We start from the raw sequence: 55160 nt of genomic DNA, 5'->3' as shown, positions 1-55160 counted from the left end.
CCCTGGGGCTCGGAAACTACCAAGCCGACGCACTCTTGCTGGAGCAGAGCTACTGCGACGAGACGACGCTGAAATGGTTAGCCTTGGATGAAGGCTGCGCACTGACAAAGATCCATGTTGTCTGGTCGCTTGGTGAAAATCTGATACTCCGCACCGACGATGGACGCACGATGCAAATTCCATCGAGATTCATTCGGGCCATTGTGACATCAGACAACTAAAGCAAGAGCTAAAGGGGCGCAGTAGTTTATTTTTGATCAACTCCGCACCCAGTATATATTTTGAACACAGCGGTCCTAGTGTCGCGTCTACACGATATGTCGGTTCAACGACACGCTTGCCTGGGAGGCTAGGGGGGCACCAATCTCTTCTACTGCCCCCAACGCATACGAAGCGCCCCCCTACATCAAACCAAACACCACACTCATCGGCCCACTGCCGCTATGGCTGCGATACCTCACCTTTCCGTGATAAGTAAACGGCGCACCCTTGCCGTTTTCGACTTTGTTCTCCCGCACGAACAGATGGATGCCGATGCCCAGCTTCTCGTGCTCGATGATTTCCTTGCCCCGTTTGCTGCTGGGGGTGGTCGCGTTCTGGCTTTGCCAGTGGAAGCTTTGTTCGTCGAGCCAATGGTCGAGGTAGCGGTGCTCCTCGACCTTGCCTTGTTTGTTCAGGGTCACCAGCAGCACATGGGCGCGCTGTTCGGCCAGCAGCACATGGCCGACGTTCCAGTTGCCGGGGTTGAACTCGGCGCCAAACAGCGCCGGGATGTCTTCGCGCTGGAAGCGTTCGCCGATCACCAGCTCCAGCGGGTCCAGCACTGCCTTGAGGCGGGCAAAGGTGTGTAGCTGCTCGCGCAGTTCGTCGGTGACGGCGATATCGGCGTAGTCGGGGTTGTTGGCGCGCAGGAGGTAGCTGCCGTCCGCCGCCTTGAGGATCACCCGCAGCAGGTACTGGTTGTCGCCGGCGGCGTCCTGGCGCTCGATGGCCATGGTGGTGCCGGTGATCGAGCCGGCGCTTTTCGGGTTGATCTGCTCGAGCAGCAGGTAGTCGCCATCGCGGATCGGCTGCTTGCCGCCATTCATCGAGTTGCCGGAGGCGCGGGCGATGAAGTGCCGTGAGCTATCCAGGCGGCCATGGCCCTCGCCGATCAGGCGGTATTCCTCGCTGTCGGCCGTGCCGGTCTTGAAGTGGCCGCAGGCGATTTTCAGGTTGGGGAAGAAGGGCAGCTCGGTGCCGCTGCGCGCGGCGACCGGCAAGGTGGCCACCGGCGCGGCCGTGACCGCCCTGCGCACCTCGTAGGAGGCCAAGCGGAAGTCCAGCAACTCCTGCACAAACTCGGCGAAGCCTTCCCGCTCGGCTTCGCCGACCTTAAAGCGCGGGACGAAACTCCCCTGCTCCACGGCGAAGAAGCGCTTGCCGCTGCTCTTCTGGTTGCCGCCGATCCAGGCCTTGATCGGGTTGCTCTGCCAGTAGCGCAGCCAGGCCGGCGCGCTGCCGTCCGCCAGCCGAGCCTGTTCCTCCGGCAAGTCGACCAGCAGCGGCCGACGCCGGTGCAGGAGCTGCCAGGATCGCTCGGCCAAGGCCGCTTCGCTGGGCGCCGTGCGCCAGCCGTCCAGTTCCTGGAAGGCTTCCAGCAGGATCATCTTGAAGCTCTTGGTCATGGCGGTGGTTTCCAGCTCGCGCAGGAAGGGCCGATGCGCCGTGGCCAAGTCCCGTTGCGCCTCGGACAGGTCGCCCATCTGCTCCAGCAGGGAGAACCAGTCGCCAAATTGCTTGCGCACCTGCTGCAGACTAGCGCCGGAGCGGTAGAACTCGCTCAAGCTGGGGCGCCGGTTCAGCCCCTCGCGCAGCGCCTGGTAGTGGCTCTGCACGCCGTCGCCGTCGAGCGACGTGAGGAAGTCGAGCAACTGCAGGTCGTAGTTGACGAAGCAACCCTCGGGCAGTTCCAAGCGCTGCTCCGCGGCGGCGCGGGCAAACGCGGCCAGTTGCCTGTGGTTCATGCTGTTGCCCATCAACGCCTGCGGCTTGTGCAGGAAGCTCTGGTGGTTGCCGATGAAGTCGAGCACCACCAGTTTGTCCTTGCCCTCGGCCTTGCGCAGGCCACGGCCCAATTGCTGCAGGAAGAGAATCTTCGACTCGGTCGGCCGCAGCATCATCACCGTGTCGATGGCGGGCAGGTCGACGCCTTCACTGAACAGGTCGACCGAGAAGATCAGCGGCAGGCGGCCATCGTCCAGTCGCTCCAGCGCCTCGCCCCGCGACAGGCTCGAGCCGGCATACACGGCGGCGGCCTCGACGCCTTGCTTGCGGAAGTACTCGGCCATGAATTCGGCATGGCGGATCGACACGCAGAACGCCAGCGTCCGGCTCTGGGCGTGTTCTCGCCAGGTCTTCAGCACGTGGCGCGCACGCCCCAGGGTGGCGAGTTTATTGGCCAGCTGCTCGGGGTCGAAACGGCCATTGCGCCAGGGAATCGCCTGGTAATCCACGCTGTCGTCGAAGATGCCGTAGTAATGGAACGGCGCCAGCAGCTGGCTTTCGATGCCGCGGAACAGGTTGGTCTCGAACACCAGGTTGTCATCGCACAACGACAGGATGTTGGAGCAGTCGGTACGATCCGGCGTCGCCGTCAGGCCGAGCAGGAACGACGGCAGAAAATGGTTGAGCAAGCGGTGGTAGGTGGGCGCGGCGGCATGGTGGAATTCGTCGATGACGATGTAATCGAAATGCCGCGGCGAAAAGCGCTCCAGGTGCTCGACGCGCCCGAGCGTCTGTACTGAGGCGCAGAGCACGTCGACCTGGCTGTCGCGCTGCTGGCCCATGTAGAAACCGACCCGTTGCCCCGGCCGAATGCGCACGAAGGTCTCGGCCGCCTGATGCAGGATTTCCTCGCGGTGAGCCACGAACAACACTCGCCGGGCGCCGGCCTGTTTGGCATCGAACGCGGCTAGCCAGGTTTTGCCCAGGCCGGTCGCCAACACCACCAGGCCGCGCCGGTAACCGTGCTCGCGGGTCAGCGCCAGGGCGTGCAGCGCTTCGGACTGGATGCTCGTCGGCGTCGGTGGCGGTTCCACTTCCAGGCTGCCCGGGGCGATGGCGACCGGTGGCGGTTGGCGCCGGGCCTCGTAGTCGTCGATCCAGGCATGGCTCAGCGGCTTGCTGCGTGGATTGGCGAACAGTTCCTCGAAGCGGCTGCGCGCCTCGAGGAAGCCGTCGTCGCCGGGATAGTCGATGCGGTAATTCCACTCCAGGCCATCGCGGAGCGCCTGGCGGCTGATGTTGCTCGAGCCAATGAACGCCTGCCCGCGCAGCTGTCCGTCCGCGGCCTGCGCGGCGAACAGGTAGGCCTTCATATGGAAGCTGCTGCCGGCGCTTTCGTAGACGCGCACCTGGGCACCTTCATCCTGCAGCAACATCAGGCTGCGCAACGCTTCGGGGTCGGTGACGTCGAGGTAATCGCTGGTGACGACGCGCACCCGCGCGGTCGGCGCGCCCTCCTCGCCCGGCTTCAGCCGCGCCAGCAAATCGGGCAGCAACAAGCGCAGCCCGGTGCTCTTGATAAAGGCCACCGCCATGTCGACTTCGCTGGCGCTGTTGATCGCGGCACACAGGTGCGGCAGGAAGTGATCCAGCTTGCCGCCGGTGACCAGGCGCGCCGCCGGTACCGGCTGGCGCCGGGCCAAGACATTCAGCCAGGCATCGCTGCGCCCGGGACGCTGGTCGGCGCTGTGCCAGTAACTGACATCGGCCACGTCGACCAATGGCGCCAGCCAGGTATCCATCTGCGCTTCGAGCGCATCGGTGAAGCGGCGGCCCTGATGCTCGCGCTCGCCTTCGCCGACCTTGAAGCTGCAATAGAAGATCCCGCCCGGCTTCAACGCCTGCCACAAGCGGGCGAGCGCGTCGGGCATCTGCGCATGCGGCACATGCAGCAAGCTGGCGCAGGCCCAAACGCCGTCATAGCGGTTGAGTTCGCCGACCTCGGCGAAGCTCCGCACCAGCACAGGCTGGCCGAGGTGCTGGCTGGCCAGCGCCGCCAACGCCGGCGATGCATCGAAAGCCGCGACGCGATAGCCGCACGCCGCAAACGCCTTGGCATCGCGCCCGGAACCGCAGCCCGCATCCAGGATGTAGCCGCCGACGGGTATCGCTTCGAGAAAGCGCGCATACAGCGCGCTCATATCCACGTCGATGGTATCGGCAAAAAACTGCTCGGCGTTCTGCTCGTAGTAGCTGTGCGTGTCGCTCAAACTTCGCTTCCTTGTGCAACGACCAATGCCAGGGGATCGAGGGGTTGGATCAAGCGGCCAGGGTACTTGATTGCCGCCTGGTGCAGCCACCGGCTACACAGCGGAGTTGGCCAGCAACGCCTGCAGCAGCTCAACCTTCCTCTGCAACTGCACCACCCGCGCCCGCTCGGCGCGGATGGCCGAGCGCAGCTCTCGCTCATCGCGTTCGAGCCGCTGCAGGCAGTCACGCTGCCTGGCGTTGTGCCGACACTGTGCGACCAGCAGCGCTTGCAGGTGCTGGCCGTGCACCAGCAGCAGTGCGGCGAGCAGGCCCAGTATCAGCAAGCCGCAGGCGGCGATCCCCATAAGTGCCCAATGTGCTGTCATGCCGTCCATGTCCGCCTCTCCCGCCGCCGGGTTGCCGCTTGAACCCTGGACTCATGCTATGTAGTCTTTCTTTACGCATCTAGAGTGTTTACTCGTACAGGTAAAGTTTTCGCACAGGAGCAGCAGGCATGAAGCGCAAGCAATCGGTGGCAGGTGTTCGCTGGGATCTGGCCCTGCGCTATCGCCTGATCGAAACCGTGGCCTGGTGGGAGGGCCGCCTGACCACCGGGCATCTGATGCAGAGTTTCGGCATCAGCCGCCAGCAGGCCTCGAAGGACATCAACAGTTACCTGGGCGAGTACGCCCCCGGCAACCTCGACTACGACAAGCACCTCAAGGGCTACGTGCCGAGCAAGCAGTTCGAGCCGCTGTTCATCGATGACAGCGCCAGCGCCTACCTGCACCTGCTCAACCAGAACCACGAGCGGGCAACCCATGTCGAGGGCCTGGCCGTGGCCTATGCGCACACCGAGATCCTCAGGGTGCCGGACCGCTCGATCCGCCCGCAGATTCTCCGCCCGCTGCTGCGCGCCTGCCGCGAAGGGCTGCGTCTGGAGTGCGAGTACGTGTCGCTGGCCAACCCGCTCGCCGAAACCCGCCTGATCGCCCCGCACACGCTGATCTACACCGGCATGCGCTGGCATGTGCGCGCCTACTGCGAGAAGAACCGCGACTACCGCGACTTCGTCCTCAGCCGCTTTCGCGGCGAGCCGGAGGTGCTGGACGAGACCGGGCACGGCCGCGAAGGCGATGAAGGCTGGTCGACCGAGGTGGCCGTGGTGATCGAACCCGACCCGCGCCTGAAGCCGGCGCAGGCGGCGATCATCGAGATCGACTACGGCATGCAGGACGGCCAACTGCTCGTGCCCAGCCGCGGCGCGCTGGTGCAGTACGTGTTGCAGCGGTACCAGATCGACCCGCACAAGGTGCAATCCAAAGCCAGCGCCCAGCAGATCGTGGTGGCCAACCTGGAGGAGCTGGGGCGTTGGCTGTATAGCTGAGGCGCTTTGGCGTATCCGTATAGCGTCGGCATCCCGGGACTTATGATTTCGCGGCTCAATGGCTGGCCTGTCGTTTCCCCTGTCAACGCTTCGCTGCCGGCCTCACGACGACCAACGCATGACTCGAGCCCAAGATGATTCGCCACTTCGTTCTCGTATCGGACTTGCACCGACCACCTCTTGCCAGTTTGTACTGGCGCACACAGATTTATTTTCCCCGTCGATTTATTTTCCCTGTCGCCTGCCACGACTGGTTTTGCCCTTACGGTGAGTCACTGTCATAGAAAATCATCGTGCTAGCGAACCCTGCCGGCATAACCGTATAGTCATCGCCATGACGTCAAACCCCCACCTGCCCCACGACAAGCTACTGGATCTGCTGCTGGACGTTGTCTGCGTGGTGGATAAAGAGGGGCGCTTTCTATCGGTAAGCGCCGCCAGCGAGCGCGTTTTCGGTTACCGGCCCGAAGAAATGGTGGGCCGGACCGCCTTTGAAATGATGCACCCGGACGATCGCGCCGCCAGCCGAGCGCTCGTAGAGCGCATCAATTTGGGCCAACCCTCCCATGATCATGAGAACCGTTATTTTCATAAAGACGGTCATATCGTTCATATCATGTGGTCTGCCCAATGGCTTGAGACCGAGCAGGTACGGGTGGGTGTGGCGCGGGATATTACTCGGCGCAAACATGCCGAGGCGATGCAAGCCGCGTTGTATGCAATATCGGAAGCGGCCCAATCGGTTGGCGATCTGCAGACGCTATACAGGCGAGTGCACGAGGTGATCAGTCAGGTGCTGCCCGCCGAGAATTTTTCTGTGGCGTTATACGACGCCGCGAATGACCAGCTCAGTTTTCCCTATTACGTCGATCAATTCGACGCGCCGCCGCCACCCATGCCGCTGGGCTCCGGCACCTTGAGTGCCGAGGTTATTCGCTCCGGTGAAGCCCTGTTGTTAACGGCCGAGCAGATGCCTGCAAAGATTGGCTCGGTGGCAGGTAAGCATTCCCTTGACTGGCTTGGTGTGCCGCTGATATCGGGCCCGGATACCATCGGTGCCCTGGTGCTCCAGAACTATTCCGGGACCCTGCGTTACAACGAACAGGACAAGGAGCTGCTGCAATTTGTCTCGAGCCAGCTAGCGGCTGCGATAGAGCGTAAACGCACGCACTCCCGCCTGGAGTTTCTTGCGCAATACGACCAACTGACCGAACTGCCAAACCGTGCGCTGTTCCTGGACCGCTTGCGCAGTTCTCTGCAAAGGGCGCAGAGAGATTCATTACGTCTGGCGGTACTTTATCTCGACATGGACAACTTCAAGCACATCAACGATAACTTTGGCCACACCGCAGGTGACCATCTGCTGCGGGAAGTCGCTCACCGCCTCAGGCAGTGCGTGCGGGAGTCCGATACGGTTGGCCGTTTGGGCGGTGACGAATTTGCCGTTCTTCTGGATAACATCGGCAGGCAGGAAGATGCCACCGTGGTGGCCGAGAAAATCCTTGTCAGCCTAAGCGCGCCCTACCTCCTGGAAGGAAACATGTTGATTAGTGCTCCCAGCCTGGGTATCGCGCTATACCCTGAGCACGGCCAGAGCGATCTGCATCTGATTCGGCACGCGGATGAAGCCATGTACGTGGCCAAACGCAGTGGGGGCAAGCGCTATATTGTTGTCGAGCCTGTGAAGTAATAGTGGACAGGCCACGACTTCCGTTGACTTACGGCGAAGTAACAGCCGCAGGCTGGCCCGAAGGGCGAGCGAAGCGAGTAACGGAATCGTTGTGGAAGGGAGTGGGCCGCCTGGATGGGGCGGTCAACCACCACTCCTGAACACAACAACCGCATGGGTATCGCTACGCTCAACCCATCCACAAAGCTGTCGCGGTTAAAGCCCCTCCCACAAACAGCAAGGTTGCCTGGATATCCGCATCGCATGGGCAGCACGAAGCCTGCTCAAGCCCCGCAGAGGGGTAGCTATATCGCCCGGCCTACAGCGTACACAGCCCTCCAGGCACCGCCATGACCCAATCCCGCACCGCCTGAATGGTCGGGTCGTTTTTGCGGTTTTCCGGGTACACCAGAAAGAAGGGCTTGCCTTCCAGTTCCGGGCCGAAGGGCTGTACCAGCCGCCCTTCCCTCAGCTCATCCTCGATCAGCTGGCGGCTCATCAGCGCCACGCCCTGCGCACCGAGGGCGGCCGAGACGGCATGGGTCTCGTCGGAAAACACCAGCCCGGCGCTGACGTCCAGCCCCGGCACCTGGGCCTGCTTCTGCCACAGGGCCCAATCGAGCGGTGAGGAAACAGCAGCCTGATTGCGGAAGTGGATCAGCGAATGCTTTGCCAGTTCGGCCGCATCATGCAAGCCGAGGAGCGGGCTGCAGGCCGGGATAAAGGTGTTGTCGAACAGCTTCTCGGCCACCAGCCCCGGCCAGCGGCCGTCGCCATAGCGAATGGCGATATCCGCGGTGACGCCATCCAGCGCGACCGGCTCATGCGAGGCGTGGATGCGCAGGTCGATGTCCGGATGGGCATCGCGCAGCAGGCATACCCAGGACAGCAGCCAGCGCACCGCCACGGCAGGCGTGGTGCTGAGCGTAATGGCCTGACGACAGGGCACCGCGCTGAGACGCACAGCCGTTGCGCTGATGCTGTCGAATGCGCTTTCCAGCACCTGCTGCAGCTCGCGCCCCTGGGCGGTCAATTCGAGCTGGCGCGGTTTGCGCAGAAACAACGCGACACCGAGCGACTCTTCCAGGGCACGAATCTGGTGACTGATCGCCGTAGCGGTAACGGAGAGTTCTTCTGCGGCCTGCTTGGCGCTCTCGTGGCGAGCGGCCGCCTCAAAGGCCCGCAGGGCAGAAAGCGAAGGTAACCAGCGCTGCGCCATACATGAGTTTCTCTCATTCGTATCGGAAAATAATCGTCGTTTGTCGCCCTTGAGGGCTGAACTTAGCCTGAGTCTGCTGCGAATAACAGATGAATTCAACTTCGAAAAGGAGACTCGACATGCCGCACATTCTGCACCTGGATGCCAGTGCCCGCCCCGGCCTCGCCGGCAAGGATCAACACGGTTCACACAGTCGCAACCTCAGCCACCGCTTTGTCAGCCAGTGGCTGGCCCGCCGTGGGCAGGACAGCCTCACCTACCGCGACATCGGCCAGAACCCACCGTCCATCATCAACCATGACTGGATCGCCTCCTCCTTTACCCCCGAGGAGCAGCGCGAGCCGTGGATGCGGGAAGCGCTGGCGGAGAGCGAGCAACTGGTCGATGAGCTGATTGCGGCAGACGTGCTGGTGATCGGCACGCCGCTCTACAACTTCGGCATGCCTGCCGCGCTCAAGGCTTGGATCGACCAGATTGTGCGCCCCGGCCGCACCGTGGACATCGATGACAGCAACCCACTCGACCCTTACGTGCCGAAGCTGGCCGACCGGCCACGGCATGCCGTCATCCTCACGGCCCGAGGCGGGGTCGGCTTTGACGTTGGTGGCGCGATGGCCCACATGAACCATCTGGAACCGAACCTGATCACCGCCCTCGGCTTTATCGGCATCACCCGGGTACACCAGATTGCGATCGAGGGTCAGGAAGTGGGGGGTGAGCTGCTGGCCGAGTCGGTGGCTCAGGGCCTGAACAAGGTCGATGCCTTGGTGGCGCAGCTGCAGCGGGCGCTGCAGGCAAACCGGACGCCAGAGCCGGCCTGACAACCGGCGGCCTGCGCCGTGCGGTTTCCATCCTCAAGGCGCAGCAGGCGAGTAGTCCGGCCACCCCGGTGGAAAACGCCTCGCGGTTTCCCCGGGGTGGCCGTCCACCCCACGCGCTAAATCTTTACGCAGGCAAACAGCGCATTCCCGGAAGCACCGTCCCAGGGGATGATCTTCTGGTAATCATGCTCAAGCACATGCACCGCAAAGTACGGCTGCAACAGCGCCTGCAACTCGGCGAAATCCACCGCGACCATGGGATGTTCGTCGTGCCACAGCTGGGTTTCAGCGGCGGTCGACTTTTCAATGCTGAGTTTCAGCGATTGCTGCTCGCCCTCGCCAGCGTAATGCCAGCCGGAACTGAAGGTGAACAAGCCTTCGGCATGCTTGGCGGTATGGGTTGCAAGTAGGCGGTTGTCGATTTTGCCCTTGTCGACAACGTTAAAGCAGAACAGGCCATCGGCTTCGAGTGCCGCATGCACGCTGGCGATGCAGGCTTTCAGCCGCTCGATTGCGCCGCTGTAATGAATGGAATAGAGGAAGCAGGTAATCAGGTCCAGCGGCTCACTCACCGTGAAACCACACATATCCTGCAGGGAAAAGCGCGCTTGCGGACAGCGAATAGCGGCCTTGTCCAACATGGGCTGATTAATATCGAGGCCACTGCTGGTGTAGCCGGAATCGATGAAGTGGCGCACATGTGGCCCCGTGCCACAGGCCAGATCGAGGTGGCGGGTGCCCGCGTTACCCAAAAGCTGCTGCAGTCTGTGGATGCAGTGGCTTTGCGTCTGGTAGTCGATATCGGCACACATCAGATCGTAATAATCAGACAGGTCGGTATAGAGGGCATTAACGGACATAGTGACCTGATGATTGACGATCGGCTTTTTGCGGTGGCGCATCATAGCCGAACCCAGGCCAGCCTCGTTCGGATCCGTTCCACTTAAGCGGGGCGTTACAATGCCGCCAACGCCGATTCCCCCAATCGGGCACGTCCTTCGGAGCCAGACTCACGATGTTCACCCTTGTACACCTGGACAACCCACCACCCGAGTCGCTGAAAGGCCAGGTCCTGCAAATGGTGGTGGACTACCTCAGCGACATCAGCCCGGTGTCGCTGACGCCCAGCAATCCCCTCTACCAGCTGTACCAGTACGTGATTGGCTACGAGATGCACCTGTACCTGCAGGCCATGGACAGCGCCCTGGATACCAGCGCGCGGTTGATCCTGGTCCTGGACGATCCGGATCCCGCTCAGGTGCTGGGCTTTGCCCTTTACCTGCCGGCCAAGGATGACCCCGAGGCCTGCACCCTGGCCTATATGGCCGTACACCTCAGCCACCGCCGGCGCGGTATTGCCCGGGCCATGCTGCAACGAATAATCACTCGCCACCCCCATGCCGAACTGGCCTGTGTGGCCAGCAAGGTGCCGTATTTCGAGGCCATGGGTTTTCAGGTACTGGCGGCGCGGGGGCCGCAAGTGCTGATGAGCACTAGGGACTACAGCTCGGACGGCATGCTGGCGGTGCAGGACCTGGCCCCCATCTTCCAATCCCAGGAAGTCCGGCAGATCCACGCCTACCTGGTGAAGCAGCACGGCCAAAAGGCCATGAGCGAGGCGGAAAAACAGCGCGACCGCCAGTTCGAGCAAATGGCTCATCAAGCTCAAGCGCTGGTCCGCGAGCGTCTTATCCTGCATTGATTTCTATAAATTTCAGTTGGTTGGCTAGTAGAACGGCCAACAGCGTTTACACGAGCAAAACCGAAGCGAACAGAACCAAGGCACCTATGACCCCAATCACCCTGACCATTTCCGCCGCCTGCCTGATCGACGATGCCGGCCGCTTACTGCTGGTGCGCAAACGCAATACCCAGGCCTTTATGCTGCCAGGCGGCAAAGCCGAGCCCGGCGAAGACTCGCTTTCCGCCCTGATCCGCGAGTTGGCTGAAGAACTCAACCTCAGCCTGCCAGCCTCGGCACTGCGCCCGCTAGGGCAGTTTCGCGCCGCAGCGGCCAACGAGGCGGATACCTGGATCGAGGCAAGTGTCTTCCAGGCCCGCCTGGCCCATAGCGTCAGCGCCGCCGCCGAGCTGGAAGAACTGCGCTGGCTCGCGCCCGGCGACCTGTTGCCGGACACACTGGCACCGCTGCTGCGCGAGCATGTGCTGCCGCTGCTGTGGCCAGCGGATCAATGGGCATAGGACGAGTTGAACGAAACGGTTGGATCAGTCGCTACTGAGCGAGTAGATTCTATGTTTATTTGCAAGACCAGCGACCTTGTAGGGTGGATCGGGGCGCGTAGCTGACGCTTCACCCATCCACCAACTGCGATGGTGGATGAAAAAGGCGCCATCCACCCTACACAACCCTCGTAGCCCGGATATCCATGGGGTGGCCATCCACCTTACGCGATGGCGGGTTTTTGTAGCGAGTAGCCCGGAGATCCCTGGTGGAAAACGCTTCGCGGTTTTCCACCCTACGCGGTGGCGGGCTTTCGTAGGGTGGACAACGCGCAGCTTGTCCACCATGGTTCCCACCACCGAATGCTCCAGCGAGTAGCCCGGAGATCCACGGTGGAAAACGCTTCGCGGTTTTCCACCCTACGCGGTGATGGGCTTTCGTAGGGTGGACAACGCGAAGCTTGTCCACCATGGTTCCCACCACCGAGTGCTCCAGCGAGTAGCCCGAAGATCCACGGTGGAAAACGCTGCGCGGTTTTCCACTCTACGCGATGGCGGGCTTTCGTAGGGTGGACAACGCGCAGCTTGTCCACCATGGTTCCACCACCGAATGCTCAAGGACGAGCCGCCATGCCCGACTACCGCCGCGCCAGTGTCCCCGGCGCCACTTACTTCTTCACTGTGAACCTGCGCGACCGCAGCAGCGACCTGCTGATCCGCGAAATCCAACTGCTGCGCGACACGGTCCGCGCCACCAAGGCCCGCCATCCCTTTCATATCGATGCCTGGGTGGTGCTGCCCGAACATATGCATTGCCTATGGACGCTACCGCCGGGCGATGCCGACTTCCCGTTGCGCTGGAAGGTGATCAAGTTCGCCTTCGCCCGGCGCCTGCCGGCCATCGAATCCCGCACTACAACGCAACAGCGGCGCGGTGAACGGGGCATCTGGCAGCGGCGCTATTGGGAACACCTGATCCGCGACGAGCAGGACTACCAACGCCATTTCGACTACATCCACTACAACCCGCTGAAGCACGGGTATGTGCAGCGACTCGTGGACTGGCCCTATTCGAGCTTTCAGCGGGCCGTGACGTGGGGTATTTATCCCGAAGACTGGTGCGTCTGCCCCCAGTCGGAGGGAGACGGTTACGGGGAATGAGGTTGGTGAAAAACGCTTCGCGGTTTTCCACGGGGTGGCCTTCCACGGGGTGGCCATCCACCCTGCACGGTGCCGCGCTTTCGTAGGGTGGACAACACGAAACTTGTCCACCCTGGTTCCCAGCATCGAATGCTCAAGCGAATAGCCCGCATATCCACGGCGGAAAACGCTTCGCGGTTTTCCACGGGGTGGCCATCCACCCTACGCAGGGTCGGCAGTTCGTAGGGTGGACAACGCGCAGCTTGTCCACCATGGTTCCCAGCACAGGATGTGCGGGCTAGCGCTTTTGGCTTGCGTTTGGGGCAATGGCTAATGGAAGACGCCATATAGACGAGCCAGACAGCCGACTCGCCACGGGTTTAGCCGTTACCTGCCTGTTCAATCCGCTTATCAAGCTCGGGTGGCGGCAAGTTCTGAGTCGAGTGGAGCCTCAGCCAGACAGCCCGCAGAATGTTGATCGCTGCCATGCTCAAGTGCTGTTCGGCGGCGTGCAGGGCCAGTTCGGCCGCCAGGCGTTTGTCGGCAGCACTCAGGTGCGCCGCTTTGCGGGTCATCTCCGCATCAACGCTGTCCAACAGTCCCTGGAGCTCCTGCACCGCCTGATCCGAGGCCTCACGCATGTCCGCCAGCAGACGGCTGGCTTCAGCAGGCGTCATGGCCAAGGCGCGGACGCTGCGAAACGTCAGCCTAGCGGGCAACGTGGCCAAACTGAAACCCGTCGAAAGTAGCTTGCCAATCATCCCAATAACTCCTGTTAAAGAGTGCATCTCAAACTACTTCAGCAACGAACCAGAGTAAACCGCCAAAAAGTGCCTGCTAGATCCCCCTTGCCAGCACGATATCGAACACCCCGCTGCGTCCCCCACCGTCCGCCTGCAGCGCAATCGCGCTGTCCGGGTGCGCGCTGGCCCAGGGGTCCTCGGCGATGTAGGGGTCGCCCTGGAAATACAGCTGCAGGGTCACCGGCACATGCAGCGACTCCATCACCCGGAAGTGGATATGCGCCGGGCGCGTGATCCCGCCGTAGCGTTCCAGCCCCGGCAGATTCGGCGGTACCGGGTAGCGGCCGGGCATCACCGTCTCGATGCGGTAGCGGCCCTGGGCGTCGGTGTAGAGCATCCCGCGCAGGTGGAAATTGCCCTTGTCGGTGAAGTTGCCCGGCGTCTGGGTGTCGTACAGGCCGCTGCTGTTGGCCTGCCAGACCTCGACCAGGGCGTTGGCAATCGGCGTACGGCAGTCCGCGCTCAGCACCGTGCCGCTCACCACCAGCAGCTCGCCGGGCTCCTCCGGGCCGGCCAGTTTCGCCAGGAAAGGCGCGCCGAAACGGTAGTAGGGGCCGAGGATGTCGCCCTCGGTAAGCCGACAGATCTGCCGTGCCAGGGCCGGCGAGGCCAGCAGGCCACCGCCGAGGATGGCACCGCCGTAGAGGAAGTGACGCCGTGAAAGGCCGGCGCCTGCCCTTTGCCGCTTGTCCACCTCCACCTCCTGGCCGGGGACCTGCCCCGGTCGTAGCCATGACTGCACGTCGGGCGCAGCAGCGCATGTGAAGGGCCTGGCGTGTATGAAATCAGTCTAGCGGGTCGCCCGGATATCCGCGGAGAACAACGCGCAGCCTACGCGCCCCCACGGTATCTACGGCCATCGCCTCGCAACACGCAATGGGGGCTGTTTGTACGGCCGCTGGCGATAGATACACATCGTAGGAGCGCGGGGACGCCCAGTTCCATGGCCGCGAAAGTGTCCGGCCGTGCAACGGATCACGGGCATGGCCCGCTCCTACAAGGAATTGCCGCATGCAACAGGTAACTGGGACATAGCCATAAAAAACCCGGCCACTGCTGACAATGGCCGGGCTTGGTCGGTCGTGGCTCGATCAGGCCTTGTCGACGCCGCGCTTGATCGCGTCCTTGACGTCGCCCTTGAGTTGCTGGCCCTTGCCCTTTATTTGCTGGGCAAGGCCTTCGCCTTCAAGGCGAGGATTGTCGGTGGCCTTGCCGATACCTTCTTTCACTTTACCGATGGCTTCGTTGGCGTTGCCGGTGATCTTGTCTTTCGTGCTGCTCATGCCACACCTCAGTTCGCTGGGTTACAAAGAGTGGAACCCTGCGCGGCGCAATCGTTCGATCTATTCGTCGGGTGAATGGCCCGGATGTATCCATTTCCTGCGACTTATTTGGCCGGGCTGAGCATCTCGATCCGGCGAATCTCGAAGTCGTGGCGCAGGTAGTCCATGCGCTGCTCATGAAAGCGCCGCATGTGCGGCAAGCCACTGTGGATGGCCAGGTGCTCCGGCGATTGCCAGACCTCGTAGAAGATGAACAGGGTCGGATCCTGCTGATCGCGCAGCATGTGGTATTCGATGCAGCCCTCCTCGGCCCGGCTGGGTTCGACATAGGCGCGGAACAGCGCCTCGAACTCGGCGGCCTTTTCCGCGCGGGTGTGGGCGTGCAGGATGAATCCGTAGCGGTCAGGCATGGTGGTGCTCCAAGGTTAGGGATTCATTTACCTTACAACGGGCAAAACCCTCTGATTCATGCCTTTCAAGCAAATATCATTTGCGGCGCAGCCGGTGTTTCTCGCCGCCCGCAGCCCCTAGCATGCCGCCATCCAAGTTACCGAGGCGCATGCCATGAAAAAGATTCTGCTGCTCGACGGCGGTAAACAGTTCGCCCATTCCGCAGGCCGTTACAACGCCACCCTGCATGACACCGCGCTGGCCTTGCTCGACCGCGCCGGCTGTGACCTGCAGCAGACCCGGATCGATGCCGGCTACGACCTCGTCGAGGAAGTGGCGAAATTCCTCTGGGCCGATGTGATCATCTATCAGATGCCGGGCTGGTGGATGGGCGCCCCCTGGACGGTGAAGAAGTATCTCGACGAAGTCTTCACCGCCGGCCACGGCAGCCTGTACGCCAACGACGGTCGCACCCGCGCGGACGCCTCGCAGAAGTACGGCAGCGGCGGCCTGCTCCAGGGCAAGCAGTACCTGCTCTCGCTGACCTGGAATGCACCGCAGCAGGCCTTCGACGATCCGACCGACTTCTTCGAGGCCAAGGGCGTGGATGCGGTGTACCTGCCCTTCCACAAGGCCAATCAGTTCCTCGGCATGAGTCCGCTGCCAACCTTCCTCTGTGTCGACGTGATGAAGCGTCCGGCCATCGAGGCGGATGTCGCCCGTTACCAGCAACACCTGGCGCAGGTACTCGCGTTGGCGGTTTGATCCGCCGGGGACATCAGGAGACAGGCCGCGGTTTTTGCTGAGCCGGCGGCCGGGCCTTTCAGCTATCGATAACCGGCGCAGCGTCGCTGACTCGGGCTGAGCGGTTGTGAACAAACGCCCACCTACTGCGGCCGCCCAGACGGCCGCTGCTGGCGTTGCGGCGATCAACCTGGCGGCAACGGAACCTTCGCGGCATTCCCGACACTAATCCCGCAGTCCTTCCTCTAGTAAGCCGGGATACCCTGCCATGCGCACCATCGTCCACCTGCTCCTGCTGAGCACCGCTGCCCTGTCTTTGTCCGCCTGCTTCAATGATGCCCCGCCCATCGATCTGACCGGCTTGTGCACCTACAACACCGATCCCCAGGCAGAGCGCTGCAAGCCCGGCCAGATGGCCTGGTTCCGGCCGGATCAGGGAGCGTTGATCAGCGAGGAAATGGCCCTGAGCGTGGCGGCGGCCTATTGCGACTTCAACCACCCGGTGATGCACAACCGCGCCGGCGTGCTCTGCGTATTCACCGACCAGCGTCTGGATGTGGCCAAGTAACCGCCTTGTAGGATGTGGCGGGCCGCGTAGGTTTGAGCGCAGCGATACCCATCAACCGGTTGCCCAGCCGTCCGGGGTTTATTGGTTTGTCGCAGATCGTCGTGATGGGTATCGCTTCGCTCAACGCCATCCTACGGGTTGGCGGCTGCAGCTTTTTGTAGGATGTGGCGGGCCGCGTAGGTTTGAGCGAAGCGATACCCATCACAGGCCACCCGGGCGGCGATCCGTTCGGAGCGCAGCGACAGCCCGCCAGCTTTGTGCCGCACCGATTGACCAACCGGTGCGCTGCCTGCGGTGGGCAAGCATCAAGCCCGGCCCTGCCAGCGCCGGGCCATCAGGCATTCCCCCCGCTAACGGCCAAGTACTTACCCCCATACTTACCGGGCATACTGACCGCCATTAGCCGTTTTCAGCGGCGCCTCCCTCACTCTTGTGCACAAAAGCCAATGCTTGCCACCAGCCTCGCCATCATCGCTGCGCTACTGCTCGTTACGCCGACGCTGGTGCTGCTGCTGCGCCGGGCGAATCAACAGCTGGCACAGCATCGTGCCTTGCTCGACGCCCTCCCCGAGGGGCTGTTGCTGGTGAACCGCGACGGCCACATCGGCGTGCATAACGCGGCGGCGGCAAGGCTGCTGGGCCATCCCGCCGCAGCGCTGCAAGGCACGCCGTTACAGCGTTGGTTGCCGCCGTCCGACGAGCACGGCACAACGCCTGCTCGCCAGCACCTTCTGCTGCCGGCGGATGGCAAGCCGCAGAGGGTGGAAGTAAGCCGAATAGCCGCGGCCACTCACGGCCATGCCGTCGTGCTGACCCAGGCGACGGCGGTGCAGGACGACCCCGTCGAAGCGGTCGAACGCTTCAAGCGCAGTCAGTACTTCGCCTGCATCGGTACCTGGGACTGGTCGATCGATAGCGACATGCTGTATTGGTCGGAGGCCATCTACGGCATGTTCGGCTTCAAGGTCGGCGAAGTAACCCCGAGCTATGAGCTGTTCTGTAGCTGCGTCCACCCGGATGACCGCGAGCAGGTGCGGGCCGGGGAGCGGCGCTGCATTGAAACCGGCCATAACCATGACGAAGAGTATCGGGTGATCTGGCCGGACGGCAGCATCCACTGGCTGCGCGAGACCGGCAACGTGGTCAAGGACGCCAACGGCCAACCGATAAGGATGATGGGCGTGGTGCGTGACATCAGCGAAGAAAAGGCGTCGGTCAGCCAGCTGAAAAAAATCGCCCGCCACGACCCGCTGACCGGACTGCCCAATCGCTTGCTGCTCGAAGAGTTTCTAACCCAGGCCCTGGCTCGCGCGCGCAGCAACGCAACCCGGGTGGCCTTGGTCTTTATCGACCTCAACGGTTTCAAGCAAATCAACGACAAGCACGGCCATGCCGCTGGCGACCAGGTATTGGTCGGCACGGCGCAGCGCTTACAGCAGACGTTGCGCGAATCCGACATGGTGGCGCGGCTGGGCGGCGATGAGTTCGTGGTGGTTATCGAGGACCTGACACGGAACAAGAGCCCGCACGACGAGGCGCAGATGATCGGCGAGAAGATTCTGCAGCGGCTGTCCCAGCCGCTCAGCCTCGGCAATGCCAGCCATCAGGTCGGCGCCAGCCTGGGCATTGCCCTGTATCCGGAGCACGGGCCGAACATCGACAGCCTCATCCACATCGCCGACCAGGCGATGTATGCGGCCAAGCGCAACGGCAACAATCAATATTGCCTGGGCATGGCCAACACGGGCGAACCCTGCCCTCTCAGCCCGGCCCCGTAGTCGAACAGACTGGCGGTGATGATTGCACCCCTGCCGCGCCTGAAGCCTGCGCCACCGGTCGTGTGTGGTTCAGCGGGTGTTGATCATGACGGCAAAATCTCCCGGTAGGAGCGGCCCATGGCAGCGAACCCTTCGCCCTCGGACATAGAGGTTCGCGGCCATGGGCCGCTCCTACGGGGTCGTGAATTGACTCAGGCATCGAGCGCCGTCGCAACGCCGTAACGGGCGCTTGGAGACGGTCGCAGTAGGCGGGAGTTTTTTCACAACCTCTCCGCCGGGCCATAGGCCACGCGGGCCAGCAGCAGGCAAACGATGCCGAAGGCCAGGACGGCCAGGGCGTTATCGAGTGGGGAACCGATGATCCACATGTTGCGTACCTCCAAGCCGGATGGGATGTGCACTCCACCCTAGACCCGACCAGCGCAGACGTCGATCTGTCGCCTTTTCGCACGTAAAGCTTTGGTACAGGTTAATTCTGGGGATGGCCCGTCACCCGGCAGGAGCATCAAGGTGCCCGATCAGGGGTTAACCGAACCAGGGCTGCGCGGCCAAAGCCCTCCTGCAGCATATCGACCGAGTGCCGCCCTCGGCGTGATCGCATCCCGCGGCCGGCCCGATGCGCACCTTGCGTGCTCATCGGGCGCTCACCGCGCCTTGGCCTATTTCTTGTCTTTAGTGACCTCGTGGCCAATCACGCCACCCACCACGGCGCCGGCACCGGTGCAGAGCACCCCGCCACAGAGCAGGTTGCCCGCCACTCCACCCACGGCAGCCCCGGCGACAGTGCCCTTCTCTTGATGACTCATGCCGGAGCAGCCGCTCAGCCCTAAAGTGGCGAGCAGGATGGCGGTTGAAACAAGTTTGAAAATGTCCATGGCAGGTACTCCTGTGCAGGACCTTATGGGAATCCCTGGCGCTCGAGTTGCTCACGCGCGGGTAACGTTGCATTGTCCCGGGGATTGCGGCGAGCCGTCTGTACGCTGGCGAGCATAGGGCTCGCAGCGGCGCGACTGCACCGGCTCGGATACTGACGCTTGACCGCGCCGGCAAGGCGCGGCCCATTAACCTGGGCCGGCAGACGGCGTATGGTGGGAGTCACATCCCCTGTGGAGAAGTCGCTATGTTCAAGGTATTGCGCAACGGTGAGAACCGCATCGACGTCGAATTTTCCGGCAAGCTCGACCGCGAGGAAATGCGCGACGCACTGGATGAGCTGAGCCACTCATCCGAGGGTATCGAGCACGGCCTGATGTTTTATCGAATCGGCGATTTTGCGCTGCCGACCCTGGGCGCGGTGGCCGTCGAGTTGGCGCGTATTCCGCAACTGTTCCGTTTTGTTCGACGCTTCGACCGCATGGCCGTGGTCGCCGGCAAGGAATGGGTGAGAAAAGCCAGCGAGCTCGAGGGCGCGCTGATTCCGGGCCTGCAGATCAAGGCCTTCGATCTGGGCCAGGAGGCGGAAGCCGAAGCCTGGCTGCAGCGTTAGTAGCAGAAGTAGCAGAAGTAGCGAAGGCTAGAAGGCGGCGGGCCTTGCACAAGACCCGCCGCACCCGCTTCGACGACCGGCCAGCGGGCGAATCAGCGCATGCCGGACCAGGCGTCCCGCGAATTGATCGGCGGCAAGCCGTTGCCAGCCGCGCAGGCGCAGTTCGGCGCTGGCATCCAGCTTGACGGCGCCCGCTGCGGCATCAACGCGCGCGCATGTGGCGAAGCAGGTCGGCACTCGGCTCACCGGACTTGAGCAATCCGTGATCGCTCTCGTAACTGTGGATCGCCGTATAGATCTCGTCCGTGAGCTGGTCAGACGGACGTCCTACGCGGTAGCCAAGGCTGCGCAGCTCTTGCTGGATAGCGGCGACATGCGCTGGTGCGGCCGCGGGCATCGAGGCCGTTGCCGCGGGGTCCCGACTGAGGATCGGGGCGCGCAGATGGGTCAGCAGGGTCGAACTGATGTTGCCGTCATCGAGCAGGCCATGCGAGCGCTGATAGGCCAGGATTGCCGTACGCGTGCGGGCGCCCATCAAACCATCCGCCAATCCGGCGCTGTAGCCGCGATGGTTGAGTTCGCGCTGGACTTCCAGCACGGCACTGGAGGCGGTCTTGGCAGGTTGCACCTGCGGTTCTATGGCGTACAGCCATTCCCCGGATTGCGCGAGCGCCAGGCCAGAGAAGCCCGAACACATGGAGAAACCGCCCAGCAATGCGGTATACAGCCAACAACTGCGCAAATCGAACATGCGGCGGCCCTCGTCAATGGAGAAATTGTCAGGCGCGTTTTTGCGCCATCGCTCGGGACTGCCAATGCCAAAAGCCGCGCATCTTGGCATAGACACGGCATTGCTTGCGCAATATTCCGAGCCATAACGCGACTATTGGCGGCAAGGGCGCAAAAACTGTACGAATGGCGGATATACGGGGGGTTGTTCAGCGGATGGCTAGCCTTGGATGGCCGCCCCATACCGTTCATGGACGCTAAAACCATGACATCCCGGGATGTCGGTTTTGTGATCATACGGACGAGAGGCGACCGCCTCTGTTCGGCAGCACACACATAGATCGCGTTACGCACCTGCCGGGCACGCAAACGTTGCCGGCAGACCTGTTGCCCGCCGTGGCTGGCGCCGATTGCGCGAACCTGGCGCGCGGCCCCTAGGCGAACCCTGGGCCAGCTGGATGTTCTGCTCGATTCACCGCGGATTGCCATGGCTTAACGCGGCGTGCCGAACACCTGGGTCCAGTAGATGAGCGCATCGCTCTCGGGATTCACCGCGTAGGCGGCCCCCATCTCGGTGAAGTCCGGGTTCATGACATTGGGGCAATGGGACGGGCTGGCCAGCCAGCCGGCTACCGCCTGTTTCGCGCTGCCCTGGCCGGCGGCGAGGTTTTCACCGATGCGCAGCCAGCCGTAGCCGGCGTGCTGGGCGCGCACGCCCGCATGGCTGCCGCCTTTACCGGTATGGCTGAAGTAATTGCGCGCGGCCATGTCACGGCTGTGCGCCAGTGCGGAGCGGGCGAGTCGTGCATTCCAGGTCAGTGGCGCTGCCGCCGCGAACGCCTGGCCGCCGCAGTTCCTGGGGGTGGCGCGGGCCTGATTGACCTGCTGCAGGATCGCCCGCCCCGCCTGCTGCCAGTCGCCCAGGTCTGGGGAGAGCAGAGGCTGTGCGAGTATCAGCTGCCAGGTCTTGCCCCTGCGCAAAACGCCGATCTCGCTGTAGTGCGGATCCAGCAAGGGGCCGCAATAACGCTGTTTGAGCGCAGACATCACGGCATTGACGTTGATGGATCCCGCCAGGGTAATCACCTGCACCCTGCCGGCCTGATAGCCGGCCCGCTTCAGTTCACGCTGCAATTGCGCCTCGGAAGCCACCAGCACCCGCGCCAACCTGCCGTCGGGCGCCAGCGGACCCAGTGACGGGGCTTGCCGGTCGTCGCAGATGGGCGAGGCCTGGCGATACATGTTGATCAGCGTCAGCAGGGTCCGTGTCTCGGAGGCCTGCGCCGCAGGGATCGACAGCATGGCGACCAACAGCAGCGCAACGCCGCGCAGGCGGCTGCGACCAGGAAGACGCCGGGGTTCGGACAAGGGTTCGCGTATCGCGGCCATGGTTTCTATCATCACCTTGCGGATATGCCTGCTGCTGCGCTGAACAAGCCAAGTGTAGACAACGCGACTGGCGAAAAAGGCCTGGGTAGCTGCATGTACAAGACGCGTGCGTGTCTGTACCCGGCGCCCCGATCCCCGGGCATGCTGACCCTACTGCGGCGTGCCGAGCAGCAGCGTCCAGTAGATGCCCGCATCGCTCTGCGGATTCACCGCATAGGCGCCGCCCATCTCGGTGAAGTCCGGGTTCATCAGATTGAAGCAGTAGGTGGGACTGGCCAGCCAGCCGGCGACTGTCTGTTTTGCCGTGCCCTGCCCCGCGCCGATGTTTTCGCCGATCAGTTGCCAGTCATAGCCATCGAGCATGGCGCGCGTACCCGCCAGGCTGCCATCCCTTGCGGTGTGACTGAAGTAGTTGTGCACGGCCATGTCGCGGCTGTGTGCCAGGGCGCTTTGCCCGAGCTGCTCGCTCCAGCGCAGCGGCGCTGCCGGACTCAAGGCCTGGCTGCCGCAGCGCTGCGGTTTGCCGCGAGCGGCATTGACCAGTTGCAGGATTTCCTGCCCCGCCGCCTGCCAATCCGGCATGCCGCCGGGCAGGAATGGCCGGGCAAGAATCACCTGCCAGGTATTGCCAGTGTGCTGCACCCCGACATCTGCGTATTGCACGTCCAGCAGCGAGGCGCAGTAGCGCTGCTTGAGCGCCTCGAATGCGGCGTCCACGCTGTCCGGCCCGGACAGGGTCAGCACCTTGACCGTGGCCGGCTGATAGTCCACCTGCTGCAAGGCATCCTGCAACTGCACACTGGGCGCCAGCTGCGCGCGGGCCAGGCGTTCGTCGGGCACCAGCGGGCCGGCGACCTCGGCTGGCTTGCCGGCACAGGTCTGTGGCGCTTCGCGGTACTGGTTGATCAGCGCGATGAGCTGCTGGCTGTCGCTGGCGGAGGCCGATGCGCCAGCGAGCAGCGCAACCGTCGCCAGCGTGAGCGATGCCAGGCGGTTACTGCGCGCGCGGCGGCAGGTCGAATGTGCGGTTTGGGGCATGGTTGGTGTCATCCACGTCATGGAGCTTGATGGCCTGGGCGGGCAGCTAGGTAGCCGCGAATATTAGTAGCCTAGACCCTATGTTCATACGCCAGGTCTGCGACAACGTAGAAGAATGACGCTTGCTCCATCCTCCCATCGCGCTGGTGGAGCAAAACAGCGTCACTCAGCCTACCCGGTTCTCATGGCCCGGATCGGCTCCAGGGTAATCCGGGCTTGTCCACGCTGCGCAACCTGCCCTCAAGGCAAGCGCGCAATCCTGTTGCGGCAGCCATCGCCAGATCGCCCGCGCCCTGGGGTTTCAAGGCTGGACAAGCGTGTTCAGCCGCCCGCCAGGCTCCGGCCGCTCATCACCGCGGAACACCTGGCCAGCCCCCCTATGAAAGGCCCGCGAGCAGGCACCCCAAACGCGCAGCCAAGGGCAATGCCGATAACCAGCCAACGGTTATAAATGAGTGTTTCTTGAAAACTTTCTAAACCAATTGGTCAATTTGCTTGCCCAAGGAGCAGTTCACATTGCCCAGGCACTACCGCTCGGAGCGGGTCTGTCTATCGCGCAGGGCTGAAAAGCTCGCGCGATTACCACCCCCGACATGGGTATGACGGTTTCAAGGAGAGAATGCATGAGCCTATCCATAGGTGTGGTACGCCAGGTTATCGGTGAGGTTTCGCTAGTCGGTAACGACGGCGTCAAGCGCCGCCTGGTTGAAGGCGATCGGGTGTTCCTCGGTGACCAGCTGGTTTCCGGGAGTGATGGCTCGGTGGCGATCAGGCTCGACCAGGGCGACGAATTGGCCATGGGCAGCGCCAGCAGTCTGCTGCTCAGCCCGGCATTGCTCGCCGGCGATGCCGGCGTCGAGCCCGTGGATCCGCTGACCAGCAGCGCGCCGCTGCGCGAAATCCAGGAACTGCAGCGCGCCATCGCGGCGGGTGAAGACCCCAGCACAACTACCGAAGCCCCGGCGGCCGGCGCTCAGGCGGGCAGCGGCGGTAGTGGCAGCGGTGGTCACTCGTTCATCCTGCTGCAGGAGACGGCTGGCCAGCTGGAGGCGCAAATCGGTTTCGACACCGCGCCGCTGGCGTTTGCCAACCTCGATATCGCCTTGCACAGCGTACCGCTGGCCGCCGAATCGGACGAGCCGATAGTCCCCGGCGAGCCGGTCGTACCAGTCGTGCCCGTCGATCCGCTTGAGCCGAGTGTGCCGCCGGTCGCCGAACCGCCCGTGCTGGTGATCGGTAGCAACGCCGACGATGTACCGGACGCAATTGCTCCCCACCTGCAGCCAAACCCGCTGAACCCGGCCCCTGCCGGCATGCTGGCGGGCGGTTCAGGCAACGATGTGCTGATCGGTGATGGCGGCGGGACGCAGAGCCTGACCCTGCCCGGCAAGAACTACAACATCGCCCTGCTGGTGGACACCTCGGGCAGTATGGCCCGCGACTCGGGTTCGGGAGTGTCGCGCATTCAGCTGACCAAGGATGCCTTGAGCCACCTGGCCAACCAGCTGAAGAATCATGATGGCGTGATCAACGTGCAACTGCTGCCGTTCAACAGCGATGTCGGCACGGTCACTACCATCTACGGCCTGAATGCGGCCAACGTCGGCATCCTGCTGTCCGCCATCGACGCCCTGAGCTTGACCGGGCACACCAATTACGAGGCGGCCATGACTGAGGCCAGCCAATGGTTCAACCAGCAGATCATCGGCGCCGGCGCGGACAGCGCCGGCAATTTCGAGCAACTGGCCTTTCTCCTCTCCGACGGACAGCCCACCATGTACCTGGATGAACAGGGCAATCCGGTGTTCGACACGGCCCACATCACCAATTTCCGTGACGTCGACGAAGCCCTGCAGGCCGGTAGCGGCATGTTGCACGAAGGCATTGGCGGTGAGCAGATCCAACTGCACAGCATCAGTATCGGCTCGGCCAGCACCTCGGCGGTGCTGGACCTTTTCGACAATACCGCGCCAAGCGGCCCGAGTTCGCTGAACCTGGCCGATGGCACAGTAGTGACCGCCCCGGCCGGCAGCTCGCAGATCGTCCACAGCGCCGCAGAGTTACAGGCCTTGCTCACTAGCGGCTCGACCAGTGCTGGCGCGCTGGCGCTGGGCGATGATCAGCTGTCCGGCGGTGCAGGTGACGACATCCTGTTCGGCGACAGCTTGAACACCGACTTGCTCGCCTGGCCCGGGCACCCTGCCGGCAGTCACGACGGCCAGGGTTATCAGGCCCTGCTCGACTACCTGCAGGCCGGCAATGGCGGCGCCGCACCGAGCCTGACCCAGGTGCGCGAATTTGTTGTCGATCAGGCCTTCGACCTGAGCCTGACCAGCGCCCCAGGCGGCAGCGATCTGCTCAACGGCGGCGACGGCAATGACATCCTGTTCGGCCAGGGCGGCAACGACAGGCTCATCGGTGGGCAAGGCGACGACCTCCTGATTGGCGGCAGCGGCCAGGATGTCTTTAGCTGGAATGCCGGCGATCAGGGCCACGACCGCATCCTTGACTTCACACTGGGCGGCCCCGAGGGCGACGCCTTGAATCTGCACGATCTGCTGGGCAGCGAGGAATCCGGCGTGCTGGCCGATTACCTGAATTTCTCCGTGCTCGGCAGCGGCAGTTCAGTCAGCACCCTGATCTCGATCAGCGCCGATGCCGGTGGCCCACCGAGTCAGATGATCGAGCTGTCCGGCGTCGACCTGGCCGCGCACTACGAGATCACTACCGGCCCCGGCGGCATGATCAGCGGCGGCGCGGATACCACGCGAATGATCGACGGGCTGTTCGGTGACAACGTACTGCGTCTGGACACGGCCTGAACACGCACACCGAGACAGCCGGTACATCGAGCGGCAGCCGTATCGCGCCCATGCAGAGACATGGGCGGGATAGGCGCCCTGCGTTGCCTCCGGCTTAGCCCAACTGGTCGACCATGACCGCGTTGGTATAAACCAGACTGCCGTCACTCGCCCGATGCCCGACCAAATGGAATTGGCCGCGCTCCTCCGCATCCAGATACACGCGCCACTGGATATCGGACAAGGGGCCGCATTCATCCGGCGTACTCAACTCCATAGTTGTCACATCGGCATCGACCATGGCTTCTGGCTCATGAGTCTTCTGCAGACGCTCTTCGGCCCGCTCCAGGCGCAAATGCTCGGGTTCGCTGACATGAAACTGGAATTGGCCAATCGGCGTGGATTTTGTGGCGCCGCTGGCTTTGCACCAGCCTTCAATGGTCAAGGTATTCATGGCATGACCTCCTGCAGTGGATACCCGTATTGTCTATTCCCTCCCGTACTGATTTTAGACAATCCACGCCAACAGAAGTTATGCACGGTCCTGGCAAGGACCGCTGCACTGCAAGGCGCTTGAATAGAGTTGCAGGATGAGGCGGACTGCGAGCGTAGATGGGTCGGGCCGCGTAGGTTGAGCGCGGCGATACCCGGCAACGAGCGCAGGCCCAACAGCAGGCAACATCTACCAGGGGTTCCGCGCGACCCGACCTGCGCGCCGATCCAGCCGACAAAGCCGCTACTTGACCAGCAGCACCGGCACCGGCACCCCGTGCACCACCTGGCTAGCCACAGACCCAATCACCAGGTTGCCCAAGCTGCTCATACCACGGGTGCCCATTACCACGGTGTCGCAGCCGTATTTCGCGGCAGCCTGGGTCACCTCGGCAACCACGTCGCCCAGCACCTCATGGGACTGGCAGGGGATTTTGGCCGCCCCGAGCAACGCCACAGCCTCGGCATTGATCACCCCTGCATGCTCCAAGGCCGCGGCATTGAACTGTTCGATCATGCTCGCCGAGCCGTAGTTGCCAAAGAAGGTGGGCTCGGTCTGCACGTTGATCACATGCACCGAAAGGTTCGGATTGCTCCGAGCGGAATCCACCAGGTATTGAATTGCCCGCTTGGCGCTGGGCGAGCCGTCGAATGGAACCAGTACATTATGCATAGCGTTCTTCCTGCCGATGATGATGGCCGTGTAGTGACCGTCACAAGCATAGTTCCAGATACTCGCCGCCCCCCATTGACCTGCATCAAAGCTCGCGAGCAATCACCCCGCGCCGGTCAGCCGCCCAGCGCAATGGTCGCGGCGACCAGGGCAACCCCCAGCACGGTAAACACCAGCGCGGCGATCAAGGGTCGACGGGCACCGGCAAAGCGACCGTAGCTCAGACCGATGAAAAACAGCATGCTCAGGGCAATCGCATTGGACGCGCGCAAAGCATGGTGGGGCTCAGCAAGCAGTACGAACGGCAGCACCACCGGTAGGGTGGAAAGGAACACCAGCAAGAAAACCGCCAGCGCCGCACGCAGGTCACTCCAGCCTATAAGCAGGCGTGTCTGCGCTAATTGCAGCGTCAGCAGACGCTGGTGCAGGGTCTGCACCTCCTCAGCTTGCATCACCCTGGTGACCGGGCCTGGCAAGGCCTCGTCCAGCAGCTCGGCGGCCTGTGCAGAACCAAGCGGCGCTTTGTGCAAGTGCAGCCAGAGGCGCCAGGCATGACCGCGCTCGGCAAGACGATTGAGCAGCAGCATGCAACCGTCCACCAGGCCCCAGGCCAGGTTGCAGCCCAGACTGGCGATCAGGAGTTCGCGTACCGAACTTTCCCCGGCGTTGACCACGCTGAAGGTGCCGGTGAAGGTCAGCACCATGAGCAGGCCAAACAGAATTTCCGACATGCGCGACACCGGGTCGAGTGCTGCCTCTGCCGATGTTTTTTTGTCGCCCTGATCATTGCTCGCCATAGCCACCCCTGTTTGCTCAGATTTCAGTGATCCCTGTAACCAGTGTGCGAGTAAAACGACTTGCCGCCAGTTGCGGCCAGGAAAATTCCTGCATGCCCGCGGCAGTACGCCCGAGGTGTTGCGCCAACGACGCCGGCCATGCCTGGCCCAGCGTTTTAATAGCCGCCCGATTGCGGTAGGCTCTGCAGCTTATTTGAAAAGGAGTCACCCCCATGGCCAAAGCCACTGCCCGTCACATCCTGGTTGCATCCGAAGCCAAGTGCCTCGAACTGAAAGCCGCTATCGAAGGCGGTGCCGACTTCGCCCAGGTTGCCAAAGACAACTCCACCTGCCCGTCCAGCCGCAGCGGCGGCGACCTCGGCTCGTTCGGCCCAGGCCAGATGGTCAAGGAATTCGACACCGTGGTGTTCAGCGCCCCGATCAATGTCGTGCAAGGTCCGGTGAAAACCCAGTTCGGTTACCACCTGCTCGAAGTCACCAGCCGCCAGGACTGACTGCCCGGAGCGTACCTGTGCCAGGCACAGGTACGCTGCCCCTCCGCTGCAGAGCCCGATTGCAGGGTGGCGCCGAAGAGTGAAGCCCAACGACATCAACCTGTCGGGCTTGCCGAACTCATAGGCTGTGAAAATATCGAGCGCCGTCGCCAGGTATTCGCCAGACGCAACGCCATGCAGCGCAGCTGCTCGGAGCGCAGCGACAACCCGCCAGCATTAGCTCGCACCGATCATCTACGGATCGCGGATTGCTGTTAGCCATCGAGCATGGCCTTGTCAATCACATCGTCCGCCCAACTCAACGCCGCAACCACAGTCGGGAAACCGATGGTGCTGGTGAGCGAGAGCAGCGCGTGATGAATCTGCTCCGCAGTGGCGCCGGCTTCCAGCGCCCGCCGCACATGGCTGTGCACCGCACCTTCGGAATGAATGGCTGCCGCGGCGCCCAGTTGCACCAGTTGAATGACCTGCTGCTCCAGCGGGCCGGCATGCCGCACGGCCTTGCCCAACGCCTCCACGGCGTCGAAGTAATCCGGGTGCTGTTTCCTCAGGCGTTGATAGGTCTCGAGTTCTCTTAACCTTTCCATGCGAGTCTCCTCATGCTGGACGTGCGCTGGTGTTTGCCCTTCGGCTCAGGCCAGGGCGGTTTCATTCAGGGTAGTCGCCTGGGGCGAAAGATGGCGGGTTACGGCCAGACGGCCGGTCCGGCAAAGACTCTGGCGTAGGCGGGACCCTGCCAAAGCGGGTCATCAGCGCCACAGCGTGACGCGTAATGTCACCGGCGAGCTCCCACGCTGGAGCGTGAGAGCCATCAGCGGTTGTGAAAAAACTCTCAGCACTTCTTCAGTAATGCCAGAACAGCATTGCCAGGCCTGCCCTCAATTGCGGCGATAATCGCGGTGGTTACGCTGGTCGCGGTAGTCGCGGTAGTCGCGGTCATTGCGGTAATGCCCGCGAACCTCGCGGACCGGCACGGCCACGTAGCGCACCTGTCGTGGCCCGTGACGATAACGCTGATACGGATTGGGGCGTGGGGCGTAATGCACCAACCGTTGCGGCTGGCGGTAATCATGGCGATGGCGGTCGTCATGCGAGTTATTCAACGTAGAGACCAGCAGCGCGCCGACGGCAACGCCGGCGATCACCGGGACGACTGCGCTTCGCTCGAAAGCGGAAGCACCGCCGGCCGCCACCAGGCATCCGGCCAACAGTACAACCTTGGAAATTCGACTGAGCATAAGTACCTCCGGGTATCCAAGGGGACGTATTCCCCTACGTCCATCAAACAACAGGTACTCGTCAGCGGAGGTCAGCCGTGAGTAAGCCGCTGGTAAAGATTGCTTGATGGCGGCAATACCCCTGCGCGACGCGGAGCGTCATGGGCTGGGCGCCCACGCTGGAGCGTAGGCGCCATCGGGGGCCTGTCGAAGCAAACTGATCGCGCCCCTCGATCAACGGAATAGGGCGGCGCTAGATAGACAGGTATACTCGCGCCCCACTTTTCCCTCGGCAGCCGCGGACCTTTCATGACCAGCACCCACTCGCCTGACCCAACGCTCGCTGCTCAGGCTACCGACGTTGCACCCGGCCTAGCCGCCACCAGCGAACCGGCCCCGGCTAAAAAAGCCGCTCTGCCAGGCTTTGCCTCGCTGTTTTCCGCTGCTGCGGTCGCCTCGGCCAAGAACGACGGCCAGGCCTGGCACCTGAAGGGCAACAAGTCCGCTCACGAAAAGAAGATCGGCCCGGCACCGAATGGCACCCGCCGTTCCATGGGCAAGCGCTAGCAGCGCTGACGCAGCAGGCGTCCTCAAGCCAGACGCAGGCGCCCGTACAGCCAGCCGCCGCAGACGTTGATCAACAACCCGAACATGACCAGGAGCGCGCCGAGCACTTGCAGCGGGCCGAGGCGTTCGTCGAGCAGCAGTGCCGAAGACGTCAGCCCCACCACCGGCACCAGCAGCGAGAACGGCGCCACCTGGCTGGCCGGATAGCGCGAGAGCAGGCGGCTCCACAGGCCATAGCCGAGAATGGTCGCGCCGAAGGCCAGGTAGATCAGCACCAGGATCGAATCCAGGCTGATGCCGCGTAGCGCGGTCTCAATCACCTCGGGCCCTTCAAGCAACCAGGAAAGCGCCAGGAATGGCAACGGCGGTACCAGGCTGCCCCACACCACCAGGCCGACCAGGTTCACCTTGCCCAGCTTGCGCGTGACGATATTGCCCAGCGCCCACATCGAGGCCGCGCCAATGGTCAGGGCAAACCCGGCCATGGTCATCAGCCGGTCGCCCTGCAGGCCGATCAGCAGCAAGCCAGCCGCCGCCACCAACAAGCCGAACAGGTTGGTCATGCGCAGGCGCTCGCCGAGAAACAGCGCGGCGAACAACAGGGTGAAGAACGCCTGGGATTGCAGCACCAGTGAAGCCAGGCCTGCCGGCATGCCCACCGACATGGCATAGAAGAGGAAGGCGAACTGGCCCAGCGAGATGGTCAGGCCGTAGAGCAGCAGCCAGCGCAGCGGGATCTGCGGGCGCTTGACGAACAGAATCGCCGGAAAGGCCGCGAGCATGAAACGCAACGCCCCCAGCAGCATCGGCGGCATGTCGTGCAGGCCGACCTTGATCACCACGAAGTTCAGCCCCCAGACGATGATCACGACCAGCGCCAACAGCAGATCCTTGGGCGACATGGCGCTTCCTCATCATTACCGGTGAACGGCCATTAGAGCAGCGACGGCAGATCGTCCCTATATACAGTCGCTCGACAAAACAGCCACACAGTCCGCTGCACGCATCCAGCGCGGGACGATCGGCGGCAAACCCGGCACACGCCATTCAGCAACGGCCCGCCCTCTGCTACCCTGCGCGCTTTTGCGCTGTGGCCTGGATTTATGAGCCTGTCTGATCTCCTCCTGTTTGCTCTCCCGGCGGTGTTCCTCACCGGGCTCTCCAAAGGCGGCTTCGGCGGCGCGCTGGGCGGTATTGCGGTGCCCTTGTTGGCGTTGGCCTGCACGCCGAAGCAGGCAGCGGCCGTGATGTTGCCGATCCTCTGCCTGGCCGACGTGGTGGGACTCAAGGCCTATTTCGGCAAGTGGGATGTGGCCAACCTGAAAGTGATGATGCCCGGCGCGCTGATCGGCATCGGCATCGGCTCGCTGACCTTCGAGCTGCTCAATGAAAACCTGATCGGCTTGCTGATCGGGGTCATCGCCGTGTCCTTCGTACTGTTGGGCCTGATCAACAGCAGCCAGACGCCGCGGCCGCTGCACAAGGGCCGCGGCACCCTGCTCTCGGCCCTGGCCGGCTTCACCAGTTTTGTCGCCCACGCCGGCGGCCCGCCGGTGATGATGCACCTGCTGCCGCAGCGGCTCGACAAGGTGCGCTACGTCGCCACCATCAACCTGTTCTTCCTGCTCACCAATGCCCTGAAACTGATCCCCTACACGGCCCTGGGCCAGTTCAGCGAGGAGAATCTGCTGCTCAGCCTGATGCTTGCGCCTATCGTGCCGCTTGGCGTGTGGAGCGGCCTGTGGCTGCAATCGCGGGTCAACCACGACTGGTTCTACCGTATCGCCCGCCTGGGCATGTTGCTGGCAGGCATCCAGCTGATCTGGCAGAACCTGTAGGAGCCCGTGCATCGGGCGATGGCAGCGAGGCTGGCGGATGTTTGACGACTCAGTTATTCAGGCAGCAAACCCAATAGGAGACTAGCCATGAGCCGAGCGGAGTTTCACCAGCAACGCGCCGAGCAAGCGACCGCCGAGGCCAGGCGCCTGCTGGCCGAGCGGGAAACCCTGGGCACACGCTGGCTGCCCTGGGTGGCGAGCGAACTTTACCGCCTGAGCCCAGCCGAATACGCTGCCATGGTGCGCCGCGAGCTGGAGCGCCTCGCGCAGCAGTAGCTGCCTTCAAGGTTTGTGCAGCCCCCGCTTCTGGCGCAATTGGCGGGCGGTGAGCATTTTGGCCGAGAGGGCGCGGCCCTAGTCGAACGGTTTGGCACTGCTCAGCGGGCCGACGATCACACCCGTGAGGCTGACCGGCTATTTCACCAGCAGTACCGGCACCGACACCTCATGAATCACCCGCGTGGCCACCGAGCCCAGCAGCATGCCGGTGAAGCTGCCCAGACCGCGCGTGCCCATTACCACCGTATCGCACTGCAGATCCTTGGCGGCGAGGCCTATTTGCTCTGCCACGTTGCCGAATGTGGTGTGTTTTTCATGGCCAATTCCCGCCGCCCGCAGTTGATCGGCCGGCCATTCGAGCGTCTCATCGGCCGCCGTCTTCAAGGACTGGCGCATATTGCTGATCATTTCATCACTTACATATTCGCCATACAACGTGGGTTCATGCTGCACGTTGAGCAGATGCACCTCCAGCGTTGCAGCATGCATGCGGACGAAATCAAGCACGTACTGCAGCGCACGTTTCGAGCTGTCCGAACCATCGAATGCAAGCAGTATCTTGCGCATCACACGTCTCCTTTTTCCGCTTCATTTACCAGCATAGACCGGTGCGGCCTGACCCGGGTTCAGAGCATGGTCGGCGCGGAGCCACTCAAGTGTTTATTTCACCAACAGCACCGGCACCGACACCTCATGAATCACTCGCGTGGCCACCGAGCCCAGCAGCATGCCGGTGAAACTGCCCAGGCCGCGCGTGCCCATCACCACGGTGTCACAGCCCTGTTGATCGGCGAACTCGCTCACCTTGGCCGCCACATTGCCGAGCGCGGTGTGCGCCTTGTAGCTGATACCGGCGGCCTTCAACTGGTCGATTGGCCACTCGAGAGCCTGGTCTGCACTGGCAATCAGTGACTGCTGCAATTGATCGATAATCGTGCTGGTCACGTACTCGCCATACAACACCGGCTCTTGCTGCACATTGAGCAGATGCACCTCCAGCGTCGCCGCATGATCACGGGCGAAGTCGATGACGTACTGCAGCGCACGCTTTGAACTGTCCGAGCCATCGAATGCAACCAATACCTTGCGCATAACCTGTCTCCTCTAAGATTCACGACAAGCATAGACCAGCGCATCGAGCCGTCAGTTGCGCCAGGACAAGTTGGCCGCGGCACGCATTCGACTCAAGCCGCCAACGCCTGGACGATTTTCACGGATCAAGCGGCTGCCAGCAGATACCCGCTAGCGCTGGCGACGACGCCATGGCCAATCAAAGGATGCCAGGCGCCGGCGGAGCGATTAAAATCGGTCGTCTAACTCCGTAGCCTGGTTTTCTGCTGGCCGCCGCTCACCTGGGCGGGGCATCACCGCTAAAACCTCACGGCCGGCTACTTATCCACCCGCACAGACCAAGAGAATCCGCATGGGCGCACAATGGAAAGCCAAACCTAAAGAAGCCGCCGCCAACGCCAGAGGCAAGATTTTCGGCCGGCTGGTGAAAGAAATCATGATCGCCGCACGTAACGGCGCCGACCCGGACATGAACCCCAAGCTGCGCCTGGCCGTGCATCAGGCGAAAAAAGCCTCGATGCCCAAGGACACCCTGGAGCGGGCGATCAAGAAAGGCGCGGGTCTGACCGGGGAAACCGTCAACTTCGAACGCACCACCTATGAAGGCTTCGCGCCGCATCAGGTGCCGGTGATCGTCGAATGCCTGACCGACAACATCAACCGCACCGTGGCCGAGATTCGCGTGCTGTTCCGCAAGGGCCAGATGGGTGCTTCCGGCTCGGTCACCTGGGACTTCGACCATGTTGGCCTGATCGAAGCCTCCAGCGACAGCGGCGCCGACCCGGAGCTGGCCGCCATCGAAGCCGGCGCCCAGGATTTCGAGCCGTCCGATGAGGGCAACACCCTGTTCATCACCGAACTGACCGATCTCGACGCGGTGTGCCGCGCCCTGCCCGACCAGGGTTTCACGGTCAACTCGGCCAACCTGGGCTATCGGCCGAAGAACCCGGTCAGCGGCCTGACGGACGCCGAAATGGAAGAAGTCGAAGCCTTCCTCGAGGCCATCGACGGCCACGACGATGTGCAGAACGTCTATGTCGGCCTGGCCGGCTAGTCGCAGAGCTTAGAGTTTGCCCATGTAACACACTGCCGAGCTGGGTTCGGCCCGGCGGTCCAGCTCCTCTTCGAGAAACTCGGCCAGCACCTGGGCATTGTTCAACTGCTGCTCGCGCGCGGCGAACAACAGGGTCAGGGTGCCCTTCTCGGCACTCTCCAGCAGCCCTTGCCAATATTCCGGATGACCGGCCAGTTCACGCCGGTAGAGTTGGCGAAACTCGGCGAACCGCTCGGGCGCGTGGCCAAACTGGCGGCGCAGCTCAGCGGAGGGCGCCACCTCGCGCAGCCAGGCGTCCAGTTGCAAGGTTGCCTTGCTGCACCCGCGCGGCCATAGGCGGTCGACCAATACCCGCCGACCATCGGTTGCAGCCACCTCTTCGTATACCCGTTTGCACTGAATCATCGGCCTCTGCCCTTGTGATCGCCCATATGCCTGAGTACCGTGGCCGCTCTTGCCAGGAGAGTTTCGATGCACGCCAGCCGTATTTTATTGTTTGCCCTGTTGCCGCTATTTGCCAGCTGCCAGGTGTTCAGCGAAAAACCCAAGGTCGACTCGGTGAAGCATAGCCGTCTGCAAGGCGAGCTGAGCCTGGACGCAGGCCAACTGCTGTTTCGCCCCTGCCAGGAGCAGCGGCGTTTTGTCATCGCCAATGACGGTGCGACCGGCATCATGCGCGACGCGGCCGAACTACTGGCCGACGGCCCCGGCCCCCTGTTTGCCGATCTGCGCGGCCAGTTGGCGGCCAGCCAGCGCGCCGGCATCGATGGCCAACTGACGCTCAGCCGGGTGTACCGCCTGCAACGCGAAGGCCAGGGCTGCGATGACGCCAACTTCAAGCGCACCATCCTCCGTGCCAGCGGCCAGGAGCCAGGCTGGAGCGTGGTGGTCGGCAGCCAGGGGTTGGTTCTCAACCGCGCGGGCCAGCAACCGCTGGCCTTGCCCTATCTGGAAGAACAGCTGCCGGAAGGCCGCCTCAACCTGACCAGTGAAGCCAACGGCCAGCACCTGGAGTTGTGGGCCGCACCGCAACGCTGCGTCGACAGCATGAGCGGCGCAGTACAGCACATGTCTGCCGAACTGCGCCTGAATGGTGAAGTGATGCGCGGCTGCGCCTACTTCGGCGGCGCGCGCGACGATTGAGTCACCCGTTGCTGCATTGTGCTGGGCTGAAGCGCAACGCCGCCCGGCCCACCAGCAGAACCGCTGATGGATCCAGGCCAGTGCTGCGTGCCCCTCCAGGCCCAATAGCGCCTATAATCGCTGCCTTCCCAAAGCTGCCGGGTTGCCTCCGGCCCTGATCCTGGATTGCCTCATGCTGCGTATCACCGAACTCAAGCTGCCGCTCGATCACCCCGAAGAAGCCCTGCGCCCGGCCATAGTCCAGCGCCTGGGGATCGGCCCTGAGGATTTGCTCGACTTCAGCCTGTTCAAGCGCAGCTACGACGCCCGCAAGAAATCCAGCGAGCTGCAGTTCATCTACACCATCGACTGCAGCGTGCGCGATGAAGCGGCGCTGTTGGCCAAATTCGCCGACGACCACCACGTAACCGCCGCCCCGAACATCAGCTACCAGCCGGTCGGCCAGGCGCCGGCCAACCTCGACGAACGCCCGCTGGTGGTCGGCTTCGGCCCCTGCGGGATCTTCGCCGCGCTGATTCTGGCCCAGGCCGGATTCAAGCCGATCGTGCTGGAACGCGGCACCGAGGTGCGCCAGCGCACCAAGGACACCTGGGGCCTGTGGCGCAAGAACGTGCTCAACCCCGAATCCAACGTACAGTTCGGCGAGGGCGGTGCCGGCACCTTCTCCGACGGCAAGCTGTACAGCCAGATCAAGGATCCCAAGCACCTGGGGCGCAAGGTGCTGCAGGAGTTCGTCAAGGCTGGCGCACCGGAGGAAATCCTCTACGTCAGCAAACCGCATATCGGCACCTTCCGCCTGACCGGCGTGGTCGCCACCATGCGCGAGGAGATCAAGGCCCTGGGCGGCGAAGTGCGCTTCCAGCAGCGGGTCAGCGATCTGCTGATCGAGGATGGCCAACTGCTCGGCGTGGTCCTCGACAGCGGCGAACAGATCCGCAGCCGCCATGTGCTGCTCGCCCTCGGCCACAGCTCGCGCGACACCTTCCGCATGCTGCATAGCCGTGGCGTGTACATGGAAGCCAAGCCGTTTTCGGTGGGTTTCCGCATCGAACATCCGCAGTCGCTGATCGACCGTGCGCGCCTGGGCAAGTACGCCGGCCACCCCAAGCTCGGCGCCGCCGACTACAAGCTGGTGCACCACGCCAGCAACGGCCGCTCGGTCTACAGCTTCTGCATGTGCCCGGGCGGCACCGTGGTCGCCGCTACCTCGGAAGCCGGGCGCGTGGTGACCAACGGCATGAGCCAGTATTCGCGCAACGAGCGCAACGCCAACGCCGGCATCGTCGTCGGCATCACCCCGGAGCAGGACTACCCGGGCGGCCCGCTGGCCGGAGTGGAATTGCAGGAACGCCTGGAATCCCAGGCCTACCTGCTCGGTGGCAGCAACTACGAGGCACCGGGGCAACTGGTCGGCGACTTTATCGCAGGCCGGCCGTCGACCGCTCTGGGCAGCGTCGAGCCGTCCTACAAACCGGGGGTCAAACTCGGCGACCTGGCCCTGGCCCTGCCGGACTTCGCCATCGAGGCGATCCGCGAAGCGCTGCCGGCCTTCGACAAGCAGATCAAGGGCTTCGCACTTGCTGACGCGGTACTCACCGGCATCGAGACGCGCACTTCCTCGCCGCTGCGCATCACCCGCGGCGCGGATATGCAGAGCCTCAACGTCAAGGGCCTGTATCCGGCCGGCGAAGGCGCGGGCTATGCCGGCGGCATCCTCTCCGCCGGGGTCGACGGCATTCGCGTGGCCGAGGCGCTGGCGCGGGATATGCTGGGACTTGCCGAGGCCTGACCCCGTAGGGTGCGTCGTGCGCACCAGCAACAGCCATATGGCGGCGCAATTCTGTCGCTTACGGCTGCACCTGCAAGCGACAGACCGTGGTGCGCCCCGAGCCATAGGGGCGCCGCTGCGGGTCGGTGTAGCTCTCGATCTCGACGAAACCGGCCTTGCGCATCATCCCCGCCGAGGCGGCGTTCTGCTCATGGCGGTCGATATAGATATCGACGATGCCCTGCTCGGCCAATTGCCCGACTGCCTGGCTGAGCAGGCGCGAACCCAGCCCCTGCCCGACCAGCGCCCGGTGGGTTACCGCCTCGCAGATATAGGCGTGCAGCTGGCCGCGACGCACTTCGGGCTGATAGCGCTCGAAGTGCCTGGAAAGCCGATAACTGACGAAACCCAGCAATTCGCCCGCGCGCTCGGCCAGAACCGCCTGCACCGCACCAGCGGCGATGCCCTGCAGATGGGCGATCACTTCGTCCTCGGGCAGGTGGTTCCAGGGGTTGGGCCCGTGCTCGAAAATCAGCGTGCACATCTCAACGATGTCCTCCGCCTGCGCCCGGCGTATTTCGAAGTCGCTCATCTATCCTCCCTGCGTCAGTGAGCCCGTAGCCCGGCTAGAGGCCTGCCGTTGGCACATCACCCGGCAATGGCTCGCCGCGTTCGGCGCACGCCGCCACCGCCTCGATCAGCGGCGCCAGCGCGAAGCCCTGGCTGTGCAGCCAACTCTGGTCGTAATAGGTGGTGGCATAGCGCTCGCCGCCATCGCAGAGGATCGCCACCACTGAGCCGGACTGGCCGGCCGCGACCATGCGCCGCGCCAGCAGCAGCGCACCGATCAGGTTGGTGCCGCTGGAGCCACCGACCCGCCGTCCCAGACGCCCGGCCAGGTAATGCATGGCGGCCAGGGACAGGGCATCCGGCACCTTGCACATGGCGTCGATCACCGTCGGCAGGAAGGATGCCTCGACCCGCGGCCGGCCAATGCCTTCGATGCGCGAGCCGCAGTCCAGGGTCAGGCTGGCATCACCGCTGCGGTAGTAGTCGAAGAACACCGAGCGCTCGGCATCGGCGCACAGCACCCGGGTGGCATGCCGACGGTAGCGCACATAACGGCCCAGCGTGGCCAGGGTGCCGCCGGTGCCGGCGCTGGAGACCAGCCAGGTCGGCTCGGGATAACGCTCGCTGCGCAGCTGCTGAAAGATCGCTTCGGCGATGTTGTTGTTGGCGCGCCAGTCGGTGGCGCGCTCGGCGTAGGTGAACTGATCCATGAAATGCCCGCCGCTCTCCCTGGCCAGCCGTTCGGATTCGGCGTAGATCTGCGTCGGGTCGTCGACCAGGTGGCTCTTTCCACCATAGAAGGCGATCTGCGCGATCTTTTCCTGCGAGGTGCTGGCGGGCATCACGGCGATAAAGGGCAGGCCCAGCAGACCGGCAAAATAGGCTTCGGAGATCGCCGTGGAGCCGCTGGACGCCTCGACCACCGGCGCGCCGGGCTTGAGCCGGCTGTTGCACAGGGCATAGAGAAACAGCGAGCGGGCCAGGCGATGCTTGAGGCTGCCCGTCGGGTGGCTGGACTCGTCCTTGAAGTACAGCTCGATGCCTGGCAAACCGGGCAGCGCCAGGGGGATCAGGTGGGTATCGGCACTGCGCTGGAAATCCGCCTCGATGATGCGGATCGCCTCGCGCGCCCAGGCTCTTGAATCGCTCATCACTGCCTCCTCAATCCAGTACGCCAGCCGGTACGGCTGGCGGTACGGCTGGCGCAGTGCGCCATTGGCTCAAGGCCACCCCGCCGAACACCAGCGCCGCCGCGAGCAGTTGCATGGCGTTCAGCCGTTCGCCGAGCAGCAGCATGGCGAATACCAGGGTGAACAGCGGAATCAGGTTGGTGAAGCCCGACGCCTGGCTGGCCGGCAACTGGCTGACGCCATAGTTGTACAGGCCATAGGCGCCGACCGTGACCACTACACCCAGATAGGCCACGGCCGCCAGCCCCTGCAGCGAGAGGCTGGCAGGCATGGGCGCGCTGAGCAACGCCAGCGGCAGGAAGAATACGCTGCCGATAAACGCCTGCATCGCCGTGAGGATAAAGGCCGAATAGCGCGTGGACAGGTGCTTGAGCAGCAGGGTGTAGCCCATGGCGCAGAGCATGGCGAGCAGTTCGAATAAGTTGCCGAGCAGGGGGTTGGGCGCGTGCTGGTCGGCATGGCCGGCCAGGCTCAGCCAGACCGCCCCCACTAGCGCCAGCAGAAAGCCGGCCAGGGTGGTCCGGCTGATCCGCTCACGCAGGAAGACGAAGGCGCCCATGGCCACCAGCAACGGCAGCAGCGCGGTGATCATCCCGGCCTGCGAGGCGCTGGTGTTCTGCAGCGCCAGGGCCTCGAAGATGAAGTACAGGCAGGGCTCGCAGGCAGCCAGACCGAGCAGGTACTTCCAGTCGCCGCGGCGGTAGCGAAGGCGTCCGCGCCAGCGCCAGGCGAGCAGGAACACCAGGCTGCCCAAGGCCATGCGGGCGAAGATCACCCACATCGCCGGCAACTCGGCGAAGGCCCATTTCAGGGCGATAAAGGAACTACCCCACAGCGCCATGGCCACGATCAGGCAGATCACTGCCAGCGCCCTGCCCTGACCGCTCATATGCCGCTCCACGCAAAAGCTGGAGTGTAGCCAGGCCGGTGCAACGCGGACAGGTACAGTCAGGCACGCGAATTGTGCGCCTGGCGATGGTTTGGAGCATGCGCGATCCGTAGGGTGTCACTCGCCGCAGGCAGTGCACCATGGGTTGATCGGTGCGGCACACAAGCTGGCTGGCTGTCGCGGCGTTCTGAACGGAACGCCGCTCGAGCCGCCCTTCTACTGCTCCCAGGGCCTGCCGCGGGTCTTGTCGCTCAGGCGCAGTTTCTGCTGCAAGGCGGCCTTGGCCAGCATGTGGGCGCTGACCGGCGCGGTGATGAACAGGAACAGGGTGATCAGCAGCTCGTGCAGGCTGATGCCATCGCCCCGGCTGCCGAAGTAGATCAGCGAGGCGATGACCATGCCGCCCACGCCCAGGGTGGTCGACTTGGTCGGCCCATGCAGGCGCATGAAGAAGTCCGGCAGGCGGTACAGGCCAATGGCACCGACCAGGGCAAACAGGCTGCCAAGCAGCAGAAACAGGGCGACCAACGCTTCGATCCAGCTATGCATGACCATTCCTTACTCGATGATGTCGCCGCGCAGCAGGTATTTAGCCACCGCCACGGTGCCGATAAAGCCCATCACGGCGATCAGCAGCGCCGCCTCGAAATACAGATCCGAGCCCAGCCAGATACCGAACAGCACCAGCAAGGCAATGGCGTTGATGTACAGGGTGTCCAGGGCCAGGATCCGGTCCGGCATGTCGGGCCCCTTGATCAGGCGCGCCAGGGTCAGCACCAGGGCCAGGCCCATGATCGCCAGACACAAGGGAATCACGTAGGCGAGCATGCGAATACCTCCAGCAGCGGTGCTTCGTAGCGGTGCTTGATCTGCTCGACCAGCGCGGCCTCGTCGTCCACATCCAGACTGTGCACCAAGAGGATCTTGCGGTCGTCGCTCAAGTCGGCGGATACCGTCCCCGGGGTCAGGGAAATGATGCTGGCGAGCATGGTCAGGGCCAGTTCGTCCTCCAGCAGCATGGGGATTTCGACGAAGGCCGGACGCAACCTGGCGCTGGGACCGAGAATCAACTTGGCCACCTGCAGATTGGCGATGACGATATCGCCCAGTACCCGCAGGAAGAACAGGCACAGCTTCAGCGGTTTGCGGATCCGCGGCGGGTTGATCCAGAACACCTGGGTCAATAGCGGAATCAGCCAGCCGAGCAGAGCGCCAAGCAACCAGTGGCCAACGCTGATGTCGTTCACCAGCAGCAACCAGACCAGCAGCAAGGTCAGGCTCAGCAGCGGATGGGGCAGCCAGCGACGGGCCGTCATGATGCACCTCCCGGGAGTAGGATCTGGCGATACAACTGCAGGTCAAGCAACTGGCTGGCCGTTGCCTCGACATAGGTCAGCAGGGGCGCGGCCAGACCGACCAGCAGCGGGCTGAGCAGCAGCAGGCCGATGCAGGCCAGCAAGCGGCCGCGATCCAGTTCGGCACTGTCCAGCTGGCTCAGACCGACCCGCCAGAACAGGGTGCTGCCGGCGCGACTGAGGGCGATCAAGGTGGCCAGGCCACCGCCCAGCACCACCGGCCAGAGAAACAGGGCCTGCAGGCCTGGTTCGACCGCACGCAACAACAGCAGCTTGCCGATGAAGCCGGATAGCGGCGGCAAGCCGGCCACACTGATTGCCCCGACAAAGAACAGGATCCCCAGCAGATGCGGGTTCTGCAATGCCGGCCCCTGGATCAGCTGGGTGGCCTTCTCCCCGCGCTGGCGCGCGATCAAATCAGCCAGGAGGAACAGGCCACCGGCAATCCAGGTGCTGTGCAGCAGGTAGTACAGCACCGCAGCCAGGGCTTGCGGCGTGCCCAGGGCAAGCCCCGCGAGCAAGGTGCCGACCGAGACCACCACCAGGTAGGCGAGCAAGCCGTGCAGGCTGTTCGCCGCCAGCGCGCCGATGACGCCCAGGCCGATGGTCAGCAGCGCCAGCGGCCAGAGCCATTCCTGGGCCATGTTGGCCAGCATGCCGGCATCGTCGCCGAAGATCAGCGTGTACACGCGCAGGATCGAGTACAGACCGACCTTGGTCATGATCGCGAACAGCGCCGCCACCGGTGCCGTGGCCGAGGCGTAGGCCCTGGGCAGCCAGAAATACAGCGGCAGGAACGCCGCCTTCAGGCCGAACACCACCAGCAGCAGCAAGCCGGCGGCGCCCAGCAATGGCGCCTGATCGGCATTGGCCGCGGCGACCCGTACGGCCATGTCGGCCATGTTCAGGGTGCCGGTGATGCCGTAGAGCACACCGACCGCCAGCAGGAACAAGGCCGAACCGACCAGATTGAGGATCACGTAGTGCAAGCCGGCGCGCACCCGGTCCGGGCCGCCGCCATGCAGCAGCAACGAATAGGAGGCGATCAGCAGGATCTCGAAAAACACGAACAGGTTGAACAGGTCGCCGGTGAGAAAGGCGCCATTGAGGCCCATCAACTGGAACTGGAACAGCGCATGGAAGTTGCGCCCGCGCTCGTCATCGCCGCGTGTCGCATAGAGCAGGGCGAAAAATGCCAGCACCGCGGTGGCCACCAGCAGCAGCGCACTGAGCCGATCGAGCAGCAGGATGATGCCGAACGGCGGCTGCCAATTGCCCAGGGCATAGACCTGCAGCACACCCTGGTCGGCCTGCCACATCAGCCAGAAGCTCAGCAGCACGAGCACGGCGGTGGAGCTCAGCGACAGGCTGCGTTTGACCGGCATGCTCAGCCGGGCACCGAACAGCAGCAGGCAGCCGATGAACATCGGCAGCACTATCGGCAGGATCAAGCCGTGATTCATCGTGCGGACTCCCGGCCATCGACGTGGTCGGTTTTCATTTCACCGACACTGCGCAACGCCAGCACCACCACGAAGGCGGTCATGGCAAAGCCAATCACGATGGCGGTCAGCACCAGTGCCTGCGGCAGCGGATCGGCATACTCGGCGCTGGCGCCGATCACGGTGGTCGCGCCGGTTTGCAGGCGGCCCATGGCGAACAGGAACAGGTTGACGGCATAGGAAATCAGCGTCAGGCCCATCACCACCGGAAAGGTGCGCGCCCGCAGCAGCAGGTAAACACCGCTGGCGGTAAGGATGCCGAGGGCTGCGGCAAACAAAGCTTCCATCTCAAAGTACCTCTAGTCCGGTCTTTTCCTGGGTAAGCTTGCCCAGGTTGGCGAGAATCAGCAGGGTCGCACCGACTACGGTCAGGTACACCCCCAGGTCAAACAGCATGGCACTGGCCAGTTCGATCTCGCCGATCAGCGGGATCTCGAAATGACCGAATGTCGAGGTCAGGAACGGCCGATCGAACAGCCAACTGCCGAGCCCGGTAAGGCCGGCGATCAGCACCCCGGCGCCGGCAATGCGGTGATAGTTGAGCGGCAACCGCGACTGGGTCCACTGCACGCCGCTGGCGACGTATTGCAGGATCAGCGCCACGGCAGTGACCAGGCCGGCGATGAAACCGCCGCCTGGCAGGTTGTGGCCGCGCAGGAAGATGAACACTGAAATCAACAGGGCCATCGGCAACAACACCCGCGACAGGGTGGCGAGGATCAGCGGATGCCGATCATGTGCCCAGCTACGGCCTTGCGCATCGACGCGCGGCTGGAACAGCCGCAGGCCATCGAGCATGGCGTAGATGCCAACGCCGGCAATCGCCAGCACGCTGATTTCGCCCAGGGTATCGAAGCCGCGGAAGTCCACCAGAATGACGTTGACCACGTTGCTGCCGCCACCGCCGGACACGCTGTTCTCCAGGAAGAAACTGGAAATGCTGTCATAGGGCCGGGTCATTACGGCAAACACCAGGATCGCCACCATCACGCCGCTGCCCACCGCCAGAATGAAATCGCGCAGACCACGGATGCTGCTCGACTCGCTGCGCGTCTGCGCCGGCAGGAAGTAAAGCGCCAGCATCAACAGGACGATCGTCACTACCTCCACCGACAGCTGGGTCAGGGCCAGATCCGGTGCCGAGTAACGGGCAAAGGCCAGCGCCACCATCAGGCCAACCACGCTGAGCATCAGCAGCGACACCAGGCGCTGGCGATGGAACACCACCGTGGTCAGCGCGGCCAGGGCCAGAATGCCCAGACCTAGCGCGGTGATGCCGTCGATCGGGGTCAGCGCCAGCGTGCCGGTCACTTGCGGCAAGGGGCTGAGACCGAAAGTCACCACCACCAGCGCAGCGCCCAACAGCAACGCCAGGTAATGTTGCAACGAACCGTTTTCCAGGCGCTTGGTGATCGCCACGCAGACCCGCACCAGGAGCAACATGCCCTGTTCGAACAGCAAGCGGGCATCCATGCTCGGCAATCCGGCATACCAGCGGAACAGCGGCTGGCGGAAGAAGTAGACGAGCACCCCGCCGAACAGGGCGATGAAGCTCATCAGCAACGGCAGATTGAATCCATGCCAGATCGCCAGGCTGTACTCGGGCAAGCCTCCCCCCAGGGTCGACGTCGCCGCCACGGCGAGCAGCGGTGCCACCGTGTAAGCCGGCACTATGCCGACCAGCAGGCAGAGGAACACCAGGATCTCCACCGGCACCTTCATGTAACGCGGCGGCTCGTGGGGCGGGAACTTCGGCAGGTTGATCGGCTCGCCGTTGAAGAACACGTCGTGGATAAAGCGCAGCGAATAGGCCACCGAGAACACCCCGGCCAGGGTCGCCACCGCCGGAATCACCCAGTTGAAGCTGCCGAGCAGGTGCTGGTTGAGGGTCTCGCTGAAGAACATCTCCTTGCTCAGGAAGCCATTGAGCAAGGGCACCCCGGCCATCGCCGAGGCCGCCACCATCGCCAGCATCGCCGTATGCGGCATGTACTTCCACATGCCGTTGATTCGGCGCATATCGCGGCTGCCGGTCTCGTGATCGATGATCCCTGCGGCCATGAACAGCGAAGCCTTGAAGGTCGCGTGGTTGATGATATGGAACACCGCCGCGACCGTCGCCAGACGGGTATCCAGGCCGAACAGCAGGGTGATCAGGCCCAGGTGGCTGATGGTCGAGTAAGCCAGCAGACCCTTGAGGTCATGCTGAAACAGGGCCATGCAGGCGCCAACCAGCAGGGTCACCAGACCGGTGATACTGACCAGGTAGAACCACCACTCGGAACCGGCCAGCGCCGGGTACAGCCGCGCCAGCAGAAACACCCCGGCCTTGACCATGGTCGCCGAGTGCAGATAAGCCGAAACCGGGGTCGGCGCCGCCATCGCATGGGGTAACCAGAAGTGGAAGGGAAACTGCGCCGACTTGGTGAACACCCCGAGCAGTACCAGCACCAGGGCCAGGGGATACAGCTCATGGGCACGAATCGCATAACCGGCCGCGAGCACCTGCGACAGCTCGAAGCTGCCGGCGATATGGCCGATCAGCAGGATCCCCGCGAACAGCGCCAAGCCGCCGCCACCGGTGATAGCCAGGGCCATGCGTGCGCCGGTGCGGGCATCCGAGCGACCACTCCAGAAGCCGATCAGGAGGAACGACGAGAGACTGGTCAGCTCCCAGAACATCAGCATCAGCAGCAGGTTTTCCGACAGCACCACGCCGAGCATGGAACCCATGAACAGCAGCAGGAACGCGAAGAAACGCCCCATCGGCTCCTGTTTCGCCAGGTAGTAACGGGCGTAGAGAATCACCAGCAGGCCAATGCCGATAATCAGCAAGGCAAACAGAAAACCCAGGCCATCCAGGCGCAAGCTCAGGTTCAGCCCCAGCGATGGCAACCAGCTCAGCTTGACCCTGACCAGCTCACCGGCAAACACCGACGATTGTTGCGCCAACAACAGGATCAAGGCCAGCATCGGTGCCAGTCCCGCCGCCACCGAGCAGGCGGAGCGCCCCCATCGATCCGCCAGCAGTGGCAGGATCATCCCCAAGAATGGCAAGGCGACAATTAGCGCAAGCGCCATACACAGAACCCCTTTTTTGCATGTCCGCCGGCCAGGTCATGACCGACGCTTAGCGTCCAAACTGCTACGCCAGCCGCATGACGCGGATTCACCCTCATAATGGCTGGCGCGCCTTATTGTATTGACAGGTCTACGCCTGCTGCATGACCTGAAAGGCCAACGAGCATTGCCTGGAAGATGACTCAACCGGCGCTCGCCTACTCCGACTAGAACCTGCTAAGCCTTTGTCGGCGCAGGATTATTTCATGATTATCCATTTCTATCGATGCAGTGTTACGAATAGAAGTATTACTAAAATCGCAACCCGCGAGATTGTCTGACTCTAGCGGTCGCCAGGCAACAGGGTAAAAACCCTTGAATGACGCACACGAAAAAGCCGGATCAGCTGACGCCGATCCGGCTTGAGCATGGATTACGGGGCGACGCGGCTGGTGCCGTTGACGGTCATGATCCGTACACGCTGACCAACCCGGAAGACCTGATTCTCTTCGACGGCCTGTACATAGGCGCGCATGGTGCCGTCGTCTTCTCGCACGGTGATTTCCACGCCCTGGGTGCGGGTGAAGCCCTCTTCGGTCGCGGCGCCGATCAGGCCACCGGCCACCGCGCCGATGACCGCCGCGACAGCACTGCCGCGGCCGCCACCGACACCGCTACCGGCCACGCCCCCCACCACCGCACCGGCACCGGCGCCGATCGGCGTCTTGGTGCCCTCGATCTTCACCGGCCGCAGCGATTCGATAGTCCCCATGCGCACCGTTTGTACCGCGCGGGCTTCATCGCGCGAATAGCTGTCACCCGTGAGGCTGGACGCACAACCACCCAGGGTCAGAGCCAATGCCGTAAAAACTGTAACCAACGCAACTGGCTTACGCATGAGAACCGCCTCCGTTTGCAATATAGGGCTCATTAGACCGGCAAAGTACGCAACTGTCATCCTGCCCTCGGAAAAACCGCGCGCGACAACCTGTCTGCTTTAGTCAGCTTAGGCTATCGGTTAGGCTTCGACGCAGGAGGAAACACCCATGGATTATTTCATCATCGCCAGCCTGACCTGCGCCGGGCTCTATTTCCACTGGTGGCTGTTCGTGCGCATCAAGCGCTGGGCCGACCGCGACCTGGCCTTGTCGATGGCCGGCAAGGACGCCGCGAAGAAGGACTATATGCTCCAGCGCCTGGCCGAAGCCCAGGCCAGCAAGGTTAAACGCCGCGAACTGCACGCCTGGCTGGAACGCGCGGCTGCCCATTACCGAGCGCCCTGAGGGAAAGAGAGCCTGCACCGACAGACATGCGGCGCTGCAGCGCAACCTGCCTGCACCGCTCAAAAACAGCGAGGCGCCCGCAGGCGCCCCATATCAACCGATCACATCCACCTCAGCGGCTGTGAAACTATCGAGCGCCTCTCAATAATCAGGGCGCCAGCCGCTCACGACTCCAGCCATCGCGGTGCAGGCGATAGTCGAGGCGATCATGCAGGCGACTGCTACGGCCCTGCCAGAACTCGACACGCTCGGCCAGCAGACGATAACCGCCCCAATGTGGCGGACAGTGTGGTGCCTGATCGAGAAAGCGTTTCTCGACTTGCGCCAGCAGGCTTTCCAGCTCGGCGCGGTCCTTGATCACCCGGCTCTGCGGCGAAGCCCAGGCGCCCAGGCGACTGCCCAGCGGACGCACCTGGAAATAGGCATCGGACTCGGCCGCAGTGACGCGCTCGACCCGCCCTTCGATGCGCACCTGACGCTCCAGGCTCGGCCAGAAGAAGGTCATGGCCGCATAGGGTCTGGCAGCCAATTGCTCGCCTTTGGCGCTGTCGTAGTTGCTGAAGAAGGTGAAACCGCGCTCGTCCAAGCCCTTGAGCAGCAGCACCCGGCAATGCGGGCGACCCTCAGCATCTACGGTGGCCAGGGTCATGGTATTGGGCTCGACCGGAGGTTGTTCGGTTTTCACCGCATCGGCGAACCATTGCTTGAACAAGCTGAATGGCTCGGCCGGCGCCTGCGCCTCGCTCAAGCCATCACGGGTATAGTCGCGGCGCATATCGGCCAGGGTCTGGGTCATGAAAAAGCCCTCGGGAACGGAGGCTGCCTAGCTTACCCGGACACGCCTGACTTGACTTGATCCAGGGCAAGGATCTACTTGCCCGGCACCGCATCGGCACTGTCTTGCGGCTTGCCGCCAACGGCGACCAGCGCCGCGGCCGGAGCCGGCTGGCTGTACTTGGCGACCAGCGCCTGCATGGTGTCTTTTGAAGTCAGCAGGATTTCCACCCGCCGATTGAGCGCACGACCCTCGACGCTGTCATTGGCCGCACGCGGCATGTCCGAGCCCATACCTTTGACCATCAGGCGGTTCTGCTTCAACCCGCTCAACCGGAAGATCGCGGTAAAGGCCCGCGCGCGCTCATGGCTCAGTTCGCGGTTGGCCGCAGCGGCGCCACTGCTGTCGGCATGACCGATCACCAGCACGCCGATGTCATTGTCGCTTTCCAGCAATTTGGCAACCCGACTGATCGGCCCTAGGGTCACCGGCAGCAGCATGAATGGACGGTCCGGATTGAAGGTACCCTGCACCGGCGCCGTTACCACCAGCAGATTCTCGCGTCGCTCCAGTTCGAAATGGCTGTCCTTGATCGCCTCACGCACGCGCGGTTCGTAATCGTCGAGCCAGGCCTTGGTGACTTTCGGACTCGGCATGGCAACCGCGAGTGGCTTCTTGCTCTTCTCGGTGCCGGCGCAACCGGCAAGGAGCAGACACAGGACGAAGGCGAGGGATTTATTGGCGAACATTGGTTATCCACATACGAAGACAGTCAAAAGAAACCGGTAATGGCCGGTATGAACAATTAAAACAACCCTAATATGCTGGGAGTTTAGCCGAGCTTCCTACAAACAATCTGCCAAAACACGCGCAAGTTTCTGCGCACGAGGGTCCATCAAGACGAACGGTCCCAGATTGTTGACCACGAAGCCAAACGCCACATCGCGTTCCGGATCGGCAAAACCGCTGGAACCGCCCGCACCCGGATGGCCGAAGGCCTTGGCGCCGAGGCCGTAGGTCGCGTTGGCCACCTGCGGCTGGTCGAGCATGCAGCCCAGGCCGAAGCGTGTGCGGGTAAGCAGGGTCTTGTCGTCGCCGACGCTGTGCTCGCGGGTCAGCTCGTCGAGCAGCTCGCTCTCCAGCAGGCGGCCGTCGAGCAGGCCGCTGTAGAAGCCGGCCAGGCTGCGCGCGTTGCCGTGACCGTTGGCCGCCGGCTGCTGCATGCGCCGCCACTCCGGCTTGTTGGTGCTGGTCATGATCGACGGCGGGTTGGTGAAGGCGCGCGTGCTCATGGCTGCCGAGTCGCTCATCATCACCTTGAGCAGGCGCTGGGCGGCGGCGTCACCCAGATTGCCCTTGCCGCGGGAGATATGCGCCACCCGGTCGAATTCTTCATCGGCCAGGCCGACATGAAAGTCCAGGCCCAGAGGTTTGGCGGTGCGCGCGACTATCGACTCACCCGGCCCGCGGCCCTCGCTACGCCGCAACAGTTCACCAACCAGCCAGCCGTAGGTGATGGGCGCATAACCATGTCCCTCGCCGAGTCGCCACCAAGGGGCTTCGGCCGCCAGTGCGTGGGTCATCGTCTGCCAGTCGTACAAGGCCTCGGCCGGCAGCGTCTGGTGCAATGCTGGCAGCCCGGCCTGATGGCAGAGCAAATGACGCAGGGTGATTTTTTCCTTGCCGGCGGCGGCGAACTCCGGCCAATAGCGGGCCACGGGCGCGTCCAGCTCGAGCTTGCCCTCGCCGACCAGTTGCAATGCAGTCACGGCGGTAAAGGGCTTGGTGCAGGAAAACAGGTTGAGGATGGTGTCGCTGTGCCAAGCCTGCTGACCGTCCTTGTCGGCCACCCCGGCCCAGATATCCAGCACCGTCTCGCCGGCGATCTGCACGCAGAGCGCGGCACCCCGCTCCTGCGGGTCGTCGAACAAGGCGGCAAAGGCGTCCTTGAGCGCCTCGAACTTGAGGTCGAAATAGCCCTGAATCTGCACAGGCGGCTCCTTGGTCTGGGGAATCTGCAATCTGCCGCGCATTGTTCCAGCCCGGCGTGCACGTGGGAACCCGCACAACCGGCTAGCTGATTTCCCGGCGAAAGGGTGGCAAGGCATTGAGAATTGCCTTGCCATAACGCTGGGTCACCACCCGCCGGTCGAGCAAGGTGATGGTGCCGCGGTCCTCTTCGGTACGCAGTAAACGTCCGCAGGCCTGGACCAGGCGCAGCGAAGCGTCGGGTACGGCGATTTCCATGAACGGGTTGCCGCCGCGCGCCTCGATCCACTCGGCCAATGCCGCCTCCACCGGATCATCCGGCACGGCGAAGGGGATCTTGGCGATCACCACGTGCTCGCAATAGGCACCAGGCAGGTCGACGCCTTCGGCAAAACTGGCCAGGCCGAACAACACGCTGTCCTCCCCGCTGTCGACCCGCGCCTTGTGTTTGTTGAGGGTTTCCTGCTTGGACAGGTTGCCCTGGATGAACACCCGCTTGCGCCAATCGCGTTCCAGGCCCTCGAACACGTCCTGCATCTGCTTGCGCGAAGAGAACAACACCAGGGTGCCGCGCGAGCCTGCCACCAGCGCGGGCAGATCGCGGATGATCGCCGCGGTATGCGCCACCGCATCGCGCGGATCGGCATTCAGGTTCGGCACCCGCAAGACACCGGCATCGGCATGATGAAAAGGGCTCGGCACCACGGAGGTCACCGCCACCTTGGGCAGGCCGGCACGCATCCGATAGCGGTCGAAGGTACCCAGCGCGGTCAGGGTAGCCGAGGTCACCAGGGCGCCATAAGCTACATTCCACAGGTTGCGCCGCAGGGTTTCGGCGGCGAGGATCGGACTGGCGTTGACTTCGATGTCGAACAACGCGCCGCTGTCGGCCAGGGTCAGCCAGCGTGCCATCGGAGGGCTGTCTTCGGGGTCTTCGGCGGTGAAGGCCAGCCACAGCTCCCAACTGCCATGGGCTCGCGCCAGCAGGCTGCCGAACAGCGGGTACCACTCCTCGGCCTGATGACTGGCGATACCGATGGTGGCCTCGCCATCCATGGCTTCCTTGAGTTTTTCGGTCACCCCGGTGAACAGGTCGGACAGTTTGGAAAAGCCCTTCTTCAACTCGCTGCCCAGCTCGCGCAGGTGCTCCGGCACCTGGCCGCCGACGAAACGATGACGCGGTCGTTCGCGACCCTGCATGTCTTCGCCGGGTTTGAATTCGGCCACCTGCTCGCAGGCGCTGAACATGAACTGTTGCTGGGTCTTGATCTCCCGCGCCAGCTCGGGCACCTGCTCGATCAGGCGCCCCAGGTCACCCGGCAACGGATGCTGGGCCAGCAGCTTGCTGAGGTTCTTCGCGGTCTGTTCCAGCCAATCGGCGGTCGAGCGCAAGCGGGTGAAATGGGCGAAGTGACCGATTGCCTTGTCCGGCAGGTGATGACCTTCGTCGAACACATAGAGGGTTTCCCGCGGGTCGGGCAGCACGGCACCGCCGCCCAGCGCCAGATCGGCCAACACCATGTCATGGTTGGTGACGATCACATCGACCTTGCTCATGCCTTCACGGGCCTTGTAGAAGGCGCACTGCTGGAAGTTCGGGCAATGCCGACTGGTGCACTGGCTGTGATCGGTGGTCAGCTGCGACCAGCGCGTGTCCTCCAGCTCCTCGGGCCAGCTGTCGCGGTCACCGTCCCATTTGTTGCCGGCGAGCTTTTCCATCATGGCGACGAACAGTTTCTGACTCTGCTCGTCGACGTCGATCCTGAAGCCTTCTTCCTCGAACAACTGAGCCGTGGCGCTTTGCGCATGGCCCTCCTGCAACAGCATGTCGAGTTTGGACAGGCACAGGTAGCGGCCACGGCCCTTGGCCAGGGCGAAGCTGAAACTCAGGCCGCTGTTGCGCATCAGGTCGGGCAGATCCTTGTGTACGATCTGCTCCTGCAGGGCCACGGTCGCGGTGGCGATCACCAGACGCTTGCCGGCGGCCTTGGCCACGGGAATCGCCGCCAGGCAGTAGGCTACCGTCTTGCCGGTGCCAGTACCGGCCTCGACCGCCACCACCGCCGGTTCACCGTCACGCCGACCTTCCCCGTCGACCTTGATCGCCCCCAGCACCTTGGCGATGTCGGCGATCATCAGCCGTTGGCCATAGCGCGGCTTCAGCGATTTAGCTTCGAGAAAACGCGTGTAGGCGCCCTGGATCTGGGACTTGAGTTCGGTACTGAGCATGGGATCGGGACGTGGGGTCTGGGCGCGAAAAGGCTGGATAAATTTTCAGTATCTGGCAACGGCCGCTATCATAGCGCGCTAATCGATAATGCGCAGAACCCGGACTGGAGTTTTACATGACACCTTACGCAGTGACCTACGCCCTGCATCTGCTCGCCGCACTCGTTTGGGTCGGTGGCATGTTCTTCGCCTGGATGATCCTGCGCCCCGCCGCGGTCAGCGCACTCGAGGCGCCCGCTCGCCTGAAACTGTGGCTCGAGGTATTTCAGCGCTTCTTCTACTGGGTCTGGGCGGCCGTGATCGTGCTGCCGATTACCGGCGTGGGCATGCTCCACCTGCGCTTTTCCGGTTTCGAGACCGCGCCGCGCTACGTCCACATCATGATTGGCCTGTATATCGCCATGCTCGCGCTGTTTCTCCGCGTCCAGGCGCTGCAACTGCCTGAACTGCGTCGCGCAGTGGCCGCCGCAGACTGGCCGAGCGGCGGCGCCGTGCTCGGGCGAATTCGCCGCCTGGTGGGTATCAACCTGATTCTCGGCCTGGTCCTGATCGGCATCGCTGCCGCCCGCCCAGGCTTTTGAACGTGAGCCGGAGCGCCTGGCGCTCCTGGCCTTGAAGCCGCCGACTTAAAAGCGCACCACATCCAGATTGCCTGCCGCCCCGGCAGCGCCCGATTGACCGGCCTGACCGGGGCGCCCATCGCGAGCATGTGCCGTGCTATACAGCCAGCAGCCCTTGCTCGCACCACCGACACCCGCGCCACCACCGCTACCGGCTGCACCACCAGCACCGCCATCGAGGAGCACCTGCAACCGCTCCAGAGGAAAGTCCACCGGCACTTCCAGGCGCACCAGGCCGCCTCTGGCTCCGGCCTGGCCATCGCCACCGCGCAGCCCATCATGACCGCGACTGGCCTGGCCCCAAGTGCAGCCACCCGGCTTGCCATCCGCGCCATCCAGGCCGGCGTAACCTGGCGCCCCCATGCCACCGCGGGCATCGACCAGAAGGGCCTCGGTCAGCACACTCACCAGGCGAATACTCAGCGTACGACCCGGCATTGCGGGTTGCAGAAAAGAGCCTGGAGCACCACGCCCGCTGATCTGCGCACCAGCAGCGATCTCACCGTTGACCACATCCAGACGAAAGGCCTGCTCGCCAGGTGCAATGGCAATCCGCGCGTCACGCCCCAGGCGCAGCTCGGCAATATGCATTTCAGTCAGCCCGGACGGAATCAGCAAGGTGCCATGATCCGCGACGTGCAGGCGCTCCACCCGCAACACGCTGGTTGTCGCCGGCAAGCGCAGCAAGGTATGCGACTGCACGTCGATCAGACTCTGCGCCAGCGTCATCGGGCTACAGAGTGCGGCCAGCAGCAACAGGCTACGCATGCTCGACCTCCACCTGCACAGGTGCCGCGCTCACCGGTTGCACCGGCGCCAACGACAAAGCCTGCAAGTGAAAAATGCCGAACAGTAAAACCTGCACGCGCTCAAAACCCGGCCGAGTACCCCCGCTCACGCGCTCATTGAATAGCCACAACTCCAGCCCATGAATCAGCACAAGCAAAGCACCCGCCAAATTCAGCAGCAGGGCGAAAGGTTGCGCGAACGGATCGATCAGATTGGCCAAGACCACGCCCCAAAACAACGCGGTCAGCACTTTCCCCACCCCCAACAAGATTTTCATGTCCGCCCCTGACAGTTTTTTGTTCTGCCGCACCTTAACTGCTTTGCGCCAGGCTAGCAAAAACTGCAGTGGCCGCCCGCCCCTGCCAGATACATGGCCGATCAACGACCGGCCCGCATCAGGTGACGTCGGCTAGGGCAGCGCTTCGACCGCGGCTTCAACCCTTCGGTTGATCGCGCGTCCAGACTCGGTGTCGTTATCGGCAACCGGGCGTGATTCGCCGTAACCTACAGCCGATACCCGGCTGGTTTCGATACCATGCTGCTCGACCAGCACGTCGCGCACGGCATTGGCACGCCGTTCGGACAAGCCCTGGTTATAGGCATCGGAGCCAATGGCATCGGTGTGGCCCTCGACAACCGTGGTGGTCTGCGGATACTGCTTCATGAAGTCCGCGAGACTTTTGATATCGGCGTGACTGCCTTCCTTGACTACCGACTTGTCGAAGTCGAACTTGACGTCCAACTCGACACGCACCGGCACTGCAGGCTCATCAGGCTCCATCACTTGCGCTGGACTCGCATACTCAGCGTATGGGCAGCCATTGTGGCGCACCGAGGTATTGGGCGGGGTATCGGGACAACGGTCGCGACGATCGAACACGCCGTCACCGTCTTCGTCACCGTCCTGGGCATAGCAAATAATGCCGCCTATGACCGCTCCGGCCACGGCACCACCTGCCGCCCAAGCCGAACTTTCGATTGCGCCCAGGCCACCACCGGCCAGACCACCAATCGCACTGCACAAGGGCCAGTTCCCTTGGTTGAGTACTGCGTCTCCCGTACTGGAAGTCGTGACGCAACCAGAAAGAACACTACTGGCCAAGAGAAGGGGAAAAGCAACTCTGATGAGTCTGGTTCTCATGGCAAATCTCCTGTGTTACTGGCGTGCTGCCAGTAACACAGGAGTTAAGTCGCACCCTCTGGATAGTACAAGTGCGCCCCCGTGAGGCCGCGTGATCGTAGTTAAGGCTGCGCCTCGACTTCAGCCTCGACTCGACGGTTGATTGCCCGTCCTTCCGAGGTCGAGTTGTCGGCAACCGGGCGGGTTTCGCCATAACCTACCGCGTTGACGCGCTCAGCGGCCAGACCATACTGGTTGACCAGCACATCACGGACGGCGTTGGCACGACGCTCGGATAGCCCCTGGTTGTAGGCGTCGGTACCGACGGAGTCGGTATGCCCTTCAACCACGGTGGTGGTTTGCGGGTATTGCGCCATGAAGTCTGCAAGGTTCTTGATGTCGGCAAAACTGCCTTCCTTCACTTGAGACTTGTCGAAATCGAACTTCACATCCAGCTCGACCCGAACAGCTTCTGCGACCGGCTCGGGCATGACCGGCTCCTCGGCCACCACCTCCTCGACCATCGCCACTTCTTCTTCCGCTCCAGCGCCATGCACCCAGCAATAGGCTGCCGCCATGCCGGCACCGACCAATGCGCCACCACCCGCCCAGGTAGAACTCTCGATAGCGCCCAGTGCCGCGCCGCCCACACCACCGACAGCCGCACACATCGGCCAATCGGTTTTCTGCAAGCCGGCGCACCCCGTCAAGAAACTGGTCGTCAAAATCAGGGG

Annotated in this window: 58 protein-coding genes and 2 pseudogenes (1 of these 60 running past the window's edge); 21 read left to right on the top strand and 39 right to left on the bottom strand. The window is 63.2% G+C overall.

The window, feature by feature from the left end; translation table 11 throughout:
* A protein-coding gene (locus G9C89_RS04705) for a hypothetical protein (protein WP_172145423.1) crosses the window boundary here: on the top strand, positions 1-221 show its 3' end. 832 nt of this gene lie to the left of the window's left edge; the window shows 221 of its 1053 coding nt (coding positions 833-1053); the start codon falls outside the window, past its left edge; it ends in the stop codon at positions 219-221.
* 180 nt (positions 222-401) lie between these two features.
* On the opposite strand, the gene G9C89_RS04700 is transcribed toward G9C89_RS04705, so the two are convergent.
* Positions 402-4256, bottom strand: coding sequence for a DUF3427 domain-containing protein (locus tag G9C89_RS04700; protein ID WP_172145422.1), 3855 nt, complete (start codon positions 4254-4256; stop codon positions 402-404).
* Between the two features lie 93 nt (positions 4257-4349).
* The gene (locus tag G9C89_RS04695) at positions 4350-4631 is read right to left on the bottom strand and encodes a hypothetical protein (RefSeq protein ID WP_172144891.1); all 282 of its coding nucleotides are present in this window, start codon (positions 4629-4631) and stop codon (positions 4350-4352) included.
* Positions 4632-4750: 119 nt separating this feature from the next.
* On the opposite strand from G9C89_RS04695, the gene G9C89_RS04690 reads away from it, so the two are divergent.
* Together G9C89_RS04690 and G9C89_RS04685 are read left to right on the top strand one after the other, a co-directional pair.
* A complete protein-coding gene (locus tag G9C89_RS04690; RefSeq protein WP_172145420.1) occupies positions 4751-5623 on the top strand; it encodes a helix-turn-helix transcriptional regulator in 873 nt (290 codons plus the stop codon).
* Positions 5624-5957: 334 nt separating this feature from the next.
* Positions 5958-7313 carry a sensor domain-containing diguanylate cyclase gene (locus tag G9C89_RS04685; protein ID WP_172145418.1) on the top strand — a complete coding sequence of 452 codons (1356 nt, stop codon included), beginning with the start codon at positions 5958-5960 and terminating at the stop codon, positions 7311-7313.
* A 298-nt stretch (positions 7314-7611) separates the two neighbouring features.
* Here G9C89_RS04685 and G9C89_RS04680 read toward each other — a convergent pair whose 3' ends face one another.
* On the bottom strand, positions 7612-8511 hold the full coding sequence (locus G9C89_RS04680; protein WP_172145404.1) for a LysR substrate-binding domain-containing protein: 900 nt from the start codon (positions 8509-8511) through the stop codon (positions 7612-7614).
* A gap of 119 nt (positions 8512-8630) precedes the next feature.
* On the opposite strand from G9C89_RS04680, the gene G9C89_RS04675 reads away from it, so the two are divergent.
* A complete protein-coding gene (locus G9C89_RS04675) occupies positions 8631-9332 on the top strand; it encodes an FMN-dependent NADH-azoreductase (protein WP_172145401.1) in 702 nt (233 codons plus the stop codon).
* A 116-nt stretch (positions 9333-9448) separates the two neighbouring features.
* Here the strand turns inward: G9C89_RS04675 and G9C89_RS04670 are convergent, their stop codons facing one another.
* The gene (locus tag G9C89_RS04670; RefSeq protein WP_172146379.1) at positions 9449-10192 is read right to left on the bottom strand and encodes a class I SAM-dependent DNA methyltransferase; all 744 of its coding nucleotides are present in this window, start codon (positions 10190-10192) and stop codon (positions 9449-9451) included.
* A 155-nt stretch (positions 10193-10347) separates the two neighbouring features.
* Here G9C89_RS04670 and G9C89_RS04665 point away from each other — a divergent pair, with 155 nt between their 5' ends.
* The 3 genes from G9C89_RS04665 (at position 10348) to G9C89_RS04655 (ending at position 12674) form a co-directional block, all read left to right on the top strand.
* Positions 10348-11034 carry a GNAT family N-acetyltransferase gene (locus G9C89_RS04665; RefSeq protein ID WP_172145398.1) on the top strand — a complete coding sequence of 229 codons (687 nt, stop codon included), beginning with the start codon at positions 10348-10350 and terminating at the stop codon, positions 11032-11034.
* 86 nt (positions 11035-11120) lie between these two features.
* Positions 11121-11534: an NUDIX hydrolase gene (locus G9C89_RS04660; RefSeq protein ID WP_172145395.1), complete on the top strand. Its 414-nt coding sequence runs from the start codon at positions 11121-11123 to the stop codon at positions 11532-11534.
* Positions 11535-12143: 609 nt separating this feature from the next.
* Positions 12144-12674: an REP-associated tyrosine transposase gene (locus G9C89_RS04655; RefSeq protein WP_172145392.1), complete on the top strand. Its 531-nt coding sequence runs from the start codon at positions 12144-12146 to the stop codon at positions 12672-12674.
* A gap of 359 nt (positions 12675-13033) precedes the next feature.
* Here the strand turns inward: G9C89_RS04655 and G9C89_RS04650 are convergent, their stop codons facing one another.
* The 4 genes from G9C89_RS04650 to G9C89_RS04635 all read right to left on the bottom strand — a co-directional run bounded on the left by G9C89_RS04650 (position 13034) and on the right by G9C89_RS04635 (position 15149).
* Positions 13034-13414, bottom strand: coding sequence for a hypothetical protein (locus G9C89_RS04650; RefSeq protein WP_172145389.1), 381 nt, complete (start codon positions 13412-13414; stop codon positions 13034-13036).
* A gap of 76 nt (positions 13415-13490) precedes the next feature.
* A complete protein-coding gene (locus G9C89_RS04645; protein ID WP_172145386.1) occupies positions 13491-14150 on the bottom strand; it encodes a dioxygenase family protein in 660 nt (219 codons plus the stop codon).
* A gap of 397 nt (positions 14151-14547) precedes the next feature.
* On the bottom strand, positions 14548-14739 hold the full coding sequence (locus G9C89_RS04640) for a CsbD family protein (RefSeq protein WP_172145383.1): 192 nt from the start codon (positions 14737-14739) through the stop codon (positions 14548-14550).
* Positions 14740-14843: 104 nt separating this feature from the next.
* Positions 14844-15149, bottom strand: coding sequence for a putative quinol monooxygenase (locus tag G9C89_RS04635; protein WP_172145380.1), 306 nt, complete (start codon positions 15147-15149; stop codon positions 14844-14846).
* A 154-nt stretch (positions 15150-15303) separates the two neighbouring features.
* On the opposite strand from G9C89_RS04635, the gene G9C89_RS04630 reads away from it, so the two are divergent.
* From G9C89_RS04630 to G9C89_RS04620, 3 genes are all read left to right on the top strand, one after another.
* Positions 15304-15894, top strand: a complete 591-nt coding sequence (locus tag G9C89_RS04630; RefSeq protein WP_172145377.1) for an NAD(P)H-dependent oxidoreductase — start codon at positions 15304-15306, stop codon at positions 15892-15894.
* 247 nt (positions 15895-16141) lie between these two features.
* Complete coding sequence (locus G9C89_RS04625) at positions 16142-16441, top strand: hypothetical protein (protein ID WP_172145374.1); 300 nt, start codon at positions 16142-16144, stop codon at positions 16439-16441.
* 446 nt (positions 16442-16887) lie between these two features.
* Entirely contained in the window at positions 16888-18219 is a 1332-nt protein-coding gene (locus tag G9C89_RS04620) for a sensor domain-containing diguanylate cyclase (protein ID WP_172145371.1), read from the top strand.
* 659 nt (positions 18220-18878) lie between these two features.
* Here G9C89_RS04620 and G9C89_RS04615 read toward each other — a convergent pair.
* Positions 18879-19094 (bottom strand): glycine zipper 2TM domain-containing protein, encoded by a 216-nt coding sequence (locus G9C89_RS04615; RefSeq protein WP_172145362.1) that lies wholly within the window; start codon positions 19092-19094, stop codon positions 18879-18881.
* Between the two features lie 245 nt (positions 19095-19339).
* Here G9C89_RS04615 and G9C89_RS04610 point away from each other — a divergent pair, with 245 nt between their 5' ends.
* Positions 19340-19705, top strand: coding sequence for a SpoIIAA family protein (locus G9C89_RS04610; protein WP_172145360.1), 366 nt, complete (start codon positions 19340-19342; stop codon positions 19703-19705).
* A gap of 202 nt (positions 19706-19907) precedes the next feature.
* Here the strand turns inward: G9C89_RS04610 and G9C89_RS04605 are convergent, their stop codons facing one another.
* The 3 genes from G9C89_RS04605 to G9C89_RS04595 all read right to left on the bottom strand — a co-directional run bounded on the left by G9C89_RS04605 (position 19908) and on the right by G9C89_RS04595 (position 22861).
* Positions 19908-20456, bottom strand: coding sequence for a peptidoglycan-binding domain-containing protein (locus G9C89_RS04605; RefSeq protein WP_172145357.1), 549 nt, complete (start codon positions 20454-20456; stop codon positions 19908-19910).
* Between the two features lie 470 nt (positions 20457-20926).
* Positions 20927-21823: a CAP domain-containing protein gene (locus G9C89_RS04600; RefSeq protein WP_256674108.1), complete on the bottom strand. Its 897-nt coding sequence runs from the start codon at positions 21821-21823 to the stop codon at positions 20927-20929.
* 150 nt (positions 21824-21973) lie between these two features.
* On the bottom strand, positions 21974-22861 hold the full coding sequence (locus tag G9C89_RS04595) for a CAP domain-containing protein (protein ID WP_172145354.1): 888 nt from the start codon (positions 22859-22861) through the stop codon (positions 21974-21976).
* A gap of 623 nt (positions 22862-23484) precedes the next feature.
* Here G9C89_RS04595 and G9C89_RS04590 point away from each other — a divergent pair.
* A complete protein-coding gene (locus G9C89_RS04590) occupies positions 23485-25683 on the top strand; it encodes a retention module-containing protein (protein ID WP_172145351.1) in 2199 nt (732 codons plus the stop codon).
* A gap of 94 nt (positions 25684-25777) precedes the next feature.
* Here G9C89_RS04590 and G9C89_RS04585 read toward each other — a convergent pair whose 3' ends face one another.
* The 3 genes from G9C89_RS04585 to G9C89_RS04575 all read right to left on the bottom strand — a co-directional run bounded on the left by G9C89_RS04585 (position 25778) and on the right by G9C89_RS04575 (position 27558).
* A complete protein-coding gene (locus tag G9C89_RS04585; RefSeq protein ID WP_172145333.1) occupies positions 25778-26116 on the bottom strand; it encodes a hypothetical protein in 339 nt (112 codons plus the stop codon).
* 282 nt (positions 26117-26398) lie between these two features.
* Complete coding sequence (locus G9C89_RS04580; protein ID WP_172145330.1) at positions 26399-26827, bottom strand: universal stress protein; 429 nt, start codon at positions 26825-26827, stop codon at positions 26399-26401.
* 116 nt (positions 26828-26943) lie between these two features.
* Complete coding sequence (locus G9C89_RS04575) at positions 26944-27558, bottom strand: VIT1/CCC1 transporter family protein (RefSeq protein ID WP_172145327.1); 615 nt, start codon at positions 27556-27558, stop codon at positions 26944-26946.
* Between the two features lie 278 nt (positions 27559-27836).
* Between G9C89_RS04575 and G9C89_RS04570 the strand changes: the two genes are divergently transcribed.
* Positions 27837-28118, top strand: coding sequence for a peptidylprolyl isomerase (locus tag G9C89_RS04570; protein WP_172145324.1), 282 nt, complete (start codon positions 27837-27839; stop codon positions 28116-28118).
* Positions 28119-28372: 254 nt separating this feature from the next.
* Here G9C89_RS04570 and G9C89_RS04565 read toward each other — a convergent pair whose 3' ends face one another.
* Positions 28373-28705, bottom strand: coding sequence for a carboxymuconolactone decarboxylase family protein (locus G9C89_RS04565; protein WP_172145322.1), 333 nt, complete (start codon positions 28703-28705; stop codon positions 28373-28375).
* 291 nt (positions 28706-28996) lie between these two features.
* Positions 28997-29356 (bottom strand): hypothetical protein, encoded by a 360-nt coding sequence (locus G9C89_RS04560; RefSeq protein WP_172145319.1) that lies wholly within the window; start codon positions 29354-29356, stop codon positions 28997-28999.
* 288 nt (positions 29357-29644) lie between these two features.
* On the opposite strand from G9C89_RS04560, the gene G9C89_RS04555 reads away from it, so the two are divergent.
* On the top strand, positions 29645-29902 hold the full coding sequence (locus tag G9C89_RS04555) for a hypothetical protein (RefSeq protein WP_172144888.1): 258 nt from the start codon (positions 29645-29647) through the stop codon (positions 29900-29902).
* A 23-nt stretch (positions 29903-29925) separates the two neighbouring features.
* On the opposite strand, the gene G9C89_RS04550 is transcribed toward G9C89_RS04555, so the two are convergent.
* A complete protein-coding gene (locus G9C89_RS04550; RefSeq protein ID WP_172145316.1) occupies positions 29926-30804 on the bottom strand; it encodes an EamA family transporter in 879 nt (292 codons plus the stop codon).
* A 201-nt stretch (positions 30805-31005) separates the two neighbouring features.
* On the opposite strand from G9C89_RS04550, the gene G9C89_RS04545 reads away from it, so the two are divergent.
* Positions 31006-31740: a sulfite exporter TauE/SafE family protein gene (locus tag G9C89_RS04545; protein WP_172145313.1), complete on the top strand. Its 735-nt coding sequence runs from the start codon at positions 31006-31008 to the stop codon at positions 31738-31740.
* An 87-nt stretch (positions 31741-31827) separates the two neighbouring features.
* Complete coding sequence (locus G9C89_RS04540; protein ID WP_172145310.1) at positions 31828-32016, top strand: hypothetical protein; 189 nt, start codon at positions 31828-31830, stop codon at positions 32014-32016.
* A 138-nt stretch (positions 32017-32154) separates the two neighbouring features.
* Here G9C89_RS04540 and G9C89_RS04535 read toward each other — a convergent pair whose 3' ends face one another.
* Together G9C89_RS04535 and G9C89_RS04530 are read right to left on the bottom strand one after the other, a co-directional pair.
* Entirely contained in the window at positions 32155-32586 is a 432-nt protein-coding gene (locus tag G9C89_RS04535) for a universal stress protein (protein ID WP_172145307.1), read from the bottom strand.
* Positions 32587-32679: 93 nt separating this feature from the next.
* Positions 32680-33111 carry a universal stress protein gene (locus tag G9C89_RS04530; RefSeq protein ID WP_172145304.1) on the bottom strand — a complete coding sequence of 144 codons (432 nt, stop codon included), beginning with the start codon at positions 33109-33111 and terminating at the stop codon, positions 32680-32682.
* 331 nt (positions 33112-33442) lie between these two features.
* Between G9C89_RS04530 and G9C89_RS04525 the strand changes: the two genes are divergently transcribed.
* Positions 33443-34144 (top strand): YebC/PmpR family DNA-binding transcriptional regulator, encoded by a 702-nt coding sequence (locus G9C89_RS04525; RefSeq protein ID WP_172145301.1) that lies wholly within the window; start codon positions 33443-33445, stop codon positions 34142-34144.
* 9 nt (positions 34145-34153) lie between these two features.
* On the opposite strand, the gene G9C89_RS04520 is transcribed toward G9C89_RS04525, so the two are convergent.
* On the bottom strand, positions 34154-34549 hold the full coding sequence (locus G9C89_RS04520) for a DUF488 domain-containing protein (RefSeq protein ID WP_172145298.1): 396 nt from the start codon (positions 34547-34549) through the stop codon (positions 34154-34156).
* Positions 34550-34615: 66 nt separating this feature from the next.
* Between G9C89_RS04520 and G9C89_RS04515 the strand changes: the two genes are divergently transcribed.
* Complete coding sequence (locus tag G9C89_RS04515) at positions 34616-35287, top strand: COG3650 family protein (RefSeq protein ID WP_172145295.1); 672 nt, start codon at positions 34616-34618, stop codon at positions 35285-35287.
* A gap of 172 nt (positions 35288-35459) precedes the next feature.
* Entirely contained in the window at positions 35460-37076 is a 1617-nt protein-coding gene (locus tag G9C89_RS04510; RefSeq protein ID WP_172145292.1) for an NAD(P)/FAD-dependent oxidoreductase, read from the top strand.
* Positions 37077-37134: 58 nt separating this feature from the next.
* Here G9C89_RS04510 and G9C89_RS04505 read toward each other — a convergent pair whose 3' ends face one another.
* From G9C89_RS04505 to G9C89_RS04460, 10 genes are all read right to left on the bottom strand, one after another.
* Positions 37135-37647: a GNAT family N-acetyltransferase gene (locus G9C89_RS04505; RefSeq protein WP_172145289.1), complete on the bottom strand. Its 513-nt coding sequence runs from the start codon at positions 37645-37647 to the stop codon at positions 37135-37137.
* Between the two features lie 34 nt (positions 37648-37681).
* Positions 37682-38779 (bottom strand): PLP-dependent cysteine synthase family protein, encoded by a 1098-nt coding sequence (locus G9C89_RS04500; protein WP_390623762.1) that lies wholly within the window; start codon positions 38777-38779, stop codon positions 37682-37684.
* A gap of 7 nt (positions 38780-38786) precedes the next feature.
* Positions 38787-39704, bottom strand: a complete 918-nt coding sequence (locus G9C89_RS04495) for a DMT family transporter (RefSeq protein WP_172145283.1) — start codon at positions 39702-39704, stop codon at positions 38787-38789.
* A gap of 216 nt (positions 39705-39920) precedes the next feature.
* A complete protein-coding gene (locus G9C89_RS04490; RefSeq protein ID WP_172145280.1) occupies positions 39921-40253 on the bottom strand; it encodes a Na+/H+ antiporter subunit G in 333 nt (110 codons plus the stop codon).
* Between the two features lie 9 nt (positions 40254-40262).
* A complete protein-coding gene (locus G9C89_RS04485) occupies positions 40263-40532 on the bottom strand; it encodes a K+/H+ antiporter subunit F (protein ID WP_090498666.1) in 270 nt (89 codons plus the stop codon).
* Positions 40517-41020, bottom strand: a complete 504-nt coding sequence (locus tag G9C89_RS04480) for a Na+/H+ antiporter subunit E (RefSeq protein ID WP_172145277.1) — start codon at positions 41018-41020, stop codon at positions 40517-40519. Before G9C89_RS04480 ends, G9C89_RS04485 begins: the two co-directional genes overlap by 16 nt.
* Positions 41017-42522 (bottom strand): monovalent cation/H+ antiporter subunit D, encoded by a 1506-nt coding sequence (locus tag G9C89_RS04475; protein WP_172145274.1) that lies wholly within the window; start codon positions 42520-42522, stop codon positions 41017-41019. The genes G9C89_RS04480 and G9C89_RS04475 overlap by 4 nt, the downstream gene beginning before the upstream one ends.
* Positions 42519-42848: a Na+/H+ antiporter subunit C gene (locus G9C89_RS04470; protein ID WP_172145271.1), complete on the bottom strand. Its 330-nt coding sequence runs from the start codon at positions 42846-42848 to the stop codon at positions 42519-42521. The genes G9C89_RS04475 and G9C89_RS04470 overlap by 4 nt, the downstream gene beginning before the upstream one ends.
* A 1-nt stretch (position 42849) precedes the next feature.
* A complete protein-coding gene (locus tag G9C89_RS04465; protein ID WP_172145268.1) occupies positions 42850-45642 on the bottom strand; it encodes a monovalent cation/H+ antiporter subunit A in 2793 nt (930 codons plus the stop codon).
* 412 nt (positions 45643-46054) lie between these two features.
* A complete protein-coding gene (locus tag G9C89_RS04460) occupies positions 46055-46519 on the bottom strand; it encodes an outer membrane lipoprotein (protein ID WP_172145265.1) in 465 nt (154 codons plus the stop codon).
* Between the two features lie 148 nt (positions 46520-46667).
* Here G9C89_RS04460 and G9C89_RS04455 point away from each other — a divergent pair, with 148 nt between their 5' ends.
* The gene (locus G9C89_RS04455; protein WP_172145262.1) at positions 46668-46904 is read left to right on the top strand and encodes a hypothetical protein; all 237 of its coding nucleotides are present in this window, start codon (positions 46668-46670) and stop codon (positions 46902-46904) included.
* 148 nt (positions 46905-47052) lie between these two features.
* On the opposite strand, the gene pdxH is transcribed toward G9C89_RS04455, so the two are convergent.
* The 4 genes and pseudogenes from pdxH to dinG form a co-directional block, all read right to left on the bottom strand.
* Positions 47053-47700: a pyridoxamine 5'-phosphate oxidase gene (gene pdxH, locus G9C89_RS04450; RefSeq protein WP_172145259.1), complete on the bottom strand. Its 648-nt coding sequence runs from the start codon at positions 47698-47700 to the stop codon at positions 47053-47055.
* A gap of 110 nt (positions 47701-47810) precedes the next feature.
* Positions 47811-48428, bottom strand: a pseudogene (locus tag G9C89_RS04445) (OmpA family protein); the annotation flags it as partial.
* A gap of 96 nt (positions 48429-48524) precedes the next feature.
* Positions 48525-49670, bottom strand: coding sequence for a serine hydrolase domain-containing protein (locus tag G9C89_RS04440; RefSeq protein WP_315852752.1), 1146 nt, complete (start codon positions 49668-49670; stop codon positions 48525-48527).
* A gap of 82 nt (positions 49671-49752) precedes the next feature.
* Entirely contained in the window at positions 49753-51897 is a 2145-nt protein-coding gene (gene dinG / locus G9C89_RS04435; protein WP_172145250.1) for an ATP-dependent DNA helicase DinG, read from the bottom strand.
* Positions 51898-52013: 116 nt separating this feature from the next.
* On the opposite strand from dinG, the gene G9C89_RS04430 reads away from it, so the two are divergent.
* Positions 52014-52478, top strand: a complete 465-nt coding sequence (locus tag G9C89_RS04430; RefSeq protein WP_172145247.1) for a CopD family protein — start codon at positions 52014-52016, stop codon at positions 52476-52478.
* 45 nt (positions 52479-52523) lie between these two features.
* On the opposite strand, the gene G9C89_RS04425 is transcribed toward G9C89_RS04430, so the two are convergent.
* The 4 genes and pseudogenes from G9C89_RS04425 to G9C89_RS25100 form a co-directional block, all read right to left on the bottom strand.
* Entirely contained in the window at positions 52524-53285 is a 762-nt protein-coding gene (locus G9C89_RS04425) for a collagen-like protein (RefSeq protein ID WP_172145244.1), read from the bottom strand.
* Positions 53278-53583 (bottom strand): DUF1145 domain-containing protein, encoded by a 306-nt coding sequence (locus tag G9C89_RS04420; RefSeq protein ID WP_172145241.1) that lies wholly within the window; start codon positions 53581-53583, stop codon positions 53278-53280. The genes G9C89_RS04425 and G9C89_RS04420 overlap by 8 nt, the downstream gene beginning before the upstream one ends.
* Before the next feature lie 132 nt (positions 53584-53715).
* Positions 53716-54447, bottom strand: coding sequence for an OmpA family protein (locus G9C89_RS04415; protein ID WP_172145238.1), 732 nt, complete (start codon positions 54445-54447; stop codon positions 53716-53718).
* 101 nt (positions 54448-54548) lie between these two features.
* Positions 54549-54905: pseudogene (locus G9C89_RS25100) on the bottom strand (OmpA family protein); the annotation flags it as partial.
* Positions 54906-55160: the final 255 nt, after the last annotated feature.

The organism is Pseudomonas tumuqii (assembly GCF_013184545.1).
Classification (GTDB): domain Bacteria; phylum Pseudomonadota; class Gammaproteobacteria; order Pseudomonadales; family Pseudomonadaceae; genus Aquipseudomonas; species Aquipseudomonas tumuqii.
This window is presented reverse-complemented; position numbering and strand designations above follow the sequence as displayed.

Coding starts and splice junctions, on each gene's coding strand:
- G9C89_RS04540 (WP_172145310.1), top strand. CDS start 31,828: ATGAGCCGAGCGGAGTTTCACCAGCAACGCGCCGAGCAAGCGACCGCC.
- G9C89_RS04525 (WP_172145301.1), top strand. CDS start 33,443: ATGGGCGCACAATGGAAAGCCAAACCTAAAGAAGCCGCCGCCAACGCC.
- G9C89_RS04670 (WP_172146379.1), bottom strand. CDS start 10,192: ATGTCCGTTAATGCCCTCTATACCGACCTGTCTGATTATTACGATCTG.
- G9C89_RS04650 (WP_172145389.1), bottom strand. CDS start 13,414: ATGATTGGCAAGCTACTTTCGACGGGTTTCAGTTTGGCCACGTTGCCC.
- G9C89_RS04625 (WP_172145374.1), top strand. CDS start 16,142: ATGCGCACCATCGTCCACCTGCTCCTGCTGAGCACCGCTGCCCTGTCT.
- G9C89_RS04655 (WP_172145392.1), top strand. CDS start 12,144: ATGCCCGACTACCGCCGCGCCAGTGTCCCCGGCGCCACTTACTTCTTC.
- G9C89_RS04520 (WP_172145298.1), bottom strand. CDS start 34,549: ATGATTCAGTGCAAACGGGTATACGAAGAGGTGGCTGCAACCGATGGT.
- G9C89_RS04430 (WP_172145247.1), top strand. CDS start 52,014: ATGACACCTTACGCAGTGACCTACGCCCTGCATCTGCTCGCCGCACTC.
- G9C89_RS04570 (WP_172145324.1), top strand. CDS start 27,837: ATGGCCAAAGCCACTGCCCGTCACATCCTGGTTGCATCCGAAGCCAAG.
- G9C89_RS04495 (WP_172145283.1), bottom strand. CDS start 39,704: ATGAGCGGTCAGGGCAGGGCGCTGGCAGTGATCTGCCTGATCGTGGCC.
- pdxH (WP_172145259.1), bottom strand. CDS start 47,700: ATGACCCAGACCCTGGCCGATATGCGCCGCGACTATACCCGTGATGGC.
- G9C89_RS04575 (WP_172145327.1), bottom strand. CDS start 27,558: ATGTCGGAAATTCTGTTTGGCCTGCTCATGGTGCTGACCTTCACCGGC.
- G9C89_RS04415 (WP_172145238.1), bottom strand. CDS start 54,447: ATGAGAACCAGACTCATCAGAGTTGCTTTTCCCCTTCTCTTGGCCAGT.
- G9C89_RS04660 (WP_172145395.1), top strand. CDS start 11,121: ATGACCCCAATCACCCTGACCATTTCCGCCGCCTGCCTGATCGACGAT.
- G9C89_RS04420 (WP_172145241.1), bottom strand. CDS start 53,583: ATGAAAATCTTGTTGGGGGTGGGGAAAGTGCTGACCGCGTTGTTTTGG.
- G9C89_RS04490 (WP_172145280.1), bottom strand. CDS start 40,253: ATGCATAGCTGGATCGAAGCGTTGGTCGCCCTGTTTCTGCTGCTTGGC.
- G9C89_RS04505 (WP_172145289.1), bottom strand. CDS start 37,647: ATGAGCGACTTCGAAATACGCCGGGCGCAGGCGGAGGACATCGTTGAG.
- G9C89_RS04665 (WP_172145398.1), top strand. CDS start 10,348: ATGTTCACCCTTGTACACCTGGACAACCCACCACCCGAGTCGCTGAAA.
- G9C89_RS04465 (WP_172145268.1), bottom strand. CDS start 45,642: ATGGCGCTTGCGCTAATTGTCGCCTTGCCATTCTTGGGGATGATCCTG.
- G9C89_RS04565 (WP_172145322.1), bottom strand. CDS start 28,705: ATGGAAAGGTTAAGAGAACTCGAGACCTATCAACGCCTGAGGAAACAG.
- dinG (WP_172145250.1), bottom strand. CDS start 51,897: ATGCTCAGTACCGAACTCAAGTCCCAGATCCAGGGCGCCTACACGCGT.
- G9C89_RS04585 (WP_172145333.1), bottom strand. CDS start 26,116: ATGAATACCTTGACCATTGAAGGCTGGTGCAAAGCCAGCGGCGCCACA.
- G9C89_RS04680 (WP_172145404.1), bottom strand. CDS start 8,511: ATGGCGCAGCGCTGGTTACCTTCGCTTTCTGCCCTGCGGGCCTTTGAG.
- G9C89_RS04560 (WP_172145319.1), bottom strand. CDS start 29,356: ATGCTCAGTCGAATTTCCAAGGTTGTACTGTTGGCCGGATGCCTGGTG.
- G9C89_RS04620 (WP_172145371.1), top strand. CDS start 16,888: ATGCTTGCCACCAGCCTCGCCATCATCGCTGCGCTACTGCTCGTTACG.
- G9C89_RS04425 (WP_172145244.1), bottom strand. CDS start 53,285: ATGCGTAGCCTGTTGCTGCTGGCCGCACTCTGTAGCCCGATGACGCTG.
- G9C89_RS04550 (WP_172145316.1), bottom strand. CDS start 30,804: ATGTCGCCCAAGGATCTGCTGTTGGCGCTGGTCGTGATCATCGTCTGG.
- G9C89_RS04580 (WP_172145330.1), bottom strand. CDS start 26,827: ATGCATAATGTACTGGTTCCATTCGACGGCTCGCCCAGCGCCAAGCGG.
- G9C89_RS04455 (WP_172145262.1), top strand. CDS start 46,668: ATGGATTATTTCATCATCGCCAGCCTGACCTGCGCCGGGCTCTATTTC.
- G9C89_RS04510 (WP_172145292.1), top strand. CDS start 35,460: ATGCTGCGTATCACCGAACTCAAGCTGCCGCTCGATCACCCCGAAGAA.
- G9C89_RS04555 (WP_172144888.1), top strand. CDS start 29,645: ATGACCAGCACCCACTCGCCTGACCCAACGCTCGCTGCTCAGGCTACC.
- G9C89_RS04515 (WP_172145295.1), top strand. CDS start 34,616: ATGCACGCCAGCCGTATTTTATTGTTTGCCCTGTTGCCGCTATTTGCC.
- G9C89_RS04470 (WP_172145271.1), bottom strand. CDS start 42,848: ATGGAAGCTTTGTTTGCCGCAGCCCTCGGCATCCTTACCGCCAGCGGT.
- G9C89_RS04485 (WP_090498666.1), bottom strand. CDS start 40,532: ATGCTCGCCTACGTGATTCCCTTGTGTCTGGCGATCATGGGCCTGGCC.
- G9C89_RS04475 (WP_172145274.1), bottom strand. CDS start 42,522: ATGAATCACGGCTTGATCCTGCCGATAGTGCTGCCGATGTTCATCGGC.
- G9C89_RS04610 (WP_172145360.1), top strand. CDS start 19,340: ATGTTCAAGGTATTGCGCAACGGTGAGAACCGCATCGACGTCGAATTT.
- G9C89_RS04695 (WP_172144891.1), bottom strand. CDS start 4,631: ATGGACGGCATGACAGCACATTGGGCACTTATGGGGATCGCCGCCTGC.
- G9C89_RS04675 (WP_172145401.1), top strand. CDS start 8,631: ATGCCGCACATTCTGCACCTGGATGCCAGTGCCCGCCCCGGCCTCGCC.
- G9C89_RS04545 (WP_172145313.1), top strand. CDS start 31,006: ATGAGCCTGTCTGATCTCCTCCTGTTTGCTCTCCCGGCGGTGTTCCTC.
- G9C89_RS04595 (WP_172145354.1), bottom strand. CDS start 22,861: ATGCCCCAAACCGCACATTCGACCTGCCGCCGCGCGCGCAGTAACCGC.
- G9C89_RS04630 (WP_172145377.1), top strand. CDS start 15,304: ATGAAAAAGATTCTGCTGCTCGACGGCGGTAAACAGTTCGCCCATTCC.
- G9C89_RS04615 (WP_172145362.1), bottom strand. CDS start 19,094: ATGGACATTTTCAAACTTGTTTCAACCGCCATCCTGCTCGCCACTTTA.
- G9C89_RS04635 (WP_172145380.1), bottom strand. CDS start 15,149: ATGCCTGACCGCTACGGATTCATCCTGCACGCCCACACCCGCGCGGAA.
- G9C89_RS04600 (WP_256674108.1), bottom strand. CDS start 21,823: ATGGCCGCGATACGCGAACCCTTGTCCGAACCCCGGCGTCTTCCTGGT.
- G9C89_RS04605 (WP_172145357.1), bottom strand. CDS start 20,456: ATGTTCGATTTGCGCAGTTGTTGGCTGTATACCGCATTGCTGGGCGGT.
- G9C89_RS04530 (WP_172145304.1), bottom strand. CDS start 33,111: ATGCGCAAGGTATTGGTTGCATTCGATGGCTCGGACAGTTCAAAGCGT.
- G9C89_RS04535 (WP_172145307.1), bottom strand. CDS start 32,586: ATGCGCAAGATACTGCTTGCATTCGATGGTTCGGACAGCTCGAAACGT.
- G9C89_RS04480 (WP_172145277.1), bottom strand. CDS start 41,020: ATGACGGCCCGTCGCTGGCTGCCCCATCCGCTGCTGAGCCTGACCTTG.
- G9C89_RS04685 (WP_172145418.1), top strand. CDS start 5,958: ATGACGTCAAACCCCCACCTGCCCCACGACAAGCTACTGGATCTGCTG.
- G9C89_RS04460 (WP_172145265.1), bottom strand. CDS start 46,519: ATGCGTAAGCCAGTTGCGTTGGTTACAGTTTTTACGGCATTGGCTCTG.
- G9C89_RS04640 (WP_172145383.1), bottom strand. CDS start 14,739: ATGAGCAGCACGAAAGACAAGATCACCGGCAACGCCAACGAAGCCATC.
- G9C89_RS04690 (WP_172145420.1), top strand. CDS start 4,751: ATGAAGCGCAAGCAATCGGTGGCAGGTGTTCGCTGGGATCTGGCCCTG.
- G9C89_RS04590 (WP_172145351.1), top strand. CDS start 23,485: ATGAGCCTATCCATAGGTGTGGTACGCCAGGTTATCGGTGAGGTTTCG.